Source organism: Phocaeicola sp. ICN-14070, from assembly GCF_037892625.1.
In the GTDB taxonomy this organism is placed as follows: Bacteria; Bacteroidota; Bacteroidia; order Bacteroidales; family Bacteroidaceae; genus Phocaeicola; species Phocaeicola plebeius.
Genome location: NZ_JBBKBF010000013.1, coordinates 1 through 57671, shown reverse-complemented (window position 1 = coordinate 57671; position 57671 = coordinate 1). Strand labels below are relative to the sequence as shown.

Here is a 57671-nt window from a genome sequence, read left to right as displayed (position 1 = left end):
GGTTTCAGCTCTGCCGACAGGTGGTTGCAGAATGCCGTGTAGGAATGGTTGTGCATGCAGGGCCCCGCATCGTCACGGTACACCAGTACGTAATGGTTCAGGGGGCGGGCATGCACCAATTGGTTGATTTGCAAAGCTAGGTTGCGTGCCTCCCGCGGAGAAATACGGTCGAACAGGCTGGAGAGGTTGAAAATCACCAGTTCGGTCAGTACGGCATGGGCTTGCCAGAAGGCAGCAGGCACGGCACTCAGGCGGGGATACCAGTTTGCCTGAATGTGCTTGTAGGCTGGTGAACGGAAAAAGGCTTCGGCCGTTTCTCCCATTTCCTGCATGGGATAGATGCCCGTGTAGGTCAGGGCCAGATGGGGAAGGGAACGGCATACATCGGCAAAAGCCAGTCCCGAAGCTCCGGCTTCACACGAGAGATCGCAGAACACCACGCGCCCTGATACCTTACGGATGAGGTCGTGCAGCCAGTTGCCGCTTCCGGTAAAGAGAGCCTGGGCGGCAGCATATTGTTTCCGCATGTACAAATAGTTGTATACTTGGCAGAAGTCAGATGGAGACATCTCTTCGGGCAGGGTGCGGAAGTCGCTCCGACCGTAGGCAGTGGCTTCACGGTAGTAAGTTTCGCTTTCTTCCAGCTGTGCCGGTGGGGCTATCAATTCCGGGAATACCTGCTTGAAATGCGCTGGTAGGGAATAGGTACCGTCTGCCACTTCCCAGTTCTTCTGGTACGAAGGCAGGGTGAAGTCTCCCCGGCAGAACGAGAGGGCATCCGTTTCCAGGTATCCGTTGTGCAGGCGGATGTACTCCATCAGCTTGTAGAAGGTGATGTTGGCCCCGAGGATATGAGGATTGCCCGTCAGCAGCAGTTGCTTGCGGGCGCGGGTCAGTGCCACATTCAGCTTGCGGTCAATCAGGAAATTGCCTTCCTGAAACGTATTGGCCGTAAGGAAGTTGAGCTGGCTGAAATTCTGTATGGTAAACGAATAGATGATAATGTCGCGCTGGCTGCCCTGGTAGCGTTCCACCGTGTCGATGGAGATGTCCTGCAAAGCAGGCAGCTGGAGGCGCGCAATCTCTTTTCGTATCATGGCAATCTGGTTGCGGTAGGGCACGATGACACCTACCGTCCGGTTCGGGTCGAAACGGGATTCCGTCAGACGGTAAATATGGCTTAACAGAGTGGCTACAATCTGGGCTTCGTTCGGGTTGGTCTTGTCCGAGCAGGTCAGGTGGTCTGGAGCTTCTGCGGGAATGAACACCATTCTGCGTTCCAGCAGCAACTGGTCGATGGCGTCCTGTGGAGTCAGTCCGGCTTCGTAAGGCGTTTCTTCCAGCTGATGAGGAAGAGGCACGCTCTCCAGTTGCTCCCGGTAGTAGAATGTCTGGTTCGGGAACTCGGCAATGGCCGGATGCATGCGTCCTTGCTTGTGAAGGATGCTGCGGCAGGTATCCGGACTCGATTTGTAAAGGCGTTCGAACAGCGAGTTGCGGCAATCTTCCAGCCCGATGTTCCGCAGCAGGAGGTCGGTCACGGCAGCTTCTTCCGCACTTTGCTGGGCAATGGCCGGCAACTGTTTGTAGTCGCCCACCAATACGAACTTGTCGATGGCGTTATGCTGCTGATGACGGGCAGACAGGATACCTATCAGGTCGGGTTCCAGAATCTGTGAAGCTTCATCGATGATGGCCAGCTGGAAATGTTTCAGCGTGAACAGGTTGAGGCGGTTATTGATGGCGGTCGTGGTACCCACAAAGATACGTGTGCGTGCCATTTTCTGCTGGATGTCGGTCAGTTTGGGACAGTCATCCAGACTGTATTTCAGCAGGTAAGGCACGAAACGCTTGTCGCACGACAACTCGTTGCCGATACGGATGAACGGGGTACGGTCGGCAATGCCGGAATCCGTGAGCATGGCACAGATTTCATCCACCGCCCGGTTGGTGTACGACAACAGCAGGATGGAGGTGTCCGGTTCGCTCAGGGCTTCTTCCACCATGAAACGCAGGGCACACGAGGTCTTTCCGGTACCCGGAGGTCCCACCAGCAGAAAGTAGTCTTTGGCCTGTTTCTCTTTCAGGATGAGTTCGTTGAAACGACCGTAATCGCCGTTCAGTTTGACATCCTCCAGTTGTGCAGGCGGACGTACGCCGAGCAGCAGTTCTTTCCGGTCGGCCTGTGCGGACAGAAAAGCATACAGTCCACGGAATCCGTTGTTGGCAGAAGTGTCCGAAAAATCGTGTTCTACGGCAAACACCTCTTCTTTGCCGCCGATGATGTCTTTATTTTGTTGTCCGTTGCGCAGCACTAAGGTCATGCGGTCCGGCCGCAACTCCAGAATGTTTCCCTTCATAAGAATCTGCTTTCTCATGTCCGGTTCTTCCTTATACGCATAGAGAATCACCATGTCGCCCGTACGGAAGTTGGGCAGGAAGTCTTCATCCTGTGCCGGAATGTGCAGTTCGATAAGGTCGTATCCTTTGCCGGGGCCGCTGCTTTGCTTCTCCTGGATGGTCAGTCCGGTCAGGATATTGCCCGCCTCCAGTTTCTCGTGTAGTGGGATGTGCCAGTTGCCGGCAAATCCGTGAGACGCATCGTTGCTTCCTCCGGTCTTGCTGAGAATCTGTTCCTTTGATACGAACGTGAAAAAGCGGTTGAAGTAAGCCCGTTCCAGCGGCGTACAGCGTTTCAGGGTATTGATGGCCGTCTGCAGTTGCGGTTCCTGGTAGTCGTTCCACAGCTTTCCGCCAATCTGCAGTTCGTTCAGCAAATCGGTGCTCAGTGAGTCTACAATTTCTCCGATGGCTCCGTCGCCCAGTCGCATCTCGTTGTATACGATGAAATTGCGGAGCTTGATGCTCTCCCGGAACAGGTTCTCGGCAAAGTGTTCTATCAGCAATCCGTCAGCATACTTGGAATAGAGCAGGAAGGTCTGCATGTGGGCGGTTTCCTGTCCAAAATTGTACATTAGTACGCCTTGGTAGAGCATCATCTGAATGAAATGGTCTTCCTTATGGCGGCGATGGTATTCGTCGCGCTTTCCGGCCTTCTGTTCGATGAGTACCTGGAAGTCTTTCTGCATCATGTCCACACGTCCCTGCAATCCTAATTTCTCACAAATGAAGGAGGCTTCGAGCAGGGTATTCTTCTTGTTGAAGTTCCGTATGTTATGAGGCAGCACGTCGTGAACAAACGAGCGGATGTTCATCATCTGCGCCTGTGCCTGTGCGTGAAAGTCGGCAGGAAGGGAGCAGGTACAGAAATCGAGGGCCGAAGCGGCAAAGAATTTCTTGATGGTGCGGGGGTAGCTCACCGGCTCCTGCGGCTGCTCGTTGATGTAGTCATCGAGAAACTGGCTGGCCAGGTTACCCATCAGGATGGGGGCCGTATTGGCTCTCGGCTTGATTTTGTTCATGAAATAGTTGAGCGGGTGGTGCCCGTATTCTCGAAAGCAGGCAGCCAGCGAACTGATGTCAATCAGGTAATCGGGGTGAATCACAATAAGGTTGGGAATGTAGTGATTCTCCTCGTCCACACGTACATCGAGCAAGTTCAGCGGCAGGTTTTCTGAAAGCAGGTCTTTCAGGTAGAGCAGGTCGCTGTCATATCCTCCTTTGGCATAGTTGATGATGATGAACGGGTCGGTTTCGCTGTCGGTCGCCGCAAAAATCTGCGTGTCGTTCCAACTGGTCACCGAAGCCCGTACGTACGGGATGTGCGACAGGCGTGTACCCTGATACGGACGGTTGGAGTGGGGAATTTCCGGAAGAATGGAAGCCGGAATGTCTTCTTCAAAACCCAGTGAGACAAAGCGCACCAGTGCCCGCAGGTCGTAAAGGTATTCCTGCATGTCGGCCTGAAAACGGTCGCCCATAGCTGCGTTACAGTTACGGCGCATGGTCTGGATGGCATAGCGGTCGGAGGGAGTCATTTTCTTCTCCTTGCAGATGTAATCCAGACGGGAAAACAGGTTGGCGAACGAGAGCGTGACACCAGTGGTCAGTTCATAACAAGCCTGCTCCAGCACTTTGTGGAGCAGGATATACTTAGCTTGTAAATTGTCGGGGGCAGCCGTCGGCTGATGATGAATCCGTTCGATACGGTTGAACAAATCGAAGGATTGAAGTTCGATACGAGACATGTGCAAAAAAGTGTCAGGAGAAAGTTAAGGCAGTTTGGTCAGGTGATAGATACAATAAGCCTTAGTGAGTCCGCTGAATTCTCCTTTGTATTGTGCAGTCACATCTTCTTTAATCAAGCTGACAGTAGTCGTTTCTTCTTGTCCGGTTGTAGTCTGAACGGAAGATGCCTCGTCCTCGAATAACATGAATGTGTAGGTCTTTTTGGTACTTCCTGCCATTTCAGCTTCGATTTGCTGATAAGGTTCACCGGTATCTTCAGCATATTTCAAGGTACGTTCAAAAATACCAATCTGATAATTCCCAGTGTTGTTAGGGAAGATTTTCAGGTCGCCGTAAGTCAGGGAAGCGTCGGAATAAGTGAACAGCATACGTCCGCCGGGTTGTACCGGTGCATCTTCGGTGATTCGTGCAATCAGTTCGGCTTCTTCCCCTTTGGTCAGTTCGTCTCCTTCTACAGTGGCACTGATACTGTCTACCCGGTAATTGCTTTGTGGGTTGTTGACAGAGATGGACAGGGTATAGCTGTTGCCTGAACGGTCGGCAATGAGGGTGGTGGTGGCTCCGATGCTGACCGGAATGAATGTCAGGGTATCGCCATCGTAGCGGTAGTCCACGATTTCCTCGTTTTCGTTTTTGATGGTATAATTTCCTTCTCCTCCTCGAATCAAGAATTTCTCGCCTTTACTGAACAGGTTGATTTCCAGTTTGCCGTCAGTAATTTGTTGATGGTCTGTGGCACTGATCAGGTAAATAGGTCCATGATCATCCTTGCATGCCATAAAGGAAAGAATGACTACAATCAGAAGTATTCCATGAAAAAAATGTGTTCGTTTCATAAGTCGTATATTTGAATTGTTGCTTCAAATATACGACTTTTTTTGAATTTGTGCGGGGTATGGGGTAAAAACAAGGTCAATCAGCTTTTTCTGTCAGGGAATAGTCTCCGGCTTTTTCATTAATCAGCTGTTGCAGTTCTGAAAGTGCAGGAACTTTCCCTTGGAAGGTAATGACGGCTTCCGGCGGAGTGAGTGTGACCTGAGCTGAGGCTCCTTCCCACATGTTCAGTACCTTCTCTACGCGGGTGCGGCAGTGGTCGCACATCATCCCCTGTACCAGGTAGGTCTTCCGGATTTCGGAAGCGGCTGGAGCTGTGGTTTCCGGTTGTGGGGTAGCTGTTTCCGCTGCGGGCACGGTGATTTCTTCAGTGGGTTGCACTTCCTCCTGTACGGTCACTGCGGTGTGTGCGAATTTCTTCCGTTTTAGTCGCAGACTGTTGCTTACCACGCTGACACTGCTCATGGCCATGGCGGCACCGGCTATCATCGGATTCAACAGGAAGCCGTTGATGGGGTACAGAATACCGGCAGCTACCGGAATACCTATCAGGTTGTAGATGAAGGCCCAGAAAAGGTTCTCTCGGATAGTGCGAACGGTGGCCTGAGAAAGGCGGATGGCATCGGTAATCTTGTTCAGGTCGGACGAAATGAGCGTCATTTTGGCCACGTCCATGGCAATGTCGCTTCCTTTTCCCATGGCAATGCTGAGGTCGGCCTGAGCCAGTGCCGCACTGTCATTGATACCGTCGCCCACCATGGCTACGATTTTGCCTTCCTTTTGCAAGTCCTTGATGAATTGGGCCTTCTGCTGCGGAAGCACTTCGGCCCGAAAATGGGTGATGCCGCATTGTGCTGCAATCCTTTGGGCCGTTTCCGGATTGTCACCGGTCAGCATATAAGTTGATATTCCCATCTCCTGCAATTGTCTGACAGCCTCTCTGGAGGTCTGCTTGATGCGGTCAGCAATGGCTACCAGTCCTAATGCCTGCTGTGAATCGGCCAGCCAGATGACGGTCTTGGCTTCCTGGCTTAGTCGGGCAGCTTCTTCCGTCAGGGCAGGGGATACGGTAAGATGGTGCGTCTCCAGCAGTCGGCGGTTGCCGGCATAATAATAGGTTCCGTTGATTTTGCCTCGTACTCCTAGTCCTGTCAGACTTTCAAATTCTTCCATGGGAAGTAGCTGGCGGGTCTGATACTGCACGATGGCTTGTGCCAGAGGGTGCTCGGAAGCGCTTTCCAAGGTAAAGAGCACATCGCCTAACGGAGATCGAAGAAGCGGGTCGGAGATGTCGGTCACCGTGGGGCGTCCTTCGGTCAGCGTGCCGGTTTTATCGAGTACAATGGCGTTCACCTTACGGGCTGTTTCCAGACTTTCCGCATCTTTAATCAGGATACCGTTTTCGGCCCCCTTTCCGATGCCGACCATGATGGCCGTCGGTGTGGCCAGTCCTAATGCACAGGGGCAGGCAATGATGGTGACGGTGACTGCGGCCAGCAAGCCATGGGTGAATCCGTTGGCATTGTCCAGCCATATCCAGGCTAAAAACGAAAGAACGGCAATGCTCAGGATGGTAGGCACGAAGATAGCCGCGATGCGGTCTACTAATTGCTGTACGGGGGCCTTGCTGCCTTGTGCATCTTGCACCATGCGGATGATATGTGCCAGAACGGTTTCACTTCCCACCTTATCGGCGATGAAACTGAAACTTCCTTTCTGGTTGATGGTGCCGGCATATACCTTGGCGCCGGGAGTCTTTTCGGTAGGAAGCGGTTCGCCGGTGAGCATGCTCTCGTCTACATAGGAACTGCCTTCATATACGGTTCCGTCCACGGCAATGCGGCTTCCCGGTTTGACAACCAGTCGTTGCCCCTGCTGTACTTGTTCCACGGGAATTTCTTTCAGCTGTCCTTCCGGAGTGAGTATGGTGACAGTGGCCGGCTGCAGTCCCATCAGTTTTTTGATGGCTTCCGACGTATTTCCTTTGGCTTTCTCTTCCAGTAACCGTCCGAGCAGGATAAAGGAGATAATGACGCTGGCCGCCTCGAAATAGACGTGAGGGTGAATGCCTCTGCTCAGCCAGAACTCCGGCCAGAACAGGTTGAACAGGCTGAATGTATAGGCAATGCCAGTACTCACGGCTACCAGCGTATCCATGTTGGAGGTGCGGTGCTTCAACTGTTTCCAGGCGTTGCGGTAGAAGTCTCTACCCAACCAGAATACCACAGGGGTGGAAAGAATCCACATCACGTAATTGGCGTACGTCCAGTCCATAAAGCACATGCCGATAATGGCTACGGGCATGGAAAGTATCAGCGAAAAGAGAGTACGCTGCTTCAGTTGACGGTACTTCCGGCTATGTGCATCTTCTGCTATTTTCTCTTTTTGAGCATTTGTTTCAATGACCAGGTCGTATCCGGCATTCTGAATGGCACCTTTTAATGTTTCGGGTGTACATTCCTGGGGGTTGTATTCTACAGTGGCCGTGGCGGCTGCATAATTCACCTGAGCATGATATACACCCGGTTGACGGTTCAGTGTCTTTTCCACCCGTGTGGCACAGGCGGCGCAACTCATGTCCAGCACTGGAAAGGTTTGTGTAGTTTTAGTAGTATTCATATTTTCTTTATTTAGAATGGGGCAAAATTACAACATTATTGGTTGAATTGGAAACTTCAGTTTCATATTTGTCTCTCAGGGGGATATTTCTTGTAAGGAATTCGTTATTTTTGCGCAAAATAAAATACAACTATTGTTATGTCGCATTTGGCTCCTCTTATCAGTGATCTGGCCTTGATATTGATTAGTGCTGGAATCATGACATTACTATTTAAGAAATTGAAGCAGCCTTTGGTGTTAGGCTATATTGTCGCAGGTTTTGTTTGTAGTCCTCATTTTGCGTTTACCCCTTCGGTGGTAGATGCAGATAATATCCAGACGTGGTCGGAGATTGGTGTCATCTTCCTTTTGTTTGCGCTGGGACTGGAATTCAGCTTCAAGAAACTGATGAAAGTGGGAGGCTCGGCAGTCATATCGGCCTGTACGATTATCTTCTGCATGATACTGGTCGGTGTGTTTGTGGGCTGGATGTTTGGCTGGAAACAGATGGACTGCATTTATTTGGGAGGAATGCTGGCTATGTCTTCCACCACCATTATCTATAAGGCATTTGATGATTTGGGACTTCGGCAACAGCGTTTTGCCGGGTTGGTGCTGAGTATTCTGATTCTGGAAGATATTCTGGCCATTGTGCTGATGGTGATGCTTTCTACCATGGCCGTAAGCAAAAATTTTGAAGGAAGTGAGATGATTTACAGCATCGGGAAACTGGTGTTTTTCCTGATTCTCTGGTTTGTGGTAGGTATTTATCTGATTCCGCTCTTCTTAAAAAGGGCACGCAAACTGATGAGTGACGAGACGTTGCTGATTGTGTCCTTGGCCTTGTGCTTCGGGATGGTGGTGCTGGCGGCCCGTGTAGGCTTCTCCCCAGCCTTTGGCGCATTTATTATGGGGTCCATTCTGGCGGAAACAGTAGAATCGGAACACATTGACAAGCTCGTGGCTCCGGTGAAAGATTTGTTTGGAGCCATCTTTTTCGTATCTGTCGGAATGATGGTCGACCCGAATATGATTGTGGAATACATCTGGCCAATCCTGGCGATTGTGGTAGCCATATTGTTGGGGCAGACTATCTTTGGTACGGGAGGTGTGTTGCTGTCAGGTCAGCCGTTGAAAATCGCTATGCAGTGTGGATTCAGTTTGACACAGATTGGTGAATTTGCCTTTATCATCGCGGCATTGGGAGTAAGTCTGAATGTGACGAGTTCTTTCCTGTATCCGATTGTGGTGGCTGTATCCGTGATAACGACCTTCCTTACTCCTTATATGATTCGTTTGTCCGGTCCTGCTTATGGCTGGGTAGACCGTCATCTTCCGGTATTCTGGAAACACTTGCTGGAACGTTATTCGGTAGGAGTACAGCCTGTGAATCATCAGAATAACTGGGAAAAACTGTTGACTTCTATTGTGCGTATCACATTGATTTACCTGGTGCTTTCCATTGCGATGGTGGTATTGTCATTCAATCTGTTCCTTCCTCTTTTGATTTCCGCACTGGGAGGTTTCTGGGGAAAAGTGTTGGGAGCGGTAGTGACCATCTTGTTGATTTCTCCTTTCCTCCGTGCCATGATTATGAAGAAAAATCATTCCATCGAGTTCAAGGCACTTTGGGCGGACAGCCGTTTCAATCATGCACCGCTGATTTCAATCGTGTTGCTTCGCATTGTGCTGGCTGTATTGTTTGTGGTCTACATCATCAAGCATCTGTTCCAGGCCTCTGCCGCGCTGATGGTGGGTATTGCCATTCTGGTCGTCCTGCTGATGATTTTCTCTCGTTTCTTGAAAAAGCAGTCAATCGGGATGGAAAGGGTGTTTGTGCAGAATCTCCGTTCCAAGGAAATCAAGAAAGCGTATTTGGGCGAGAGCCAGCCGGAATATGCCGGACGACTGCTGGACCGTGATTTGCACCTGTCGGATTTTGTGGTTCCTGCCGACTCGTTGTGGGGAGGAAAGACCTTGATGGAACTAGACTTCGGAAAGAAATACGGAGTGCATGTGGCTTCTATCATACGAGGTGCGCATCGCATTAACATCCCGGGTGGGGGAAACCGGGTTTTCCCGAATGACAAGTTGCAGGTTATCGGAACCGACGAACAGTTGTCTGTATTCTCCGGACAGCTGGAAAAGGTAGCAGAAGGTTACAAGGATGAGGACTTTGAGAACCGCGAGATGTACCTGAAGCAGTTTGTCATTGCAAGGAACTCGCCGTTTTGCGGACGTACGATTCGTGAAAGTGGTGTCCGCAACAAATACCATTGTCTGGTGGTAGGAATTGAGCCTGCCGACGACAGTAACCTGCGGCAGCCGGAAGTCTCTTTTGAGTTGCAGAGGGGCGATGTGGTATGGGTCGTAGGAGAGGAAAAGAATTTGAATGCGTTGTTTGAAGCCTCCGAGGTGACAGCCAAAGCAGAATAAAAAAAGCTGGACTTGCACAAGTGAATAGGCAAGTCCAGCTTTTATTTTTAATGTGGACAATATTTATTCTTCATCCTCTTCCTCGTCATCAAAGTCGAAGTCAAAGTCGTCCAGGTATTCTGGCATGAAGAACTCGTCCAAGTCTCTTCGTTCTTTCTTTGTGGGGCGTCCTGTACCACGGGCACGGTCTACGAATCCGCTGATTTTACTCATCTCCAGCAATTCATACTGGTCGGGTGTGGTCACGTTTTCCATGATTTCCGGTACCAGTTTGGCTCCCACTCTTTTTTCAATGGCCTGTAGCACCTTGAAGGAATAGGTTACAGGAGGCTTTCTGACCTGTACCACGTCCCCTGGTTTCACCATTCGGGCAGGTTTCACCTGAGAACCGTTGATCGAGATTCTTCCTTTTTTGCAGGCTTCGGCAGCAATGGTTCTTGTCTTGAAGATACGTGCAGCCCACATCCATTTGTCAATTCGTGCTTCCGGCATGGTTCTTATTTGTTATTATATTGATTCATGGTGATGTTCAGTCCGGCCAGACAGAAACTCTTGATGATTTCCTGTGCTACCTCCAGACGTTCCGGCATCTGCTTCATGGATTCTTCGTCGAAATGTCCGAGAACAAAATCAATTTGTCCTCCTTTCGGGAAGTCGTTTCCGATGCCAAAGCGCAGGCGGGCATAGTTCTGAGTGCCTAACGTAGCAGCAATGTGCTTTAATCCGTTGTGGCCTGCATCACTGCCTTTTCCTTTCAGTCGCAGGGTTCCAAAAGGCAGGGCCAGGTCATCTACTACAATCAATACGTTTTCTAGAGGGATTTTTTCTTGTTGCATCCAATAGCGTACTGCATTCCCACTCAGGTTCATGTAAGTGGATGGTTTGAGCAGAATCAATTGTCTGCCTTTTAGCGAGAGCTGGGCGGTAGCTCCATAACGTCCGTCGCTAAAAACAATATTGGACGCCTTAGCCAAGGCGTCCAATACCATAAATCCTATATTATGACGGGTTTCGCGGTATTCTTCACCGATATTCCCCAGTCCAACAATCAAGTATTTCATTGAAAGGATTTTTGTAGTTTTAGGTTACTGAAATTATTTACCAGCAGCAGCCTGAGCACCACGAGCAGCACGAGTCAATTTAACTGCACAAACCACAGCTTCTTTTGCGTTCAGCAGTTCCAGACCTTCGTATTTCAGTTCACCCACTTTAATAGTTTTACCCAATCCCAGCGGAGTCACGTCTACAGCCAGACGTTCAGGAATTACATTGTACAAAGCTTTCACTTTCAACTTACGGATCTGCAGAGCCAATTTACCACCGGCTTTCACACCTTCTGCCAAACCTTCCAACTTCACAGGAACTTCCATTACGATAGGTTTGCTTTCATCGATCTGATAGAAGTCAACGTGCAGAATTTTGTCTGTTACAGGGTGGAACTGGATATCTTTCATGATAGCGTTTACAATCTTGCCATCAATGTTCAGGTCTACAACGTAGATGTGCGGTGTGTATACCAAGTTACGCAAGCCTTCAGTAGGAACTGTAAAGTGAGTAGCAACCTGATTGCCGTTTTCATCTTTCTGAGTTCCGTACAATACGCAAGGAATACCATTGTCTTTACGAAGTTCACGAGTGGCTTTCTTACCAGTTTCAGTTCTCAAAGAACCTTTGATTTCGATTGATTTCATTGTTTTTAATTTTTTGTGTTACTCTAAATTAAGTTGATTGTTTGCTTAATTCGCCATCACACGATGTGGTATATCACACGATGAGCTTGAAAAAGCGGCGCAAAGGTATGCATTTTCTTTTTACCTTCCAAATGTTCATGGAATAAATTCCTGTAATTCAAGTTGGAATCAGTACTTTTTTTACGCTTTATCTTAAAAATCGATGTCAATTTTTATTTCTTCTGATTGTGAAGGAATCTCTTCTGTGGTTGTAGCAGGTTGATAATGTGTTTCACTTGTGGTCCCCTGTTCGTGTCCGATAAAATCGATGGCCTGCTGTAACCCGTTCATAAACTTCCCAAAATCTTCCTTGTACAGGAAAATTTTGTGCTTCTCAAAATTAACCTGAGGATCATCTTTGTCAAGAGATACCACTTTCTTGCTTTCTGTGATAGCAATGAACATTTCCTCTTTCCGGTTTTTCTTTACATCCAAGTAGTAAATTCGTTTTCCAGCTTTGATTGCTTTGGAGAAAACGATTTCTTTGTCGTTTTCAATAGTCGTACTTTTCTTCTTCAGTTCTTCCATAACTCACTGTTACTAATAAAAATGCGTTCAAATTTGAATATTTTTTTGCAATGTGCCAAAAGAGAATGAGGAAAAATGTCGAATCTCTGAAAAAAAAGAAAAAATATAATGCTTTATGGTGTGTAATAAAGGAAAAATGCTTACTTTTGCCCACCTAAAAATATAGTTTGTTTATATATTATGATTAACAGAGTTCTTATTCGTCTGAAGATAGTTCAGATAATTTATGCGTATTATCAGAACGGAGGTAAAAATTTGGATACTGCAGAAAAGGAGTTGTTCTTCAGTTTATCTAAAGCGTATGATCTGTACAACTATCTTTTGCTTTTGATGGTAGAGGTAACCAAGTATGCCAACAAGCGGTTGGATGCAGCAAAAAACAAGTTGGTTCCTACCAAAGAAGATTTGTCTCCCAACATGAAATTTGTAGAAAATCGCTTCATTGCGCAGTTGGAAATCAACAAACAGTTGAATGCTTTTGCTTCTTCTCAGAAGAAAACCTGGGAAAATGAAGGCGATTTCATTAAAAACCTGTGTGAACAAATCATGCAGAGTGATATATATAAGGAGTATATGGCCAGCGAAACTTCTTCATACGAAGAGGATCGTGAATTGTGGAGAAAACTGTACAAGAAAATTATTTTCAACAATACAGCTCTTGATGAAGTTCTGGAAGACCAGAGTTTGTATTGGAATGACGATAAGGAAATCGTGGATACTTTTGTGTTGAAGACTATCAAGCGCTTCAATCCTGAGAACGGTGAAAAGCAGGAACTTCTTCCTGAATTTAAGGATGAAGAAGATCAGGACTTTGCTCGCCGCTTGTTCCGTCGTTCTATCCTGAATGCAGATTATTACCGTCATTTAATCAGTGAGAATTCAAAGAACTGGGATTTGAGCCGAGTAGCTGTGATGGATGTCATCATCATGCAGATTGCATTGGCTGAGATTCTGAGTTTCCCTAACATTCCGGTAAATGTATCGTTGAATGAATACGTGGAAATTGCCAAGCTGTATAGCACTCCGAAGAGTGGCGGTTTCATCAATGGTACTTTGGACGGTATTGTTAATCAATTGAAAAAGGAAAACAAGCTGACCAAAAACTAATATATTTGTCCAGCTATTATTAATCTAAACCGAAAAACGTATGAATTTGTTAGCTGTAGTATTGCAGGCACAGGGAGGAGCAGATTACTCTTTCCTTATTATGATGGTGGCTATTTTTGCCATTATGTACTTTTTTATGATTCGTCCCCAGAACAAGAAGCAGAAAGAAATTGCCAAGTTCCGCAAGAATTTGGAAGTAGGACAGTCTGTAGTAACTGCGGGTGGAATTTATGGAAAAATCAAGGAAGTAGAAGATAATACTGTTGTAGTTGAAGTTGCTGCCGGTGTAAAAATCAAGGTAGATAAGAACTCAATTTATGCAGATGCACAGGCTCAGCCTGCGAAATAAATATGAATGACTATGTTCGATCGAAAGAACATAAAGAGATATTACTTGATACTTGTACGAAAAATCAGGAACTTTCTGCTCAGTGCCAAGAGCAGAGAGTTTCTGATTTTTCTGTTTTTCGTGTTCGTGTCGCTTTGTTTCTGGTTCTTGCAGACCATGAACGACACGTATCAGACCGAGTTTAAGATTCCGGTCAGACTGAAGAATGTGCCGAAAGAGGTGGTCATGACGTCTGAACTGCCTGATGAGATTCGGGTGAAGGTAGAAGACAGAGGTACGGTACTGCTGAACTACATGCTGGGACGTACTTTCTTTCCGCTGACTTTTAACTTTGAGGATTATCAGGATAAAGGTTCTTATGTCCGCATTCCTCAGACTGAGGTATTGAAAAAAATCAGTGCCCAGCTGAATAACTCTACCCAACTGCTTGCCGTACGTCCGGACACGCTGGATTATATCTATTCAAGGGGAATACCCAAGAAAGTGCCGGTAGCGGTGGGAGGAGAGGTTTCAGCCGGCCGGCAGTATTATGTGTCAGATATTCAGGTGATACCCGATTCTGTGGTCGCATATGCTCCTCAGGGTGTGCTGAATACCATTCTGACAGCATATACACAGCCTTTCCATTGGACCAATGTAACGGATACGCTGAAGAAACATATCAATTTGCAAAAGCTTCATGGCGTGAAGTTCGTGCCGTCATCCGTAGATGTGGTAGCTTGTGTAGATATGTATTCAGAAAAGACGCTGGAAGTACCTGTAGTAGGAATCGGTTTCCCGAAAGGAAAGGTCTTGCGGACTTTCCCGTCTAAGGTGCAAGTAATTGTACAGGTGGGTCTGAAGAACTTCAAGTCTGTGACGGAGAACGATTTTCTGGTCGGTGTTTCTTATGCTGACGTGATTGGCAATAAATCCGAGAAACTGCCGCTTACCATCAAAAAACATCCGGATGTAGTAAGTCACGTGCGTGTGACTCCTTCCTCTGTAGATTACTTGATTGAACAGCAGACCGTAAGCGAACCCTCTAAAGAAAAAGAATCAGAATGATCAAGATTGGAATCACAGGAGGTATCGGGAGTGGTAAATCCTATGTGTCGCATTTGCTGGAAAAAGCAGGCATTCCTGTATACGATACGGATACGGAAGCCAAAAAACTGACGCTTTCTCATCCTCGGATTCGTGAAGGTTTATTGGCTCTGCTAGGAGAAGAAGTGTATAAGGCAGATGGCTCATTGAACAAGCCCGTGCTGGCAAGTTACTTGTTTGCCTCGGCAGAGAATGCCGGACGTGTTAACCGTATCATTCATCCTTGTGTGCATGAAGATTTCCAACAGTGGGCAGACCGTCAGGCCGCATCCGGCACGGAGGTGGTGGCTATGGAGAGCGCCATCCTGTTTGAGTCGGGTTTCCATGCAATCGTGGACTATGTTGTGATGGTGTATGCTCCCCTGGAGTTGCGTATAACGCGGGCTATGCAGCGGGATGCCGCTACGGAAGCACAGATAAAGGCCCGTATTTCCGCACAGATGGATGACGAAGAAAAGAAGCGTCGGGCCGACTATGTCATTTTCAATGACGAAAAACTACAGCTGGATACGCAGATTGCAGCGTTGGAAGAGTGGCTTGCCCACAGAAAAACGGGCCGATAGTTTGTGTATGTCATTCGTGCGTTGTATTTTTGTCACTCGTAATTTAATTAATCATTAGAGATAATATGTTGAAGACTATTTTAGCGATTTCTGGAAAACCAGGTTTGTACAAACTGATTTCTCAGGCAAAGAATATGCTGATTGTGGAAACAGTCAGTGCAGAAAAGAAAAGAGTACCGGTCTATGCCAGTGACAAGGTAATCTCATTGGGCGATATTGCCATGTATACTGATGCAGAAGAAGTAGCTTTGGGCGAAGTGCTGGAATCTGTAAAGAAGAAAGAAAACGGCAACGTGACTTCTTTGGATTACAAGAAAGCTTCTGCGGAAGAACTGCACGCATTTATGGCTGAAGTATTGCCTAACTACGACCGTGACCGCGTACATACCAGTGACATTAAGAAATTGATTCAGTGGTACAACCTGCTGGTGTCAAACGGAGAAGCTGATTTCGTAGAAACAGAAAAAGCAGCCGAATAAAGCAGAAGAGTCGTACAGCTTGATGTACAATTTGGAACAGGAAACTGTCTCAAGGTAAACGGATGCATCGTTCCGGCTACGGAGTGCATATTTGCCTTGAGACAGTTTTTTATTTATAGTAATGGAAGCTGAAAACCACAGCAGAAGATTATGAAGAAGATAATACTGATTACGGGCGGCGAGCGCTCCGGAAAAAGCAGTTATGCAGAGCGTCTGGCTCATGAGTTGTCTGCATCGCCGGTGTATATGGCCACGGCAAAGATATGGGACGAGGAATTTCGTCGTAGGGTGGAGCGTCACCAGCAAAACCGGGGGCCGGAGTGGACGAACATTGAAGAAGAAAAGGAACTGAGCCGTCATGATATTACAGGACGGGTGGCTGTCATTGATTGTGTGACGCTCTGGTGCACGAACTACTTTGTGGAACAGCCGGAAGTGTCACTTGCCTTAGAAGCCTTGAAGCGGGAATTCGACCGTTTCACCGCCCAAGATGCGACCTTTATTTTCGTCACGAACGAGATTGGCATGGGAGGCGTTTCCCCCAATGAAGTACAGCGCCGTTTCACCGATTTGCAAGGATGGATGAACCAGTATATTGCTTCGAAAGCCGATCAGGTAGTGCTGATGGTGTGCGGTATTCCGGTTATAGTGAAAGGATAAATCATGCGTAAGTTTACTATAGCACCTATTGCCTGTCCGGAACTGGAGCAGGCAGCCCGTGAAAAGATTGATAACCTGACGAAGCCGAAAGGTTCTCTGGGGCGTCTGGAGGAATTGGTCCTGCAGGTTTGTATGATTCAGCAGACCTTGTCGCCTTCGTTGAACAATCCGTATAACTTGCTTTTTGCAGCCGACCACGGCATTGTGGAAGAGAAGGTCAGTGCTTCGCCGAAGGAGATTACTTGGCAGCAAATCAGTAACTTCCTGCATGGAGGGGCCGGTATCAACTTTTTGTGCCGCCAACATGGATTCCGCCTGGAAATCATTGATGCGGGAGTGGATTATGACCTTCCCTACGAAAAAGGCATCATTGATATGAAAGTCCGTCGCGGCACACGTAATTTCCTTCACGAAGATGCCATGACACCCGAAGAAATGAATCTGTGCCTGGAGCGTGGAGCACAATGCGTAGACCGTATTCAGGCAGCAGGTTGTAACGTGGTAAGTTTCGGTGAGATGGGAGTTGGAAATACTTCCGCTTCTTCCTTGTGGATGAGTTGCCTGACGGGTATTCCACTGGAACAATGCGTGGGAGCCGGCAGCGGTCTGTATGGAGAAGCCATGACCCATAAGTTCCGGGTACTTCAGCAGGCCCTTCAACATTTCTCGGGCGAGCATACAGTGGAAGAAATCCTGTGTCGTTTCGGAGGACTTGAGATGATGATGGCAGTAGGTGGCATGCTGCGTGCGGCAGAGCTGCGCATGGTCATTCTGGTGGATGGCTTTATCATGACCAACTGTATACTGGCTGCTTCGCGTTTGTGTCCCGACGTACTTTCGTATGCTGTGTTCGGACATCAGGGAGATGAAAGCGGCCACAAGCTGTTGCTGGATTACCTGCACGCCCGTCCGTTGTTGAATCTGTCATTGCGCCTGGGTGAGGGAAGCGGCTCCGTCTGTGCTTTTCCTATCCTTGACTCAGCCGTGCGGATGCTGAATGAGATGGATACCTTTGCCCATGCTTCCATTACCAAATACTTCTGATCTCATGAACAATTTACTGGCTGCCCTGATGTTTTTCACCCGTCTGCCTTTCTGGCGGATTTGTACCGTGCCGTCCGAATGTTTCCGGCACGTGGTGAGCTACTGGAGCCTTTGCGGATGGCTCACGGGAGGAGTGATGGCCCTGTCTTTCTGGGTTTTCTCCACCTGGTTTCCTCTGCCGGTAGCGGTACTGCTGGCCTTGTGTACCCGTCTTTTCCTGACGGGGGCTTTGCATGAAGACGGTCTGGCCGATTTCTTCGACGGATTTGGGGGCGGACGCGACCGGGAAGGCATTCTCCGCATCATGAAAGATTCCCATATCGGGAGTTACGGTGTGCTGGGATTGATATTGTATTACCTGCTCTCGTTCTCGCTTTTGGTATCCTTGCCTGCGCCTGTTATTCCCTGGGTGCTGTGCGTGGCCGACCCTTTCTGCAAGTTTGTATGCAGTTTCATGCTCTTGTTCCTTCCGTACGCCCGAAAAGAAGAAGAAAGCAAGGCTAAGGTGGTCTATACCCGCATGAGCCTTTCGGAGTGGATAGCCAATATTGCAGGCGGATTGTTGCCCTTGCTGCTTTTACCTCTTTCTTACTGGGGAATGCTGTGCTTTCCATGTGTACTTTTCATTGGATTGGGCTGGCTGCTCAAGCGACGTTTAGGAGGATACACCGGCGACTGTTGTGGTGCACTTTTCCTTTTGTGTGAACTGGCGTGCTGGATGGGAGCAGTAGTAATGGCATATAATTTTTAATATGGTTAGATAAAAGAAAATGAAAGTATATTTAGTTCGACATACTTCGGTGGATGTGGCACCCGGGACGTGCTACGGGCAGACCGACGTACCCCTGCGTGCTTCATTCCAGGAAGAGGCAGAGGCATGTAAAAAGGCCCTTCAGGATACGGGAATGCGTTTTTCACGTATCTATACCAGTCCTTTGTCCCGCTGTACACACTTGGCAGCCTATTGCGGCTTTCCCGAAGCGGAACGTGACGAGCGGCTGAAAGAAATGAACATGGGTGAGTGGGAGATGCAGCGTTTTGAGGAAATAACCGACCCGCGCATCCAGGAATGGTATGACGATTACCTGCGGGTTCGGACTACCGGAGGCGAGTCGTTCATGGACGTGCTGGCCCGTGTGTCCGACTTCTTTGACCACCTGGACCGTACTTCAGGTCCGGCACTGGTATTTGCCCATGGCGGTGTGCTGGTAGCCGCACAAGTCTATGCCGGCAAGGTGAAACTGGAAGATGCCATGAAAGCCTTGCCTCCTTACGGGGGGATGGTGGAAATTGATCTGCCGCTTCCACGTTTGCATCCGCTCATGCTGGCCGGAACAGGCAGTGACGTGGGTAAGAGTGTACTGGCTGCGGCGTTATGCCGTATTTTCTTGCAGGACGGGTACCATCCGGCACCTTTCAAGGCACAGAACATGGCACTCAACTCGTATGCCACTCCCGAAGGACTGGAAATCGGACGGGCACAGGCGGTGCAGGCTGAGGCCGCAGGAGTACCCTGCCATACGGATATGAATCCGTTGCTGTTGAAGCCGACTTCCGACCAGACGGCACAGGTGGTGCTGAGCGGTAAGCCCATAGGCAACCGGAGTGCGTATGAGTACTTCCGGACAGAAGGACGTGAGGAGTTGCGTCGGGAAGTGAATCAGGCATTCGACCGTCTGTCAGCCCGTTACAATCCGGTGGTGATGGAAGGAGCGGGCAGTATCTCGGAAATCAACCTGAAGGATACAGACCTGGTGAATCTGCCCATGGCGCGTCATGCCCATGCGGATGTGATTCTGGTAGCCGATATCGACCGGGGAGGTGTGTTTGCTAGTGCCTACGGTTCGGTGGCTTTGCAGACACCGGAAGACCGCAAACGCATCAAGGGAATTATTGTCAATAAGTTTCGTGGCGACCTTCGCTTGTTTGAATCGGGGGTGAAGATGATGGAAGAAATCTGTGGCATTCCGGTGCTGGGCGTGATACCGTATTACCACGACATCTACATTGAGGAAGAAGATTCGGTGGAACTTTCCTTGAAACAGCGGAAGGCGGTGCAGGGAAAGGTCAATGTGGCGGTGGTATTGCTCCGTCATCTCTCGAATTTCACTGATTTCAATATGCTGGAGCATGACGAACGGGTAAACCTGTACTATACGAACAACGTGGACGACCTGATGAAGGCCGACATCATCCTGCTACCCGGCAGCAAGAGTACCATCGACGATTTGTACGAACTGCGTCGTAACGGAGTGGCACAAGCCATTCTTCAGGCACGCCGCAACGGGGCTACCGTGATGGGAATTTGTGGCGGATACCAGATGATGGGGCAGCGTATTGCCGACCCCGACGGAGTGGAAGGAAGCATCAGCCAGATGCCCGGACTGGGACTTCTGCCTACAGAAACGGCCATCGAAGGAGAGAAGGTGACACGTCAGGTACGTTTTGCTTTTCTGTCTTCCGAAGAACCGACCTGCACGGGATACGAAATCCACATGGGGCGCACTTCGGCGGTGGAAGGAGAGACTTTGACTCCGCTGGTGCGTCTGGAGAACGGAGAAACGGATGGCTGTGTGGCAGACCGGAAATGTGCCGGTTCCTACATTCACGGCATACTGGATAATCCGGAAGTGATAGAGTGGCTGCTGGCTCCGTATGCCGAAAAGCTGGACCAGCCTCAGTTGGATTATGCCGCTTTCAAGGAGGAACAATACAACAAGCTGGCCGACCATGTGCGGAAGCACCTGAACATGCCACTGCTTTACCAAATACTGACTCAAAATGATTAACGGACACGGAGACGACGCCTATCGCTATACGGCCATTCATGCCAATTTCAGTTCGAATGTGTACCACCGGGTGAACCATGATGGGTTGAACCGCTACCTGGCCGGATGCCTGCCGTGCATCCGTTCCTATCCGGAACCGGAGCCCTATGCACTGGCTGCTGAGCTGGCCCGGTTGCATGGTGTCAGTCCGGAGGAAGTCTGTGTGACGAATGGAGCCACGGAAGCCATCTACCTCATTGCCCAAGCTTTTTGCGGAAGTCATTCTGCTGTATGGATACCGACCTTTAGTGAATATGCCGATGCCTGCCGCTTGCACGGACATCGGGTGGAAGGTATTTCCAGTCTGGAGAAACTGACGGGCAATGAGGGGATTTTCTGGCTGTGTAATCCGAATAACCCCACGGGGCAGACATGGGATGCCGCCACGCTTCGCCGACTGATAGCCACATATCCCCGAAAGCTGTTTGTCATTGACCAGTCGTATGCGCTGTTTACGGAGAAAGAGGTGCTGTCCGTAGCCGAGACGGTGAAACTGCCTAACGTATTGCTCCTGCATTCCATGACCAAATGCTATGCCGTGCCGGGGTTGCGTCTGGGAGCGGTGACGGGCAGCAGGGAACTTCTTTCCCGGATACGTGCCTGCCGTATGCCCTGGTCGGTCAATGCCTTGGCCGTAGAAGCCGGACATTACCTGTTGCAGCATCCGGGGGAATATCGCATGGACATACAGGCTTTGCTGACGGAACGGAGACGGGTGACCGATGCGCTGGAAGCTTTGGGTGGGGTAGAGGTACTGCCTACGGATACGCATTATTTTTTAGCACGCCTTCAGCAGGGTACTGCGGCGCAACTGAAGGAATTCTTGGCTACCCGACACGGACTGCTGATTCGCGATGCATCCAATTTCGAAGGGCTGGATGCGCGCTATTTCCGTATCGCTATACAGACGGAAGAAGAAAACAATCTATTAATTGAAGGCATACACGAATGGATACAGAACTCGTAATGGGATTGATTCCCCTGGCAGGAGGTTTTTTGCTTGACAAGATTTTAGGTGACCCGCTGTGGTTGCCCCATCCGGTGGTAGGATTCGGAAAACTGATTTCGCGGTGTGAGCGCAGAGGAAATCAGGGAGCTCACCGCAGACGGAACGGAGCGTGGACCGCAATAGGGCTGGTTGTGCTAACCTTTCTAGTGAGCAAGGGGCTGCTGGAAGCGGCAGCTCTGCTGCATCCCTGGGTAAAGATAGCACTTTCGGTAGTGGCCGTATTCTATTGTCTGGCCGGGAAAACCCTGATAGATGAGGTCCGGATGGTGTTTGAAGCGGTGGATGCTTCGCTGGAAGCCGGGAGAAAACAGGTGGCCCGCATCGTGGGAAGAGATACTTCTTCCTTGACTGACCAGGAGGTGCGTACGGCTGCCCTTGAGACTTTGGCCGAGAACCTGAGCGACGGTGTCATCGCTCCGCTTTTCTGGTATTTTCTGTTGGGTGTGCCGGGGATGCTGGCGTATAAGATGGTTAATACCCTCGACTCTATGATTGGCTACCGCAATGCCCGTTATAAAGATTTTGGCTGCTGGGCGGCCCGCATGGACGACGTGGCCAATTACCTTCCCGCCCGACTTACTTCCCTGCTGATGATACTGGTTTCCGGTCGCTGGTCGTTGCTGAAGTTCGTGGCGCATTACGGGCAGATGCATGCCAGTCCCAATTCAGGTTATCCGGAAGCCGCGCTGGCCGGCATTCTGAACTGCCGTTTTGGCGGTCCGCACGACTATTTCGGCGAGACCGTTTACAAGCCCTTCATCGGAGATAATCCTCGTCCGTTGGATAGTCGGGATATGCGTGTGGCCATCCGTGTCAACCGTGGGGCCGAACTGCTGATGCTACTTCTTATGATAGGAGGATATTGGTTTGTTTTTCAGTGATTTATTGAGGAAATAAACTGATTCTCAGAAAGCATAAAAAAAACGCAAGTGCGTTTGGACCGAAACTCTTTTGCGTTTTAGTTCAAGCGCACTTGCGTTTTAAGTAAAACGTCCTTGCGTTTACTTTGAAACGCAAAGACGTTCTGAGGGTTGTTATTCATAGATGTATTCTACATCCGACTTCTTAAAGCGGAGAAGTCGGGTGTCGTTCGGGCCTGCGCCGTTCTTGGTTGGATAAAGTCCTGCCATTGTGCCGTTATAGAACCATCCCTGTCCGTTGCTGGGCGAGTAGGTGGCCCATAACATGGCATTGTAGTGATTGTGTTTGATGCCATCGTCATTCCATTGTGCTCCGGGACCATACCATACGAGTGGTTCGTATTGCTGCTCTGCATTGTTGTACATCTGAATGTAAATCAGGTCAGACAGTGCTACGGTTCCTACCGTGATGTCGTTTCTTCTTCTTTGGCGACGCTGAATGTTTGTTCCTCCGTTCCATGCCGTGGTGTGACTGCCATCCCACATCAGCCAGATGGTTCCGCTGGTTGAATTTAATACTCGTTCAAAATTTTCCATGATCTCTTCTACTTATTCGGCAGCTCAGGCCCGTTTCCGTCCTATTATCATGACCGTCTTGTGTATGATTTTCGGTATGCTTCCGCTGATGTTCTCATCCGGTGCCGGAGCAAACGGAAACAGTTCACTTCACGTCTGTCTGTGGGAGTTCCACTTCAGATGCTTTCCAACCGTCCGGACGTGCGTATGGCCGAACGTGACCTGGAACAAGCGTTTTATGTGACTAATCAGGCCAATTCAGCCTTTTATCCGTCCATAACCTTAAGTGGAAGTGCCGGATGGACAAATTCGGTGGGCGGACCGATTACCAATCCGGGCAAGTTTGTTACCTCAGCCTTGGCTTCTCTGACGCAGCCGCTGTTTAACAGAGGGACATTGATTGCCCGCCGGCGCATTGCCAAGGCACAGCAGGAAGAGGCTCTTCTGGCTTTTGAGCAAAAGTTGCTGGATGCCGGTACGGAAGTGAACGAAGCGCTGGTGTCTTATCAGATAAGCAAAAGGAAAAAAGATAATTACGAAAATCAGGTGGCTGCCCTGGAAAAGGCCTTCACCAGTACGTCACTGCTGATGCAGCATGGCAATACTACCTATCTGGAAGTGCTGACTGCCCGGCAGACGTTGTTAAATGCCCAGCTCTCTCAAACCGCTAACTGTTTCAAGGAGATACAAAGCCTTATCAACTTGTATCAGGCGCTGGGTGGAGGACAGCATATTTAGTTCTCTTTTTTTAGTTTCTATTGTGTTTGCAGGCGAATGTTGCTTGACTGTTTTTCCTCTTTTCTCTCTCTCATACTTATATTCATTTTTGTATTCATACCCTGAGAGGAAAACAGTCAAGGACATTCGTTCTTGTTTTTATTGGGTCAGTTTCTTATTCAAACAGAATCTTGCCGAAGAATTCCGGACAATGGAAACAAGGTTCCGGCAAGTCTATCTTGTTCCATGACAGGAAATGCGGGGTATGCTGCTTGTCGCCGCATTTGTAGAAATTGGCACGCGCAGTCATTCCTTTGAAACCTTTGAGCTGATGACGGAAAAATGCTTCCTTTGGGATGCAAAGGGCCAGTTGCCAGCTGCATTCGCCCATACGTTCTTCAAAAGGAGCTTTGTCGAGCGAGGTCCAGCGGTCTACTTTTCGGGTGATTTCCAATGGTGCATGAGGTCTGTCGCCCGGTCTTCCGCCACCGATAAGCAAGGTACCTCCACAGTTGCATTCAAAGTTATAGTAGATATTTTCTTCCTGGTCTTCGGGAAGCTGAAAGAAGAACTCACAGCAGGAGTCTTCCCATACTCTGCCGTTGTCTTCCGCTGCTACGGCACGTATGCTTTCTTCCTTGACGCGGTAGTTCAATAAAATGGCCTCTCCTGTGTGAGCCATGCGGAATTCCACCTCAGGGCGGTAAGGATAGGCGTTCCAGTTTACACAGTCGATGGCCTGAAATTCAATATGGTTTTCATCGAGCAATGCCGGAATGTCTTTTGCGGGGACAAGCGAATGTCCCGTAATTTCATGTACATGTAATTCTTTCATAATGTTTCTTTATTTAGGAATAGAGTTAGATTTAGTTCTTGTTGAGGATAATCAGGGCACCGATTACGCCCGGAATCCATCCGCACAGGGTAAGGATGAAGACAATCAGTACTGAGCCGCAGCCTTTGTCAATTACGGCAAGAGGCGGAAAAATAATGGAGAGAATAACTCTGATTAATGACATTTCTGTATCGTTTTTGGAAATTTGCAGGAAAGTTATTGAAAAGATTCGGAACTGGCAATAATTTGTGACAGATTCAGGAACTTTCTTTCAATATCATCTTATGTGAAGAACTATTTTACAGGACTTTGGCTTCAATACAAAAAAACGAGTGCATCGAAGCAGATACACTCGTTTTTTTTATGATACCTGTGAAAGGTATTGTATACAGTAAACTTTACAACTTTCTGTCAAAAAGACCGAACATCCCCGGTCCACAAAGGGGTTACACACTCATTAGCTGAGCATTACGTAACCCCAAATCATCGGGTCTCCCTTGAAGACCTTCTGAATGAAATTCTTCATCGTTTTCATGTTGTTACCCTTTCTTTTTAGTGAATAAAAAACTTTAATACCTTAAATCTAAAACCTAATCTAAAAATACGTCGTCATCCCGACGAGGTAAAAACAATCTTTTTAAATCCTATAACAATCTTTTTTCCTAGTAACCGTTGAACTTTCGTTCTTGATCACGCTGCAAAGATAGAGCTTTTTTGAATAGAATATATGTTTTATAACATGAAATTTTGATTTTCCGGTGTTTTATTGATGTAAATCAACAAAACGGCTTTAAACGGAGTGCTTGGCGGCGCACTTGGCGCAGATACCCTTCACGATGTAGTTCACTTTTCGGGCGGTGAAGCCCTTGGGCAGGTCGATGTGTGGTATCAGATCTTCGTTCAGGCAGTAGGTGTTCTGGCAGATTTCGCAATAGAAGTGGCAATGGGCCTCTTCTTCGTGGCAGTGTCCGTGGTTGTGGCAGATGCAGTATTTGTGTGAGCCGCTGCCGTCGTCTACACTGTGTATCAGGTGGTGCTCGTGAAAGAGCACGAGGGTGCGGAAGATGACCGACTTGTCGATGCTGTCGAGTTGTCTTTCCAACGTGCTCAGGCTGAACGTGTCACTGTTACGGGCAATGGCTTCATAAATGAGCAGTCGGGTAGAGGTGGGGCGGATGCCAGCCGACTCTAAAATGGGAGTATAGTCTTCAGTTTTCATAAAAAATGGATGCTTATCTGTTGACAGCAGCAAAGATAAGCATCCATTTTGGTAACCTGGTTGTTTTTCAGGCAGGTTTTTTAGTCAGTGAGCCCGAGCTTTTTCTTCATGTCCTTGCTCAGGGCATCTTTGTGTACAAGTACGTAGATAGTCTTGGCACGTACGTAGCTTTCCGACATGTTCAGGTAACCGCCAAAATCATTGCGGTCGGTTCCCCAGGAGTTCTTGGTGATGTAGTATTTCGTGCCGTTCTGGTCCCTGGCGATGCCGGTGAGGTGCATCAGGTGGTCATCGGTTGTTACGAAAGATTCGTATCCTTTCTGGCGGATTTCGGGAGTTACTTTGACTTCCGGACAAGGATATTCAAACTTGAAGGCTTCGTTGAGTCTTTCCTGTGCATCCATACCTTGCCAACGGGCAAAGTCAGTATCCTTCAGGTCTTCTGTCTTTCCGGTTTCCGGATTGATGGCTACTCCGTGCTTGAAAGAGAAACCTTTTTCGCTGACGTCTCCGTCCCAGCATACGGTGTAGCCGTTTTTCAGCGCATAGTCTGTGGCTTCCATCATCTCATCCAGCGGAAGGTTGTACATTTTGGCATGTTCCCAGTTGTCGGGAATTTCTACTTCAAAGGCCTGGTAGTAAGGCTTGTGGGTAAAGCTGGTCAGCATGACATAGTCTTCGGGATGGATGTCCAGGCTCTTTGCGAAGGACTGCGGAGTGTATTCCTTGTCTTTGTAGGTAAACTTTTCAGGCAGTTCGCCCATGTAGATGTCGAACAGGTTCTTGATTAGCTTGTCGTATTCCGGACTGCGCTGGCGCATCTGTACGGCCTTTTCGGCAATGACTTCCATATAAGAGGCCAGTTCCTTGTGGTTGTGGGTAGGAGAGTTGTAATTGATACCGCTGTACACTTCTTCCGGTACGATACCTACCTGAGTGAAAGCCGTAAACCAGCTGGGTGAGATACTTCCCTGACCGATGTTGCCTTTTCCGTGGCGCAGGTAGTTGTCGTTCAACTGGTTCATGTATTTCTGACGGACAATGTACATTTCCGAGAGATCAAATTCACCTTTTCCCTGACGCAGGAGTTCGGCTTCGATGAAAGAGGTAGTGGCAAAGCACCAGCAAGTACCGGTGGCAGCCTGATTCTTGACCGGAGTCACTTTCTGGTTGACTACGGTAGTAAACTGGTAGCCTTCGGCCTTGGGCTGTGCTTGAACGGTGGCCGAAGCAAGAAGTAATGCAGAGATAAATGTAACTGTTTTCATATTTTTCTATGTGTTTTTTTACGTGTGTATTAATAAGGAATCAGAATCCGAAACGGTAGTCATTCCAGTATTTGGCAGTCATTTCGTCCCAGCGCAGAAGGGTAGCTCCGATAAAGTCTTTGGTATAGTCGGTCAGATAAGCCTTGGCAGCTTCTTCTCCCTGACTCTTGACCAGCTCGGCATAGCGTTGTTCCACCATCGGCAGTTCTTCCAGTCCTTTTCTTTCAAAATGGAGCAGGTTCTTTTCCAAAATCTTCCGGGCATTTCCCCATCTCACGGTAGCCAGTTTGTTGGCCTGGCGATAGTGCCACAAGGCAGCATCCAGGCGGTAGCGGTGGTTGCCGCAAATCTTGAACATTTCCGGCAGGTCGGTCGTACCACAGAAGATGGGCACGCGCGGACTCTGTCCGGGGTTGTCCATGCCAAACCAGCAGACACCTCCTACGGCATCCGGAAGCCAGTCGCGCAACTGGATAACGGTAGAGTACGCACATTGCGGCACGGCCACGTTGCGGTTGGCTGTCACGGCACCCTTTTGCAGTGCATTGAACAGCTGTACCTCGTCGGTACGCATCCACGGGTTGGCACGCGGGCTGGTAATGGTATCGGTCTTTCCGGTTTTTCTGTCCTTGACAGCCACTTTCAGGTTTTTCGTTACGCTCCATTCCGTACCTTCATACGTCTGGCGCAGGTAAGCCATCACGTCGGCATTACTGATTTTCTTTTCCGGTTTTACACTCAGCGGCAGTTCCTCATCGTCCATGCTAAGCTTGAGCGACGGAGCCAGTGTGCTCAGAATGAAGAACTCGCGGATGCTGAATGCCTGCATCTTGCCGAAATAGTTCGGACCTCCGTAGGCTTTCCAGAACTTGAACGGTTCCTTGCCATCCCACAGCTTGAGTTTCTTGGCCACGCTGAACACGTTTTCAGATGCCATATAGTTACGTGTATCCTTCAGGTTGAGTGTGCTGATGCGTGAGATATTGGCCGATACGCCCACTTCATCGTCGGGGATACGTACGGCAGCCCATACACCGCCAATCTGGTCGGGGCCTTCGCCGAAGATTTCAAAGTGCCATACTTCCTTCGGGTCGGCAATGGTCAGACATTCGCCTGAATCGCCGTAGCCGTATTCCTTCACCAGCTTGCCCATGAGCTGAATGGCATCGCGGGCCGTGGTGCAGCGTTGCAATGCCACGCGGGCCAGTTCTTCAATCATGAACATCCCTTTAGGGTTCCGCAGGGTATCCCGTCCGCTGATGGTTGTTTCTCCCATGGCCAGCTGCTTCTCGTTCAGGCATGGATAAGCCGTATCCAGAAAAGCGTAGGTATGTTTGGCTTGCGGAATCTGTCCTTTCACGGTCAGTTTCGTCTGGTCGTTGACCGATTCCGTGTGCATGCGTCCGTCGTAAATGTTCATCACTGTGTCGTTGGCAAAATCTGCTGCCGGTACTACGTTTACCCATGTACGGTACCAGCTGTCGCAGGTGTGGCTTGTCATGACAGAGCCGTCAGTTGAGGCCAGTTTCCCCACCATGATACTGGTACAGCAGTCCGGATCGCGCGGCAAAGTCTGTTGTGCCAGTGAAAACTGAGAGAATGTAACCCCAATAACGAATAAAATGCTACGTATTTTCATGATTTTATATTAAAATGATACCTTTCTGCAAAGGTAGTAAAAAAAGGAGGAAATCGACAAAGGCATAAAGGATAAAAACAGAATTCCGTTGCGTAACGTGCTGGGGTGAAATAAGAGAAAACATCAGTGTGGAGTGTTCCGAAAGCCTTTGCTGTAATTATGTTTCCTTGCCGCGAAACCTATGTTTCCCGGTGCGGAACCTTATGTTTCTCTTGTGGAAAACGTAGGTTTCTGCGGAGAGAAACATAAATCGTGTGGCACGGTAGCTTGTTTATTTCCTGTACGTTTTTCAATCAGGAAAGAGAGGGGGAAGGGGCTTTGCCTTTGGAGACAAAAAAGGCCGTCTCCCTTGTTTTGCGGTAGGAGACGGCCTTCAGATTATTTAATTTCGAATTCTTCCTTCATGTCCATTTCCTGGTTGTTCACGTCAAAGAATTTATATTGCAGGAACGCCAGGTTCTGGTTCGGAACGATTTTGATGCCAAATCCATATTTCATCTGCCATTTGCGCTTCATGGACATGAGTCCCTGATTTACGTAGGCAGCGACATAAGGATGAATGTGTAGTGTGAATTTCTTCACTTTCAGCTTGTTGACCATATAGTCAATCTTACTTTCCAATGTATCGGTAAACAGGATGGAAGGTTTGATTTTTCCTTTTCCGAAACATACTGGGCAGTCCTCATCAGTAGTGACATCCATGGCCGGACGCACACGCTGGCGCGTGATTTGCATAAGTCCGAATTTGCTCAGAGGAAGGATGTTGTGCTTGGCCCGGTCTTTCTGCATGTTCTGGCACATGCGTTCGTAAAGTTTCTGCCGGTTTTCAGCCAGGTTCATATCGATGAAGTCTACCACAATGATACCTCCCATATCCCTTAGACGAAGCTGGCGTGCCAACTCATCGGCTGCGCCCAAATTTACGTCGAGTGCATTCGCTTCTTGTCCGTTAGTTGATTTGGAACGGTTTCCGCTGTTTACGTCCACCACATGGAGTGCTTCCGTATGTTCGATAATCAGGTAAGCTCCGCTCTTGTAGGAAACGGTTTTCCCGAAAGAGGATTTGATTTGCTTGGTGATGCTGAAGTTATCGAAAATAGGGAGCTGGCCGGTGTAGCGCTTCACGATACCCGTACGCTCGGGAGCAATGAGTGCTACATAATCTTTTACTTCGTTGAAAACGGTTTCGTCGTTCACATAGATGTTTTCATACGACGGGTTGAACAAGTCGCGCAGCATGGCTACGGTACGGCTTGTTTCCTCATAAACCAGTGAGGGCAGTTTGGTGGCCTTCTGTACTTTCGTGATGGTTTCTTCCCAATGTTTCAGCAGGACTTTCAGTTCCGCATCCAGTTCTGCCACGCGCTTTCCTTCGGCCACGGTACGTACAATGACTCCGAAGTTCTTAGGCTTGATGCTCTGCAGCAGTTGTTTGAGGCGTGCTCTTTCCTCGCTGGATTTTATTTTTTGTGAAACGGATACTTTGTCGTTGAAAGGTATCAGTACCAGATAGCGTCCGGCGAACGACAATTCGCAGGTCAGTCGCGGCCCCTTGGTGGAAATCGGTTCCTTGACAATCTGTACGATGACTTCCTGTCCCTGCTGGAGCACGCTGGAAATGGTTCCATCCTTTTCAATGTCGGGCAGCATGGAAGCTTTCGACATGGGATAGAGCTTTTTCCGGTCGCTGATTACTTGCTTGAGGTACTTCTGGTAAGAATGAAATTGTGGTCCCAAGTCCAGGTAGTGAAGAAAAGCGTCTTTCTCAAAGCCTACGTCTACAAAGCAGGCGTTGAGGCCGGGCATGAGTTTCCGGACTTTACCTACGTACATGTTGCCTACGGAAAAGGAGAGGTTTCGTTCCTCTTTCTGGAACTCTACCAGGTTCTTGTCCTCCATGAGGGCAATAGAGATTTCCTTGGGCTGTACGTCTACTACTAATTCGCTTGTCACTTTGTTACTTGGTTTTTTGTTTTTACTAGGTTGCTAATTACACAAAGAACAAACCTGAAAGGCTTTTGTTGAGCTTTGCAAGTTTGTTCTTTATTGAAGTCGGACAGACTAACAATTATTTTTTGCTTTTATGTCTGTTCTTTCTTAGTCTTTTTTTACGTTTGTGTGTAGACATTTTATGTCTTTTTCTTTTCTTTCCGCTTGGCATAGCTTCAAAATTTTATGGGTTAATACTAAATGTTAATTATTTTTTTACTGATAGAGTAAATGTTTTTGCTGGTTTAAATGCCGGAATATTGTGTTCCGGAATAATAATGGTAGTATTCTTAGAAATATTACGAGCAGTTTTCTGCGCTCTTTTCTTTACAATGAAACTACCGAAACCACGGAGGTAGACATTCTCATCTTTCGACAAAGATTCTTTTACTGATCCCATGAACGCCTCAAGGGTTGCTAATACTGTTGCCTTGTCAATACCTGTGTTCTTGGCAATTTCGTTTACAATATCTGCTTTAGTCATTGCGCTAATAATTATTGTTATACGTTATCTTAAATTTTTGGACTGCAAATATATAGCTTTTCTGTATCTTTCGAAAATTTCTCGGGAATATTTTTTTAGAAAACTCGTGCTTTTTTGAGAGTTACGAGTCTTTTATACAGCTGTATGACGTGGTTTTTCTGTATATGTCGGGCAAATGTATTATTTTTGCAGCCAAATTATAGATTGGATGAATTTGTTTGCGACTACAATAATTGACTGGTACAAGGAGAACAAGCGTGACCTGCCTTGGCGTGACACCAAAGACCCTTATAAGATATGGATTTCGGAAATCATTCTTCAGCAGACCCGTGTGGTGCAGGGGTATGATTATTACTGCCGTTTCATGGAGCATTTTCCGGATGTAGAAACACTGGCAAAGGCTTCGGAAGACGAAGTGATGAAGTGCTGGCAGGGGCTGGGCTATTATTCGCGTGCCCGTAACTTGCACGCAGCTGCGCGTACGATTGCCGAAAAAGGAGCTTTCCCCGTGCGTTATGAAGATGTAAGGGCATTGAAAGGGGTGGGAGACTATACGGCCGCAGCCATTTGTTCCTTTGCTTACGACATGTCGTATGCGGTGGTCGACGGGAATGTGTATCGCGTATTGTCCCGATGGCTGGGCGTGGAAGAACCCATTGATACCGGAGCTGGAAAAAAACTGTATGCTTCGCTGGCCGATGAAATGATGGACAAGTCGCGTCCGGCATTGTATAATCAGGCCATCATGGATTTCGGGGCCTTGCAATGTGTGCCGTCATCGCCTTCCTGTCTGTTTTGTCCGCTTTCAGACAGTTGTGTGGCCCTGCAAAAGAATTTAGTGGACAAACTTCCCTGGAAATCACGTAAAACGAAGGTGTTAGATCGTTATTTTTCTTATATTTACGTGCGTGCAGGCGTGCATACATTTATAAAAAGGCGTGAAGCCGGAGACATCTGGCAGAATCTGTATGAGTTTCCGCTGATTGAAACGGAACAGGAAGTAGGAGAAGAAGAGATTTTCTCTCTTCCTGCATTCCGGGAACTGGTAGGTAACCGCTCCATACGTATGTTCCGCGTGGTATCGCCTGAGGTGAAACACGTGTTGTCACACCGGGTAATCCATGCCCGATGTTACGAAGTAGAACTGGAAGAGGAAGATGCCGTTCTTTCTGGATTTCAGCGCGTTCTGATTGACGATTTGCATAAATTCCCCGTGTCGCGCTTGATATCTCGTTTTTTTTCGTTACTTTTGAAACCAAATTATAAAAAATAAAATCATGTCATTGAATAAAGTACAATTGATTGGAAATGTAGGGAAAGACCCTGAAGTAAGATATTTGGACAGTGGAGTAGCTGTGGCTACTTTCCCGCTGGCTACCACAGACCGTGCTTATACGCTGGCCAATGGCACACAGGTGCCTGAACGTACGGAATGGCATAACATCGTGTTGTGGCGCGGACTGGCTGAAACTGCCGAAAAATATGTACACAAAGGCGATAAACTGTATATTGAAGGGAAAATCCGTACTCGTTCATACGACGACCAGAATGGAGTGAAACGTTATGTGACGGAAATTTTTGGTGACAATATGGAAATGCTGACTCCGCGTGCTGCACAGCCTACTGCCCCTGCACAACCACAGGCCGCTTCGCCGGTTGCCGCTGCTGCTCAGCCTGAGAACAATCCTTCGGATGATCTGCCGTTTTAATCTCAGGCGGTCTTAAATAGATGTTTAACTACAGGTAGATAGAATGGACCCTGACTCGTGTTTGCTCCGCTGGACGGAGCTTTGTGACGGAATTACCGTAATGCCCCTTTCGTTAGGGGCTGCTTTTGCTTTGCTGCTTGCCCTTGCGTTATTATATACTTCGGGCTTTGTTTCTGCTTCTGAAATAGCTTTCTTTTCGTTATCTCCTTCTGACTTGAACGATATAGAGGAGGAGAATCATCCTTCTGACTCTAAAATCAAGGCCTTGCTTGATGATTCAGAGCGTCTGCTGGCCACTATTCTGATTTCGAATAACTTTGTCAATGTGACGATTATCATGCTGTTGAACTATGTGTTTGCCAGTGTGATTGATTTTGGAGAGGCAAAAATTCTGGAGTTTTTGATTGTAACGGTCGTATTGACCTTCCTGCTGTTGCTGTTCGGAGAAATTATGCCGAAAATTTATTCGGCACAGCACACTTTACCCTTTGCCCGTAAGGCGGCTCCCGTAGTAACGGTTTTGCGTACCGTATTCTGGCCCATATCCTCGTTGCTGGTCCGGTCTTCTTTTTTCATCAACCGATTTTCACAGAAGCGGAAAGTCCGGAACCTGTCGGTCAATGAACTTTCTCAGGCGCTGGAATTGACGGATATTCAGGAAACACCGGAAGAAAACAATATGCTGGAGGGAATCATCCGTTTTGGAGAAGAAACGGCGAAGGAAGTAATGACTTCCCGTCTGGATATTGTGGATTTGGAAATACATTCTACCTTTTCGGAGGTATTGAAGTGTATCAATGAAAACGGATATTCACGCATTCCGGTGTATGAAGAAACGCGTGACCATATCAAAGGAATATTGTATATCAAGGACCTGCTTCCTTATCTGGATAAGGGTGAGGACTTCAAATGGCAGAACCTGATTCGCCCTGCCTTGTTTGTGCCGGAAAATAAGATGATTGGCGATTTGCTGCGTGATTTTCAGACGAACAAGATTCACATCGCCGTAGTGGTGGATGAATTTGGAGGTACGTCGGGCATCGTGACGATGGAGGACATCATCGAGGAGATTGTCGGAGAAATCAATGACGAATACGATGAGGAAGAGCGCACGTACGTGAAACTGACGGAAAACGTGTATGTATTCGAAGGAAAGACTCTGTTGTCGGATTTTTATAAGATTATCAAGGATAGTGAGGAGGTATTTGAGGATGTTTCTGGGGATGCGGATTCACTGGCCGGCCTTTTGCTGGAACTGAAGGGAGAGTTCCCCGCATTGCATGAGATTATCAATTACCAGAATTACCGTTTTGAAATTCTGGAGATGACTTCGCGTCGTATCCAGAAGGTGAAAGTGACCATCTTGCCTGTGGCTCAGGAAGAAGACGAGTCGAAGGAGAAGTAAGTATGCCGCTGCTGAAGACTTGGACGGAGGAAAATGGCCGATGGGGAATCTGGCAGGTGACGGAAACGCTGGAGGAACTTTATGCCTGTCTGTCGGACGACGTGGTGCGGCAAGAACTTGAACGTCTGAAAGCTCCTTCCCGGAAAATGGAATACCTGGCAGTCCGTGTGCTACTGAAAACGATGTTGGGAAAAGAAGTACGGATTGGACATGAAACTTCCGGAAAACCGTTTCTGACAGGAGGGGAGTATCATGTATCCATTTCTCATACGAAAGGATATGTGGCAGTCGGTTTGCATGAGTCTGCTCAGTCCGGCATTGATATTGAGGCTTATGGCGAGCGGGTACGGAAGGTAGAGTCTCGGTTTGTGAGGGAAGACGAGATGCCGGAAAGAGCACGGATGGAGTCGCGTGAAGAACTGTATCAGTTGCTCTTGCACTGGTCGGCAAAGGAAACCATGTACAAAGTGCTTGATATGGCAGAAGTGGATTTCCTGCAACACCTCAAAGTGTGCCCTTTTAAACTATCTTCCTCCGGAACGTTTACGGGTGAATCATATCGGAAAGCGGACAAGGCCCGTTTTTTGATTCATTATCTGATACATCCTGAGTTTGTCTGTACCTATTGTCTGAATACCGCTTGCAGCACAAACAATGGATGAGTTTGTTTATGAAAGAAAAAAGATGAACAAGAAATTACGTAAAACAATTCGGCTGACGGCCATTTCGTTAGGAGCGTTACTGACTGTATTCTTGTTGGCCGTAACCATCGTGGTGAATTTTATTTTTACACCGGAAAAGTTGACGCCGGTGGTGTTGAATGTAGCCAATCAGTCATTGAATGCCCGTTTGCAGATGAAAAGCGTGGAACTGACCTTCTTTTCCACCTTTCCTCGATTCGGACTGAAGGTGACGGATGGAGTATTGGTGTCCAAAGCCATTAATGACACGTTGTGGCAGAAGACCGATTCACTGGTTTCTTTCAAGAAATGTGTGGTAGTGGTGAATCCGGTGGATTATCTGCTGCATGATAAAATCAGCCTGCGCTATCTGGGACTGGAAGATGCGTCGGTATATGCTTTCAAGAATAAGGAAGGAAAAAGCAACTGGGACATCGTGAAGAGTACGGAAGAGACAGTAGAAGAGGATACCACATCGCAGAAGCCTCAGATTCAGGAAATAGACATAAACCGTGTGGCCTTGAAGCGTACGAACGTGACGTTCGACGACAGGGATACAAGAGTATACGCCCGCGTGCAGAACCTGAACATGAATCTGAAAGCTTCCTTGAAGAAAGATTATTCCATGTTGGCACTGGAGTATGACAACGAGAATTTGCTCTTCTGGCAGGACGGACAGCTATTGGTGAATCACCTGGCTGTAGGACTGAATGCGGATATGCAACTGGATCGTGTTTCCCGACGACTTACGCTGAAGGATACGGGACTGACATTAAATGGAATAGCCCTCGACTTGTCGGGTACCCTTGGGCGGGATACGATTGGCGGACCGGCTTCGGTAGATTTGACCTATAAGTTGCATGCCCCGTCGCTGGAAACCGTGTTTAATATGATTCCGGAGAGTGTGCTGAAGCGTCAGGAGCTTACTGCCAAAGGAGAGGTTACGTTAGAAGGAACCTTGAAGGGGCTTTATGGCAAACAGCAGATGCCGGAAGCTACACTTCACATGAGCATTAATCAGGCTTCGGCGAAGTATGCCGATTTACCTTATGGTATTGACGACCTGACAGCAGAATTTAGCGGCTACGTTGATTTCATGCGCCACAAGCCCTCGTATGCCGATTTGAAAATATTCCGTTTCAAGGGAGCTCACACCGATATATTAGCTGACGGAAAAGTGGAAGATTTGTTGGGTGACCCTGACATCACTTTTCATACCCGTTCGGAAATAGACCTTACGGCACTGGCCAAGACTTTCCCCTTGCAGGAAGGAGTGTCGATAGGTGGTCGGGTGGGAGCCGACTTCCGCTTGCATTGTCGCTTGTCTACTATTCAGAAGCAGGACTGGGGGCGTGTTCGTTTGAAAGGAAAGCTGGATATGCAGGACATGTTCTTGCGCGATACCAAGAAGAATTTTGAATTTACCAGCCAGGCCGCTCTCCGTTTTATTGGAGAAGATAATCTTGCCGCACAAATGAACATTCGCAAGGCTTCCTTGCGTACTGCAGCTATTTCTGCCAATCTGGATGAATTGAATGCCACTGTCCGGTCTACGAATCCGCAAGATACGACCCGTCTGATTGACGTGGAATGTAAATTGCAGATGAGTCGTCTGAAAGGAGAGATGGGCGATTCGTTGAAGGTGTTCAGTAAAAAGGCAAAGGCTTCCTTGCACCTGCAGCCGGGCAAACTGAATCCGGCCATGCCGAATATAAAGGTAGCCTTGGAGACCGATACACTCTTTTGCCGTATGGGCGATATGAAAATGGGTATGGACAAGGGAGGCTTTAACTTGACGGCTGAAAAGGTACGCGATTCAGTATGGCTTCCCAAAGGAATTGTCGGATTCAACCGACTGACTTTAAGAACCCCTGAATTGGCTTTGCCGGTGAGAATGCGCAAAACAGCCGTAACGGTAGGCGATAGAGTTATCACCTTGAAAAATGCCAGCATGCGTATCGGACGTTCCAACTTGACGGCAAGCGGATCGGTTTACGGCCTGTATGCGGCAATGAAGAAAGGAAAAATGCTGAAGGCCAACCTGGAAATCGCTTCCCGCAACCTCGATTGCAACCAGTTGATTAATGCACTGAACTTCCCGCAGGATACACTTCAGGCAGAGACCGACACGGTATCGTCGGCAGAACCGATGCAGTTGTTTGTCATTCCGAAGAATATTGATTTCGAGTTGAAGACCAACCTGAACAAGGTGACTTACGGGAATATGGTGTTTGAAAATGTGCAAGGAGCGGTAGACATTCGCAATCAGGCCGTTTATCTGAAAAAGCTGACCATGCGGGGATTGGAAGCAGACCTGGAAACCACATTGGTATACCGTGCCCGCAGAAAAACAAGAGGCTATGCCGGTTTTGATTTTCGTTTGCGCAAGGTAAATATCGGTAAGTTGGTCGATTTCATTCCTTCACTTGATACGATTGTGCCGATGCTCCGTTCCTTCAAGGGAATGGTCGATTTTGATGCTACGGCCGAGGCTGTGCTTGATTCCAACCTGAACGTGAAGATTCCAAGTCTGAAAGCGGCCATGCACATTAAAGGCGACAGTCTGGTACTGATGGATGGAGAAACCTTTGCCGAAATATCCAAGACACTGATGTTTAAGAACAAGAAACGGAACGTGTTCGACAGTATTTCGGTCAACCTGACCGTGCAGGACGGCAATGTGACGGTATACCCGTTCTTACTTCAGATAGACCGTTACAAGGCGGCTGTGGGAGGAACCCAGGGTTTGGACATGAACTTTAACTATCACATCTCAGTGCTGAAATCACCATTGCCGTTCAAGGCGGGAGTGAACATTACCGGAAACCTGGACAAGATGAAAATCCGTATCGGCAAGGCGAAGTATAAAGATGCAGTTACGCCTGTGGAAATTCGGAAAGTGGACAGCACACGTGTAAACATGGGGCAGGAGATTATTCATAGCTTTGAACGCGTAATAAGCCGTACATACAGGGGAAAACTTCCGCAAGGTGCTGAGTGAGGTAGGTTTGCATATTTATTTGAATAATTGTATATTTGCGAACGAGAGACAGAATTTATACGAGTATTAACACTATTAATTATTAAAATCTTCATTATTTATGTTTAACAAGCATCCTAAAGGTCTGATACCGGCTGCACTTTCTAACATGGGGGAGCGTTTCGGCTACTACATCATGAATGCCGTACTGGTATTGTTTCTTTGTTCTAAATTTGGTATAAGTGAGGAAAAAAGTACACTTATCTATTCATTCTTTTATGCAGGTATTTATCTGTTAAGTCTTGTGGGGGGGCTGATAGCCGACAGAAAGCAGAATTATAAAGGTACAATCATGGCCGGTCTCGTGGTCATGGCTGTTGGATATATTGCATTATCTATTCCTATTACTGCCAATGCAGGTAATACATCCTGGTTGCTTACGCTTACTTGTATTGCCTTGTTCTTTATCGCATTTGGTAATGGTCTGTTCAAGGGAAATCTTCAGGCCATTGTAGGTCAGATGTACGATGACCTTGAAGCAGAGGCTGCAAAGAAGGGGGAAAAGGAACTGATTGAAGCTAAGAGCAAGAGAGATTCCGGATTCCAGATATTTTATGTATTTATCAATATTGGTGGACTTATCGCTCCGTTTATCGCTCCTTTGTTGAGAAGCTGGTGGCTGAGTGCACACAATATGGTCTACAATGCTGGTCTTCCTGCTCTGTGCCATGAATATATAGCAAAAGGTGCAGACGGTATGTCGGCTGAGGCTATGGGTAACTTGAATCAGCTGATGTCACAGTGTGTGGGTGAAACTTCCGATATGGCTGCTTCTTGCGCACAGTATTTGCAGGTATTTAATGAAGGTATCCATTATTCATTTGTTGCATCTGTTGCCGCAATGCTTATTTCTTTGATTATCTTCTTTGTGACCAAGAGTCAGTTCCCAAATCCGGGGAAGAAGGAAGCAGCTGCTGCTGTTACTTATACAGCTGAAGAAAAGGCTGCCATGGCTAAGGAAATCAAACAGCGTCTTTACGCCTTGTTTGCAGTGCTTGGCGTGGTTATTTTCTTCTGGTTCTCATTCCATCAGAATGGTACTTCACTTTCACTCTTTGCGAGAGACTTCGTTGATACATCTACAATTGCTCCGGAAATATGGCAGGCAGTGAATCCTTTCTTTGTGATCACATTGACTCCGGTCATCATGATGATTTTCGGTTCTCTTTCAAGAAGAGGCAAGGAAATTTCTACTCCGCGTAAGATTGCCATCGGTATGTTCATCGCAGGTTTGGCTTATCTCTTCTTGTCTGTATATTCACTCATTATGGGTTATCCTTCTGCTGCAGAATATCGAGAACTTCCTATTGACCAGCAGGTAAAAGCCGGTGCATGGGTGTTGATTGTTCTTTACTTCCTGCTTACGGTAGCTGAGTTGTTTATCTCTCCACTTGGATTGTCATTCGTTTCGAAGGTGGCTCCAAAGCATCTTTTGGGACTTTGCCAGGGATTGTGGCTTGGTGCAACAGCTGTAGGTAATCTTCTGTTGTGGATTGGCCCACTTATGTATAACGCCATTCCTATCGGATATTGCTGGGCTATTTTCATGATTGTATGCCTCATTTCAATGGGAGTCATGCTGTTTATGGTAAAATGGCTGGAACGTGTAGCAAAATAAATTAATGACATCATTATAGATTCTGAACCCCTCATGTGATTCAGCATGAGGGGATTTTTATTTAACCTTAATATTTTGAGCTATGTTTAATGTAAGGTTTAGTTTATTGTTTTGCGTTGTTTATGTATTTTCCGGGTTTTCTTTAAAAGCGCAAGATGTAAAGGTCTCTTATGAGGCTATGGGAAAGAACTATATTCTGAAAGCGGAAAATAGTTCATTCTATCCTTATACTATTCAGATTGTTTTTACGAAACTTACAGGAGCTTCTGGAATGACAACGGATGTTCCTTATATTTCTGTAGCAGGTAATGGAATTAGCCGGTTGTTGACCTTAAAACGTGAAGTGGAAGAAGTACCTGTCGGCTTCGCTTATCAAAGTAGGAGTTATAGGGGGAACTGGAAAACTGATTCAGATTCATCTTTTGTTTATCTTCCACCTGTAGCTCCAGGGAAAAAAGTAGATATTCATATATTGACTTCCTTGGAGGATTTTTTTCAAAGAGATAGAAAAGGGAAAAAAGTGACAGGATTGGCTTTTCGTATGAATGAGGGAGATACAGTGTATGCCATGCGTGGTGGATTGGTTTGTGATGTTCATCAGTATCAAGCTTCAGAGGCCGAGAAACCTGGAAGCAGGGTGTATGCACGAACCGAAAATTATGTAGTTGTTTATCATAAAGACGGGAGTTTCGCCACTTATAAATTATTTAAGAATGAAGGTGTATTTGTAGAGCCTGGAGAAAACATAGAGGCGGGAGAGCCGATTGGAGTTATTGGCGGAAACAATTATCGTCAAGGAGCGCATTTACGTCTGCAAATGAGTGGATGCTTTGGCGATTCGGATAAGGATTATGCCATAGAAGGAAGAGCATATCATTCATTTATACCCATCATAGCAGTTAATGAATCAGAAACTTGTAAGCCTGATGGGCAAACTGCTCAGTTTGAATCTTCTCATCCGGCAGACTTGATTATGAAAGAAATGAGTAAAAGGGAAAAGAAGCAATATCTGAAAAAGATGAATGGAAAATGAAGGGGAGGTTGCCTTAGTCTTGAAGGAAGCCTCCTCTCTTTAATGTTAGCGTAATTTTCCACTGCCATGACAACTTGGGCATTGTCCTCCGCCATGACATATACTGCAATCATGATATATTCCGTTGTTATCTTTCCATTCTCCTCTGCCTGCACACATGGTACATCTTCCTGTTCCATGGCAGTTAGGGCATGCTCCATAGTCTTTTGTTGAGTTTGATTGATTGCTGTTATTGAAGTTACGGTTCATCATTGCTGCATTTCCTTGAATTTCTATTTGCATCTTAAGTGCATTTCTGAAATTTTGTCTTGTTTGGTCAGTGGCTGGCCAAAAACCATTTTGGTTGATTCTCTCTATAGCCTGTTTAGCATTTATACTACCATACTGGCTACCTAATGAGTAACATTCTTTGGCTAACTCATGATTTACGTTTACTCCCATTCCTAGCTCACAACAAACACCGATAAAAAACATTGCCTCTGCATTTTCTAATTTCATGGCTTCTTCAAAGGCGTCAAATGCTTCTTTGTAATTTCCGTGTACTAATGCAGCTTGTCCTTTTCCGCATAATCCTAAAGCTTTTCCATATTCATACGCTTTCTGGTTTTGGTATTGAGGGTCAGCCATCAGTCCGCTACCGCCACAAAAAAGGCATGAAGCGTAACCAGCTCTTCCCGTACCTCCACAATAAATACATGTAACTTTAGGTATGTTTCTTTGTGCGTGGCTTGCTAAAGGTAAAGTTAGTAATAGGTATAGCAATATTTGTAGTCCTGAATATAATGTTTTCATATGTTCTGATTAAATTTTGATGGTTGTTATATTAGAATGCATAGCCCAACTTGAGTTGGAAATTGTTTGTGAACAGGTTTCCACGTTTGCGTGATTCTTTTCCTATTTTTACTAATTCATTTCCCCCTTCAAATATGGCGATAAATCCTCTTTGCCATGTAAAGTCTATATTAAATTTACCAAACCAATAGCCTATTCCCAGATTAATACCCGCGTCATATCGTTTCATATTGTCATAATCTTTTATCTTGGTTTCTGTGGAGCTTGTGGTCTTATCATTTCTATTGCCATATTTGGATGTTGAAATGATATGGTCTGTATAATCTCTTTTGTATTTTCCTGCGATATCATAGCTGGCATAGGCTCCAAGATGTATGTCTGCAGCCATCTTTTCAAGGAATGTGTATCGATAACCAATAGTGAATGGAGAAAACTTTACTGTATGGCATAGCATTGATTCATCTTGGAATTTACCATGATAGTCGGTTCCCCCACTAATAGCTGAACTTCCACTTTTTTCCCATGAAGAAGATGATGTATATCCTCTTGATGCCATGCCAAGCTCCATCCCCCAATATAGTGGATGATTACCAAAGGATTTGTTAAACCCTAATGTGAATTCATATCCTGTGGCTTTCCCAAAACTGCCATTCCAATCGTTATTTTCCCATTGTAGTTTGGTCGTTTCTATGCTTGATCCGGTAAAACCGTTAAATCCTACGCCTGCTCGGATGACCCAGATAGTTTTTCCACTCTTGAAATCTGGAAGTTGGATTGCATCATTGATACCTTTGGCTTGTACATGAGAGAAAAATAATGTTGTAAAAACAACAATACAAGATAATCTTTTAAATAGTTTAAAATGTAATTTTTTCATGACCTGTTTTAATTTAGAGTTTAATATGATTGAGTAAGTTTATAGTTTATTTGCCGAGCCAGTCTTCATTTTCTGAATGCTGGAATCTTTCTCCTCGTTTCTCCCATTTTTCTCTTAATGCTCTCATCTTGGATTGATATTCTTTTCGTTTGGCATCGTCATACTCCATATTTCCATAACGCATTTTGCTCAGCATTCCATCATAATTCGCATATGTCCTGCTGTCAGTATTTTTGTTTTGATTTGCGGATATAGAATAAGGGACTGTAGAGGATTTCTTTTCTTTGGAAATATTATCATCGGATAGATTTGTATTTTCGGATATATTGACATTTGAGCTTGTATTGGAAAAAGGCTTTTCTCCTTTTTTTATGGACTGAACTTCACTTGCAATTTGGACTGTTTGGTTTGCTGCCTGTGCAAAATATCCGAATGCTTCAGATAGTGAGCTCTTGATATTAGCTTTTCTATTAGCGTCAATGTTCCGGTAGTTAATGGATGAGCTGACAATATTGTAGTTGTCACCTTCAAAATTAATCGTTTCCCATTCTCCATTATATAGAAGGTACAGCCCGATTCCATTTCTTTTTCCTTCTTTAAAATTGCCGATGCATAAGTCTCCATTGTCATATACCATTATACCGTAGCCGTTAGCAGTTTCTTTTTCCATTTCTCCTAAGAAATATTCTCCATTACCAAAATCAAAATAAGAAAAATATTTTTGTAGGTCTATATTATTGGATGGATACTGTGAGATAGGTTTGTCTTTCTCGAATTGTCCTTGGTAAATAATATCTCCATTATTGGCATAACAAATTCCGAAGCCGGATTTTACTCCATTCTTCCAGTTGCCGATATACACAGTACAGCTATCACAATTATCTACATAACTATCTTCCGAAGCAATAAACATGCCGTAACCTGATATCATATCTCTGTAAAAATCTCCTATATAGAGTGCTCCATTACGTTGTAAAAGAACTCCCATTCCGTTTCGTTTGCCTTTTAGGATTTGTCCTTTGAAACTTTCTTTTTTGTTCTTTTCATTTACTACTTCTAATGTCTTTGAGAAGATATGATTAATGGATTTTTCTTGTGCGTTGCTTATTAGCAGGAAGAAAGAAAAGAATAATAAAATATATGATTTCTTTTCCATAATTGCAGGTATTTATTGTTCTATATATTCAGGGAGAGCTACGTATTTTTTATTTTTCAGTAATTTTTCGGCTTCTTTTTCTGTTAGATTCTTTAACTGCATATCATTTAATCCTTTATTGGTTATGGATACATAATATGTAGACCCGCTTGTTAAATTCAGCTGTATTTCTCCTGCCATGGTTGATATTTTCCCATTGACAGCGTTGATGTGTTTACATTCTGCTGAGAAAAGTATTTTTCCTTCGTTTTTAAAAATACACTTTCTATAACATGGAGCGTATTGATTAAAAGGAAGCTGCATATTTCCTGAAGGTTTGATGGTCTTCTTTATAGGTCCTGTCATGTCAAAGATATCCTTCCCGTTTTGTTTTATTGTTGTAGTCAAATTTCCTGTAGATTTTATAAAGAAATATACAGTGCTTTGTGCAAAGATAGAGGTTGAAAATACTCCTAAAAGAAAAAATAAAAAAGTAGTGTAAGTCTTTTTCATAGAGAATATCGTTTTCATTTTTGTTTACCCTATTTCGTGTCGGGCACAACTTTTAGTTATTGTTTAATTTAAAACTTATGTATGGCACATGTCTGGACGTTCAATTCTTTATAAGCTCCATTTAGGTTGTCTAATAATTCAAACCAATATGTCAGTTTGGGCATCGTTTTTTGAATCCTATGTAATGTTCTAAAACCACAATCGGCATATTTTGCTGTGGATGATATTAATCCTCCTTTTGATGTGATGGAGGTGAGTGCATCTTGCACTCTGGTATTGTTAGAAAGTTCTTTTCCTCTTTTTGTTAAAAAAGAAATCCCCATGTGGTAATCTTTACCAATTCCTCCAGAATAGAATTGGGCAAATAGAGTGAGTTCGTAATCTCCCGGGATAAACCAGCCTTGCCCTAATTGTGAGGCCCAGTATTCCCAAGGAAAATGTTCTTGCATTAAAATATTCTGTTCTTTGCAGTAGGCTTCAATGATGGCTGCGTTTTCTTCTCCTTTTTCTGTTAGTTTTGGAATAAGGTTCTCAAAAAGTTTTTGTTTGTTCTTAGGATTGAGCATCCCTGATTCTTCATAGTTTTTTATATCTATCACATTGCCTTTCTTTGATAGTTCAGCCTGTCTTTTGTCTATTAATCCCTTTTTTACATATTTGTCTATTTTCTTTAGCATATCAGAATATACAGCAGGCATAGACATCGCTAGACCATGTTTTCCTGTGTTGTCTATATAAAAGATAAAGGCGGGAACACTGTCGATTTCAATGTAATCTCCGAGTTTTTGAGCTTGGATACTGAGGCTACAGAATAAACTTAGGCAACATATTATGCCTTTTTTAATTGAAGAAGATTGTTTTTTCATAGGTTCTCTTTTTCCTCTACAGCTCCTATGAGGATTTCGTAAAACTACGAAGCGTGGAACTGCAATGCCACATCTTAAGTTAGAGGTCCTGAGAAAACCCGTAGTACAGATATGAGAATAGCAGCCCACGCTATAGCGTGAGAACCACTATGCCTTCCTTGTACTACGTTTGAAATTTCTCAGGTTCCTAACTTACAAGATAAGCATAACGCTTCTTTCATTTTCTAATATGTCTTGGATAGAGATATGCTCCATCCGTTTGCAAAGATAATAAAAAACTTTGATATGCAATGTAATATAGTTAAATTATGGCTTACAAAGATTACGTATATAACCCTCCATTTAAAGAGGTAAGATAAACTTTTAGTAGTACAATGGGGAGTTACTGCTAATTTTGGATTTGGTATTTATAGTATGAATTTACCATTATGATAAGGCTGAGATATAAAAAATGCTCAACCCATGAATAATAGTCGAGCATTGTAATCTATAAGTTTACTGGTGTTTCTATTTTGAGACCCTCATTTATATTCTTTTTAATGGCAGATAAAACAATAGAGTCTCTTTTAAAATCTTTGTAACCTCAGTTTATTAATTGAAAAATAGTCAGGTTAAATCAGGAAAACTCTCTATTGACCTTAAAAAAACGAACGCCTCATCGAAGGGCATCCAGTTTGCCAAACAACAGCTCCCGGTTCTTGCGTGTCCGGAACGCTTAGCTGTAATACGCAAAGTGTCTACTGTTCCAGTTTATAAAAAGAAAAAACGTCTAGTTATATCAGGAAAAGTCAGAATCTCAGTACTGCCAAGGAAGTACTGGAACCAGGGGAAATTGTAGCAGTTTTAATTACAGAATGTCTTGCCTGGAATTGTTTTATCCTTGTATATCCTTTTTCAGTGTGAAGACAAATTCCAGTCCTCCCTTCGGCATGTTCTTGGCGAAGATGGTTCCGCCATGGAACAATACGGCGTTCTTCACGATGGCCAGTCCCAAACCTGTACCTCCTAATTTCCGTGAGCGTCCCTTGTCTACCCGATAGAAGCGTTCGAACAGGCGGTTAAGGTGCTCTTCGGGTACTCCCACGCCGGTATCAGAGAAACTGAAATAGTAGAATTTCTCATCCTCGCGGAAGCAGTTGATGGTGATTTGTATGTCATTACCCGCATAGGCTATGGCATTGTCGGTCAGGTTGCGGAAGATAGAGTAGAGAAGTGAACTGCTTCCTGTCAGTATGACTTCCGACGGGAGTTTGTTCACCACAGTAATATGCTTTTCTTCCAGACCGAGTGCTACCTCGTTCAAAATGTTTTCTACAATCTTGCTCAGGTTTACCTGCTCTTTCTCTACCAGTTCCGGTGCCTCGTCCATTCGGGTCAGCACAGAGATGTCGCGTAGCAGGAAGGTCAGACGGTTGCTCTGGGCATAGCTTCTTTCCAGGAAGACACGGACATTTTCTTGCGGAATGTTCGGGTTGCTGATAATGGTTTCCAGGTATCCCTGAATACTGCTGACGGGCGTTTTCAGCTCATGAGCGATGTTCTGTGTCAGCTGGCGTTTCAGGCGGGCCTGCTCTTCTTCCTGAGTAATATCGTTGATGGATATTTCGAACGACATATCCTGAAAGATAATGCATTCCACGGTAAACGAGCGAGCGTTCTTGTTGAGGTGCATGGCATACCGCTTTTCCTCTTTACTGAAATTACCCTCGTTCCGGTTTAAGAACTCAATGATGGGTTGTAGTTCCGGAATGTCGAAAATTTCATTGGTAGAACGCAGGTTGCGGTCGGATATGTTGTTGATGTATTGCGTAAACAGGTTGTTGACCAGGATTTCCTGCCGTTCTTTGGTAAAGACACCCAATCCCTCGTGTGAGGTTTGAAGGTGCGAAATCAGTTTCTCACGCTCAATGTAGAGAGCTTCTTTCGCCCGGTGCAGGCGTTTGTATATCTTAATGATGTGTTGTGAAATCTCTCCCAGTTCGTTCTTTGGGAAAGTTTGCAGGATGTCCATGTCAATCGGTTCGTTCCGGTCGGCCTTCATGGCAAACTGTTGCAGTTTGGTGATGGACTTGCCCAGCTTCCTAGTAAAACGGTAGAAGATGAAAATCAGTACCAGACAGATAATCAGCGCAAACCATAAGTAGCCGGAGTCAGCTTGCAAGTGTTCTGCCAGACTCAGGTTGTAGGGAAGGGCAGACCGTATGATGATGCGGTAGGGAGGATAATAGCGTGCGGAATAAAAATATTCCTCTCCCTGAATGCTTTCCGACGGGCGGCTGATGGAATAGCCGCTTCCGTACATGAGTGCGTCTTGCACTTCCTTGCGGGAAGAGTGGTTGGCAAAGCTTTTCCAGTTGGCATTTGTATTGTCGTACACTACTTTCCCTGACGGCTCAATAAGCGTAACCCGCAGGTTGGGCATCATGTGAGTCGTCACATAGCTCTGCATGGAGTCAGAGTTGACCCCATGATGATCGGCCAGAAAGTCGCACAGCTGGTTGTTATAGTTTTGCAGCTGCGTGTTCAGTAATTCTATTTTGTAAGCCTTTTCGCGTTTGTATTGAAACAGCATAAAGCATACTGCATATCCCAGGAAAAGGAATATGACAGAAAGAAACAGCCTCTGACTGAAAGGGAGGATGCGATAAGAAAATTTTGTCATGATTGTGCCACCGTAATTTATTCACATTCGAAACAGTATCCATAACCGAGGCGGGTTACGATACAAGCACCGTATTCACCGATTTTCTTGCGAAGGCGAGTGATATTCACATCAATCGTACGGTCGAGCACGTACACTTCATCGTGCCATACTTTCGCCAGAATGTCTTCGCGGGAGAATACGCGTCCTTGGTTCTGCAACAGGAGCAGAAGTATTTCAAATTCTTTTTTCGTTAATGAAATTTCCTCGTTGTTGATGGTTACTTTCTTCTTCGGAATGTTGACCGACAGTCCTTTATAAATCAGCTGTTCGGGCACCTGGGTTTGTACGCCGGCTGTGCGTCGTAACACCGCCTTTACTCTCATGATGACTTCACGCAGAGAGAAAGGCTTTGAAATATAGTCGTCCGCTCCCAGGTTGAATCCGGTCAGCGTATCATTTTCCGTATCCTTTGCGGTGATGAAAATGATAGGAATGTTCTGTGTATCCTTGTTCTTTTTCATCATGCTGGCCATTTTGAATCCGGAAATTTCTCCCATCATCACGTCCAGCAGTATCAGGTTGTAACGTGGCAATTCAAGTTTCAAGGCTTCTTCGGCGGAATTGGCAGTATCTACCATGTATCCTTCCATTTCGAGATTGAATTTTAGAATCTCGCACAAGTCTTCTTCATCGTCTACAACTAAAATCCGGTAATCGTTCATGCGTATTTTCTATTAATTAATACAAAATTCAATGTGATTTAGTTTTCGTTACAAAGATGACCCTTTCTTGTTTCGTCCTTATGAAATAGATGTTACATTTAGGTTACAACATGGGCTTGGTAAACTCTCCGGCTATGGAACGGTTCATTTCGCTGCGTATTTCCTTGGGAGTAAGACCGTGGCCGAGCAGGAACATCAGCTTGGTGAGCACGCTTTCCACGGTGGCATCATATCCGCTGATGACACCTGCATCGAGCAGGTGCAGACCGGTTTCGTAACGTGCCATTTCTACCATACCCGTCTGGCATTGTGAAATGTTGACGATGACAATTCCCTTTGCCGTAGCTTCTGCCAGCAAGTGGATGAACCAGGGCTTCTGGGGCGCATTTCCGGAACCATACGTCTTGAGTACTACCGCTTTCAGACCAGGTGTGTTGAGTACCGTGCGCACGATGTTTTCCTGAATACCCGGGAAAAGTGTCAGGATAATCACATTCGTATCGAAGACATAGTGTGCATGCATGGGCAGGTTGGGATCCACCTTCCGGATACGGTCGTATTCGTACTTGATGTGGATACCGGCCGTAGCCAGTGCCGGATAATTGTAGGAACGGAACGCGTTGAAGTTTTCTGCATTAATCTTGGTCGTACGGTTTCCACGCAACAAGTGGTTCTCGAAGAAAATGCAGACTTCCGGTACCACGGCAGTTCCGTCCGGATGTTTTGCAGCGGCTATTTCGATAGAAGTAATCAGATTTTCCTTTCCGTCTGTACGTAGCACACCAATGGGCAGCTGACTTCCGGTAAGGATGACCGGTTTGCTCAGGTTCTCCAGCATGAAGCTCAGTGCGGAAGCGGTATAAGCCATGGTGTCCGTGCCGTGCAGAATCACGAACCCGTCGAAGTTATCGTAGTTATATTGGATGATTTTGACCAGTTTGGCCCACAAGGCCGGCTCCATGTCTGAGGAGTCGATAGGAGGGTTAAACTGGTAAGAGGAAATGCGGTAGTTGAACCGTTTCAGTTCCGGCACGTTCTCCTGAAGTTGGTCGAAGTTAAATGCCTCCAGGGCACCGGTTTCCGGATTTTCAATCATACCGATTGTACCTCCAGTGTAGATGAGTAATACGGAAGGATAATCTGGTTTTATCATTTGATGCTTCGTTTAGTTTGGCACAAAGATAGCAAAAATATGCTTTGACTGAAAGAATAAGCCGCTAAAAATAGCAGAATGATTAATTATCCTTCGTTTTTTAGCATTTCCAACAGTTTGTCGATAGCTTTTTCTGCATTTTTTTCTTCTTCGAGCAAGGTCACGAACTTGCTCCCGATGATGCATCCGGAGGCGTATGCCGCTGCCGATTCGTAAGTGGATTTATTGGAGATTCCGAACCCGATCATCCGTGGGTTTCGCAACTGTATTTGCTTGATACGCTGGAAGTAAGCCTGCTTCTGTGCATTGAATTCCTTTTGTGCTCCCGTCACGGCCGCAGAAGATACCATATAGATGAATCCGTCGGTATGCGCATCGATTTGCCGGATGCGTTCTTCGCTGGTTTCCGGCGTGATGAGCATAATCACGTGGATGCCGTATTGTTGTGCAATGGGACGATAGCTTTCTAAGTAGTCTTTATAAGGAAGGTCGGGAATAATCACGCCGTCGATGCCGCATGCCTGACATTGCCGGCAGAAATTCTCAAAACCATACTGCATGATGGGGTTCAGGTAGCCCATCAGTACCAGCGGGATGCGGACATCTGTGCGGATTTGCTCCAGCTGGCCGAAGAGCTTGCGGAGCGTCATGCCGTTGCGCAGGGCCTGTGTGGCTGCGTGCTGAATGACAGGACCGTCGGCCATCGGGTCGCTAAACGGGATACCGATTTCAATCATCTGTACTCCTTTCCGCTCTAAGGTGCGGATGACTTCGGCAGTACCTTCCAGGGTCGGGGTACCTGCACAGAAATAAATGGAAAGCACGTGGTCTTTATGTGTCTGGAATAATTGGTCAATGCGATTCATATCACTAAGTTTTTAGAGGTTGTACTTGTTTTGTTTGAAAGAGTAAATAAAGTCAGAGAGGGCAGCCGCATCTTTCAGGCCGGGAGCCTGTTCAAAGCCGCTGTTCAGGTCGATGCCAGCCCAGCTGGAATGGCTGAATTTCAGTAATGCATCCAGGCTTTCAGGTTTCAGTCCTCCGCTTAACAGGAAAGGCGTCTCGCCGTGGTAGTGCGTCAGCATTTCCCAGTCGAAGCTTTTGCCGGAGCCTCCGTATCCGTTGCAGGGAGTGTCGAACAGAAAATAGTCGCAGCAGGCGGCATAGCTTTCCGTTGCCAACAGGTTGTCAGGCGTACGCAGGGCGAAGGCCTTGATGACGCGTATGCCGGTCTGTTGCACTTCCCGGCAAAACTCTGGCGATTCCTTTCCGTGAAGTTGAACGTAATCCAATTGCCATGTTGCTACCCTTTCCCGGATTTGCGAGAGGGAAGCATTGACAAACACTCCCACTTTCTGCACCGTCTCCGGCAGGTATTCCGGTACGCCCGGTACATAGCGGGGAGAACCTTCGTAGTCGATGAATCCCATCCAGTCGGCCCCTGTTTGCTCCACCTGGCGGATGTTCTCCGCCTCCCTCATGCCGCACACTTTGACAATCATAAGGCAAGAGCTTGAAGAAAGTCCGACAAAGCCTTTTCCGGTGAAGGCGTTTTCATGAAAGTTTCTCCCATCAGGAATCCCCTGAAACCGGCTTCACGCAATTGCCTGAACGTGTCGGGTTGCGAGATGCCACTTTCGGATACCCACAGCAGTTCCTTCGGCAACTTCCGGGCCAGGCGGAACGAATTCTCCACATCCGTATGAAATGTGCCTAAGTTCCGGTTGTTGACTCCAATCAGGTCTACATGCTCGTGCAGGTAGTCGAGTTCCTTTTCCGTGTGTATTTCCAGCAGGACCTCCATCTTTAACTGGTGGGCCAATTTTCCCAAGGCTTTACATTCGTCCACGGTCAGGGCGGCCGCAATCAGCAACACCACATCCGCACCGGCCAGCTTGGCCTGATATAGCTGGTAGGGACTGACGATAAAATCTTTTCGCAGTACCGGAAGGTGTATCAGCGGGCGGGCAGCCTGCAAATCTTTCAGGTTGCCGCCAAAGAATTTCGGGTCGGTCAGTACGGAGATACCGGAGGCACCTGCACGTTCATAGCCTGGGACGATGATAGTCGGTTCTGCCTGTGGAGCAATATCTCCTTTCGACGGAGAGCGTCGTTTGAATTCCGCAATGATGCCCGAGGGCGATGCAGTCAGTGCCTGCTTCAGGCTTTTCGACGGACGGGGAGTGCCCAACTGCTGAATGAGGAAGTCTTGGGATACGGCTTCTTCCTGAAGGGCAATTTCTGTGCGCTTATGAGCCACAATGGTATGTAAGATATCAGTAGTCATCATTCGTTTATTGGTTAAGGGTAAGGAACTTGCGTAGAGTGGCCAGGGCTTTTCCGCTTTCGAGCGATTCTTTGGCCAGCGCCACGCATTCTTCTATTTTCTTTTGAGGCTCCAGTGCCTGGATGGCAAACGAGGCATTGATCAGCACACAGTCGGTTTGTGCCTTGCTGCCTTCGTTGTGCAGTACCCGGTCGAAAATGGCGGCTGCCTCTTCCGGGGTATTTCCTCCGTAAAGTTCTTCCTGGCGTGCCATGGAAAAACCTAATTCCGAGGGACGATAGATGGTTTCGTAACGGTTGGTCATCACCTTGAATTCGTCGGTCAGCGAGATTTCATCGTATCCGTCCAGGTTGTTGACCACGGCAAACTGGATGCCGAGCTGCTGGAGCGTGTTGGTGTAAAGCCGCATCTGCGGGAGGTCGGCCACTCCTAACAACTGGCAGGCCGGATGGCAGGGATTGACCAGCGGGCCTAATAAATTAAATAAGGTACGTACGCCTAATGCCTTCCGCACGGGAGCCACGGTTTTCAGGGCCGGATGGAAGAGGGGAGCGTGCAGGTAAGCCATGCCGCATTGTTCGATGGAACGTTTCAGTTTGTCCGCATCGTTTGTGAATTTTACGCCGTAGTGTTCCATCACGTTGCTGGCTCCGCTTACTGAAGTGGCTCCGTAGTTTCCGTGCTTGGCTACCCGGTAACCGGCTCCGGCCACGACAAAGCAGGCACATGTGGAGATGTTGAAGGTGTTTTTCCCGTCTCCTCCGGTACCCACGATGTCAATGGGATGAAATTCATGCAAGTCGACGGGCACGCAAGCCTGAAGCAGCGCATCGCGGAAGCCGACCAGTTCGTCCACCTTGACCCCGCGCATCTGGAAGGCAGCCAGTAGGGCGGCTGTCTGTGCTTCATTCATCTCGCCGCCGGTCATTCTCTGCATCAGCATGCAGGCTTCTTCGCGTGTCAGCTCTTCGTGGTGGAATATCCGTTTCAGTATTTGTTTCATATTGTGTATCTAAGTTTTATGAGTGAGAAAATAGGGTTTTCTTTATTGATGGTGTATCCAGTTGCCCAGCATCTGTTTTCCTTCGGGGGTGAGAACGGATTCCGGATGAAACTGTACGCCTCGCACATCGAGTGTGCGGTGACGGAGTGCCATGACGTATCCTTCTTCACTTACGGCGGTCACCTCCAGACACTCCGGGAAATCTTTCCGATCGACTACCCAGGAATGATACCTTCCTACCTGTACGGTGGAGGGAAGTCCTTCGAACAGATAGTCCGTCGCAGTCAGGGTGACAGGACTCTGTATGCCGTGGAACACTTCATCCAGGTTGGTCAGCTTTCCTCCGTACACTTCGCCGATGGCCTGCTCGCCCAGACAGACTCCCAATATCGGTTTCTTTCCGGCATACGTACGTATGACATCCAGCAGCAGGCCGGCTTCTTCCGGAACACCGGGACCGGGCGACAGCAGAATTTTGTCGAATTCCTCCAGCTCCTCCAGCCGGAACTGGTCGTTGCGTTTCACGGTGACTTCTGCTCCTAACTCTTTTATCGCATGACTCAGGTTGTACACAAATGAGTCGTAGTTATCGATGATGACAATTTTCATGGTGTGTTATATTTTTCGGCCAGGAGAATGGCTTTTTTCAATGCTCCCAACTTGTTGTTTACTTCTTGTAGTTCATTGTTCTCGTCACTTTTGGCTACGATGCCCCCTCCGGCTTGGAACCAGAGTTCGTTGTTACGGCTCACGAAGGTGCGGATGGTGATGGCCTGGTTCAAATCGCCGTTCAGCCCGATGAAGCCGATGCAACCTCCGTAAGCCCCTCGGTTGTGCGGCTCTATTTCACTGATGAGCTGCATGGCCTTTACCTTGGGAGCCCCACTGAGTGTGCCGGCCGGAAAAGTATCGATGAATGTTTTAATCGGGTCGGCTTCCTTGTCCAGTGTGCCGCTTACCCTGCTCACCAGGTGAATTACATGGCTGTAGTATTGCGACTGTTTGTAGAATTCCACGTGCGTGTCGTGGCAATTCCGGCTCAAGTCATTCCGTGCCAGGTCTACCAACATCACGTGTTCGGCATTCTCCTTCGGGTCGGCCAGCAGGGCTTCGGTCAGTGCGGCATCCGTCTTTTTGTCTCCGCTTCTGCGGGTGGTGCCGGCAATGGGGTCGATGGTGGCCTTTCCCGCTTCAATCTTGCAATGCGTTTCGGGAGAGGAACCGAAAATCCGGAAACCGCCGAAATCAAAATAAAACAGGTAGGGTGAAGGATTGATGCTTCTCAATGCCCGGTAGAGGGTGAAATCATCGCCCTCATAGCGCTGGATGAAACGGCGGGAAAGCACAATCTGAAATACGTCGCCTCTCTTGCAGTGGGCAATGCCCTTGCGGATATTGGCCTTGTGTTCCTCGTCGGTCAGCGTACTGGTGGTGTCGCCCGTCGCCCGAAAGGCGTAGGTGGTGTAGTTTCGGTTCAGTACCGCTTTCTCCACTTCGTCAATGTGACTCGGCTCGTCGTTGCCCTGCAGCTCCACCAGCACCATCTCGCTCTGGAAGTCGTTGAACACAATCAGGTACTTGTAGAGAATGTAGAGAATCTCCGGCGCATCGTTCTTCGGGTCGCTGCTGTCTTTCACCGGAATCTGTTCGAAGTAGCGGACGGCATTGAACGTGGTATAGCCGTACACTCCTCCGTAGCGGGCATATTCTCCTTCCACCTGAAACTGTCTCAGGAAATACTGGAAAGCATCTTCCACCTGGAACTCGGGGGTGAGCGGACGTTCTTCACGGCTTTTGTCTGGAAAGACCATGGTCACGATTCCGTGGTTTACGGAGAAACTGGCAATGGGGTTCAGTCCGATAAAAGAGCGGTTGTTTTCCACTCCGTGGTAATCGGAACTTTCCAGCAGAATACTTTGCGGAAACAGGTCGCGCACCTTCAGGTACGTGCTCACAGGCGTATGCAAGTCGCCGGGCAGTGTCTTGTAGTGGGTGGTATAAGCAAATGTCTTCATGTTTTTTCTCGTTTAAAAAATTTCAGGGTTGTTTTTGTATTTCAGATAAGTATCAATGTCTTTGTCACCTCTTCCCGATACGGTCAGCACCACGATATCCGAAGGCTGGAACTTCACTTTCTCCAGTGCTCCTAAGGCATGGGCCGACTCCAGTGCCGGAATGATGCCTTCCAGCCGTGTCAGTTCGAAGGCAGCCCGCAGGGCTTCATCGTCATTGACTGCCAGCACGGTGGCTCTTTTCTGTGCGGCTAAGTTGGCATGCATGGGACCGATGCCGGGGTAATCCAGTCCGGCCGAAACGGAATACGGTTCCAGAATCTGTCCGTCCTCATCCTGCATGACCAGGGTTTTGGAACCATGAATGATGCCCAGCCGGCCCAGCTGGATGGTAGCAGCCGACAATCCCGTTTCCACTCCCTTTCCTCCGGCTTCCGCTAAGATAATTTTCACCCGTTCATCGTCCAGGTAGTGATAGATGGTTCCGGCAGCATTGCTTCCTCCTCCCACACAGGCCATCAGGTAGTCCGGATAGTCACGTCCTTCGTGTTCCATCAGTTGCTTTTTGATTTCCTCGCTGATGACCGACTGCAAGCGGGCTACCATGTCGGGGTAGGGATGAGGTCCCACTGTGGAACCAATCACATAGTATGTGTCCGCCAGATGGCAGCACCAGTCGCGTATGGCTTCGTTGGTAGCATCCTTCAGGGTCATGTTACCCGAAGTCACGGCTTCCACTCTGGCTCCCAGCATCTGCATGCGTTCCACGTTTACCCGCTGCCGTTCCACGTCGGTCTTTCCCATGTAGACCACACATTCCATTCCCATCAGGGCACATACCGTAGCCGTGGCTACTCCGTGCTGTCCGGCTCCTGTTTCGGCGATGATGCGTTTCTTGCCTATTCTTCGGGCCAGAAGCACCTGGCCGATGGCGTTGTTGATTTTGTGCGCTCCCGTATGGTTCAGGTCCTCCCGTTTCAGGTAAATTTTGCATCCGTATTTTTCCGACAAGCGTTGGGCAAGATAAAGTGGTGAAGGACGTCCTACGTAGTCCTTGAGCAACACATTATATTCTTTCTGGAATCCTTCATCTGCCAGCACCTTGCGGTAGGCATTGCGTAATTCTTCCACACAGCGATGGAGAATTTCCGGTATGTAGACTCCACCAAAATCTCCATAAAATCCTTCCTGGTTTACTTGATAAGTTTTCATGAGTGTATTTGTTTGCATTAGGGTGAAAAAACAAAAAGGGCCGTCGTAAAGTTACGACAGCCCTTCTGTGATACTATTACTATTGAGGTATATACATGCGACTGAGTTCCCTTACGACCTTTGGAGTTGTAAGCGGCGCCACCAGAAGAATGTATTTACCGTAGAAAGATTCATAATGTTATTTTTCTTGTTTTTTTATTGTTTCACTCGCGAAGGTAATCATTAATGTGAAAAACGCCAAACAAATGGATGGAAATTTTTCAATTTTTCCTATCTTTGTTCCACATTTTAAATCTTGCTATATAATAAGGTATGGAAGAGTTTCGACTGGACGGTCTGACCGTCAAAGAACATCTGCTGATACTGGCGGAAGATGGGAACCGCAAGTTTACCGAGGGACTTCACCCGGGGGTGGAACATGTGTTGGGCATTCGTTTGCCGGCGTTGCGGAAACTGGCTGCAAGGATTGCCAAAGCTGATTGGGAGAGCTATCTTGACACGGCCGACGGGTTCTATATGGAAGAACGCATGCTGCAAGGTATGGTGTTGGGATGCATCCGCCCCGACGAGGATGTGGAAGTCTATCTTCACCGTGTGACACGTTTTGTGTGGATTATCAATAGCTGGTCGGTGTGCGATACGTTTAAGTTTGGAGGAGGAAAAGCTTTTATCCGCCGTAACGAGGCGCGGCTTTGGGAATACCTGAAAGAATGGATGAAGGCATCGGGTGAGTATGAGGTACGCTTCGGCGTAGTGATGGGAATGAGTTATTTCTTGGATGAAGCCCACTTGGAGGAGTATCTTTCCCTGCTCGACGGGATTCGTCATGAGGGATATTATGTGCGCATGGCTGTGGCCTGGGCACTTTCATTCTGTTTTGTCAAGTTTCCGGAACAGACCATGGCTTTTCTGCGCCATTGTCATCTGGACGATTTTACTTTCCGTAAGACTATTCAGAAAATAGGTGAGTCTTATCGTGTGAGTGAAGACATGAAAAAGGCTGTCAAGGCATTGAAGCGCTGACAGCCTTTGCTGTTGTTTAGACAGCTTGCTTATTTCATGATAGATTTTACGGCAGCCCAGTTGTGCTTTTCGCGGTGATGCACGTATTCCATGCCTAGACTCTCCGCTTTTTCGCGCAGCACTGGAATGTCTTCCGTATAGAATCCGCTGATGTACAGTTCCGAACCTTTCTTCATGCAAGCCGCATAGGCCGGCATATCCTGCAACAGAATGTTACGGTTGATATTGGCTATCACCACATCAAAAGGTTCCCGTCCGTTCAGCAGGGAAGCATCTCCCAGTTCTACGGTGATATTGGAAATGCCGTTCAGGGCAATGTTGTCGCGCGAGTTGTTCACACACCAGTCGTCAATGTCGATGGCAGTCACCTTACCGGCTCCTCTCATGCTGGCCAGAATGGCCAGGATAGATGTGCCGCATCCCATGTCGAGCACCGATTTGCCTTTCAGGTCAGCTTCCAGCAGTTCTCCTAAGATAGAGCTGGTGGTTTCATGGTGTCCGGTACCGAAAGCCATCTGCGGATTGATGACGATGTCGTATTCGGTCTTCGGGTAATCCTTGTGGAAGGTACTGTGAATCACGCAGCGGTTATCGATGACGATGGGCTGGAAGAAATTCCTCTCCCATTCCTCGTTCCAGTTCTTGTCTTCCGGCTCCGTGATGGAATAACTGATGCTTGCGCCGGGTATCGGAAAATCTTCTACCACTTGCTGGAGTGCAGCTTCGTCAAACTGGCTCTGCTGGATGTAGGCCTTCATGCCGTTTTCACATTCCACGAAACTTTCAAAACCGATGTCGGCTGTCAGTCCCGATAATACATCTGTGATAGTTTCATTGCACGGCTGTGCGGTAAAGGTCACTTCAAAATATTTCATACGTATGCGAGTTTAATAGAATGTCAGACAAATGTACGTAAAATCATTGACATTATAATGCTTGTTGGCTAACTTCTTTATGTTG

51 protein-coding genes and 3 pseudogenes (1 of these 54 running past the window's edge) are annotated in these 57671 nt (G+C 47.0%); 23 read left to right on the top strand and 31 right to left on the bottom strand.

Features of this window, described 5'->3' with window-relative positions:
• The 3 genes from WKT20_RS06005 to WKT20_RS05995 all read right to left on the bottom strand — a co-directional run.
• On the bottom strand, positions 1–4148 hold the 5' portion of the coding sequence (locus WKT20_RS06005) for a DEAD/DEAH box helicase (RefSeq protein WP_340417028.1). Its footprint begins 100 nt before the window's first position; only the first 4148 of its 4248 coding nucleotides appear in the window; the start codon lies at positions 4146–4148; its stop codon lies off the left edge, out of view.
• A 24-nt stretch (positions 4149–4172) separates the two neighbouring features.
• Entirely contained in the window at positions 4173–4985 is an 813-nt protein-coding gene (locus WKT20_RS06000) for a hypothetical protein (RefSeq protein WP_118165174.1), read from the bottom strand.
• Between the two features lie 76 nt (positions 4986–5061).
• The gene (locus WKT20_RS05995) at positions 5062–7602 is read right to left on the bottom strand and encodes a heavy metal translocating P-type ATPase (protein ID WP_340417027.1); all 2541 of its coding nucleotides are present in this window, start codon (positions 7600–7602) and stop codon (positions 5062–5064) included.
• 138 nt (positions 7603–7740) lie between these two features.
• Here WKT20_RS05995 and WKT20_RS05990 point away from each other — a divergent pair, with 138 nt between their 5' ends.
• Positions 7741–10017 (top strand): cation:proton antiporter, encoded by a 2277-nt coding sequence (locus WKT20_RS05990; RefSeq protein WP_117702828.1) that lies wholly within the window; start codon positions 7741–7743, stop codon positions 10015–10017.
• Between the two features lie 63 nt (positions 10018–10080).
• On the opposite strand, the gene WKT20_RS05985 is transcribed toward WKT20_RS05990, so the two are convergent.
• From WKT20_RS05985 to WKT20_RS05970, 4 genes are all read right to left on the bottom strand, one after another.
• Positions 10081–10509, bottom strand: a complete 429-nt coding sequence (locus WKT20_RS05985) for an RNA-binding S4 domain-containing protein (protein WP_007563610.1) — start codon at positions 10507–10509, stop codon at positions 10081–10083.
• Between the two features lie 5 nt (positions 10510–10514).
• Positions 10515–11078, bottom strand: a complete 564-nt coding sequence (gene pth / locus WKT20_RS05980) for an aminoacyl-tRNA hydrolase (RefSeq protein ID WP_117672923.1) — start codon at positions 11076–11078, stop codon at positions 10515–10517.
• 33 nt (positions 11079–11111) lie between these two features.
• Positions 11112–11708 (bottom strand): 50S ribosomal protein L25/general stress protein Ctc, encoded by a 597-nt coding sequence (locus WKT20_RS05975; RefSeq protein WP_117702827.1) that lies wholly within the window; start codon positions 11706–11708, stop codon positions 11112–11114.
• Positions 11709–11900: 192 nt separating this feature from the next.
• Positions 11901–12275 carry a PUR family DNA/RNA-binding protein gene (locus tag WKT20_RS05970; RefSeq protein WP_117702826.1) on the bottom strand — a complete coding sequence of 125 codons (375 nt, stop codon included), beginning with the start codon at positions 12273–12275 and terminating at the stop codon, positions 11901–11903.
• A 180-nt stretch (positions 12276–12455) separates the two neighbouring features.
• Here WKT20_RS05970 and nusB point away from each other — a divergent pair, with 180 nt between their 5' ends.
• From nusB to cbiB, 12 genes and pseudogenes are all read left to right on the top strand, one after another.
• The gene (nusB, locus tag WKT20_RS05965) at positions 12456–13382 is read left to right on the top strand and encodes a transcription antitermination factor NusB (RefSeq protein ID WP_007563617.1); all 927 of its coding nucleotides are present in this window, start codon (positions 12456–12458) and stop codon (positions 13380–13382) included.
• Between the two features lie 40 nt (positions 13383–13422).
• The gene (gene yajC, locus WKT20_RS05960; RefSeq protein ID WP_117672927.1) at positions 13423–13731 is read left to right on the top strand and encodes a preprotein translocase subunit YajC; all 309 of its coding nucleotides are present in this window, start codon (positions 13423–13425) and stop codon (positions 13729–13731) included.
• Between the two features lie 12 nt (positions 13732–13743).
• The gene (locus WKT20_RS05955) at positions 13744–14778 is read left to right on the top strand and encodes a CdaR family protein (RefSeq protein ID WP_117702836.1); all 1035 of its coding nucleotides are present in this window, start codon (positions 13744–13746) and stop codon (positions 14776–14778) included.
• Positions 14775–15380 carry a dephospho-CoA kinase gene (gene coaE, locus WKT20_RS05950; RefSeq protein ID WP_117702825.1) on the top strand — a complete coding sequence of 202 codons (606 nt, stop codon included), beginning with the start codon at positions 14775–14777 and terminating at the stop codon, positions 15378–15380. Before WKT20_RS05955 ends, coaE begins: the two co-directional genes overlap by 4 nt.
• Positions 15381–15445: 65 nt before the next feature.
• Complete coding sequence (locus tag WKT20_RS05945) at positions 15446–15859, top strand: DUF5606 family protein (protein ID WP_340417026.1); 414 nt, start codon at positions 15446–15448, stop codon at positions 15857–15859.
• Between the two features lie 150 nt (positions 15860–16009).
• Positions 16010–16519: a bifunctional adenosylcobinamide kinase/adenosylcobinamide-phosphate guanylyltransferase gene (gene cobU, locus WKT20_RS05940; protein WP_117702824.1), complete on the top strand. Its 510-nt coding sequence runs from the start codon at positions 16010–16012 to the stop codon at positions 16517–16519.
• 3 nt (positions 16520–16522) lie between these two features.
• Positions 16523–17563, top strand: a complete 1041-nt coding sequence (gene cobT, locus WKT20_RS05935; RefSeq protein WP_117702823.1) for a nicotinate-nucleotide--dimethylbenzimidazole phosphoribosyltransferase — start codon at positions 16523–16525, stop codon at positions 17561–17563.
• Positions 17564–17567: 4 nt separating this feature from the next.
• On the top strand, positions 17568–18314 hold the full coding sequence (locus WKT20_RS05930) for an adenosylcobinamide-GDP ribazoletransferase (RefSeq protein ID WP_278613774.1): 747 nt from the start codon (positions 17568–17570) through the stop codon (positions 18312–18314).
• A gap of 19 nt (positions 18315–18333) precedes the next feature.
• A pseudogene (gene cobC / locus WKT20_RS18305) lies at positions 18334–18843 on the top strand (alpha-ribazole phosphatase); the annotation flags it as partial.
• The gene (locus WKT20_RS05925) at positions 18844–20352 is read left to right on the top strand and encodes a cobyric acid synthase (protein WP_373104058.1); all 1509 of its coding nucleotides are present in this window, start codon (positions 18844–18846) and stop codon (positions 20350–20352) included.
• Positions 20345–21358 (top strand): threonine-phosphate decarboxylase, encoded by a 1014-nt coding sequence (locus WKT20_RS05920; RefSeq protein ID WP_340417025.1) that lies wholly within the window; start codon positions 20345–20347, stop codon positions 21356–21358. The genes WKT20_RS05925 and WKT20_RS05920 overlap by 8 nt, the downstream gene beginning before the upstream one ends.
• Positions 21340–22281 carry an adenosylcobinamide-phosphate synthase CbiB gene (gene cbiB, locus WKT20_RS05915; RefSeq protein ID WP_270653111.1) on the top strand — a complete coding sequence of 314 codons (942 nt, stop codon included), beginning with the start codon at positions 21340–21342 and terminating at the stop codon, positions 22279–22281. The genes WKT20_RS05920 and cbiB overlap by 19 nt, the downstream gene beginning before the upstream one ends.
• 153 nt (positions 22282–22434) lie before the next feature.
• Here the strand turns inward: cbiB and WKT20_RS05910 are convergent, their stop codons facing one another.
• Positions 22435–22857, bottom strand: coding sequence for a hypothetical protein (locus tag WKT20_RS05910; RefSeq protein WP_147331486.1), 423 nt, complete (start codon positions 22855–22857; stop codon positions 22435–22437).
• 7 nt (positions 22858–22864) lie between these two features.
• Here WKT20_RS05910 and WKT20_RS18300 point away from each other — a divergent pair.
• Positions 22865–22987: pseudogene (locus WKT20_RS18300) on the top strand (efflux RND transporter permease subunit); the annotation flags it as partial.
• Positions 22987–23574 (top strand): annotated as a pseudogene (locus WKT20_RS05905) (TolC family protein); the annotation flags it as partial. The pseudogenes WKT20_RS18300 and WKT20_RS05905, both read left to right, overlap by 1 nt.
• Before the next feature lie 154 nt (positions 23575–23728).
• Here the strand turns inward: WKT20_RS05905 and WKT20_RS05900 are convergent.
• The 7 genes from WKT20_RS05900 to WKT20_RS05870 form a co-directional block, all read right to left on the bottom strand.
• The gene (locus WKT20_RS05900; protein ID WP_007563657.1) at positions 23729–24388 is read right to left on the bottom strand and encodes a carbohydrate-binding family 9-like protein; all 660 of its coding nucleotides are present in this window, start codon (positions 24386–24388) and stop codon (positions 23729–23731) included.
• 31 nt (positions 24389–24419) lie between these two features.
• A complete protein-coding gene (locus tag WKT20_RS05895) occupies positions 24420–24572 on the bottom strand; it encodes a YqaE/Pmp3 family membrane protein (protein WP_081458141.1) in 153 nt (50 codons plus the stop codon).
• A gap of 606 nt (positions 24573–25178) precedes the next feature.
• On the bottom strand, positions 25179–25607 hold the full coding sequence (locus WKT20_RS05890; protein ID WP_118026704.1) for a Fur family transcriptional regulator: 429 nt from the start codon (positions 25605–25607) through the stop codon (positions 25179–25181).
• A gap of 80 nt (positions 25608–25687) precedes the next feature.
• On the bottom strand, positions 25688–26875 hold the full coding sequence (locus WKT20_RS05885) for a C1 family peptidase (protein ID WP_340417024.1): 1188 nt from the start codon (positions 26873–26875) through the stop codon (positions 25688–25690).
• A 40-nt stretch (positions 26876–26915) separates the two neighbouring features.
• Positions 26916–28514: a dipeptidase gene (locus WKT20_RS05880; protein WP_304239829.1), complete on the bottom strand. Its 1599-nt coding sequence runs from the start codon at positions 28512–28514 to the stop codon at positions 26916–26918.
• 378 nt (positions 28515–28892) lie between these two features.
• On the bottom strand, positions 28893–30467 hold the full coding sequence (locus WKT20_RS05875; RefSeq protein ID WP_340417023.1) for an Rne/Rng family ribonuclease: 1575 nt from the start codon (positions 30465–30467) through the stop codon (positions 28893–28895).
• Positions 30468–30711: 244 nt separating this feature from the next.
• Entirely contained in the window at positions 30712–30987 is a 276-nt protein-coding gene (locus WKT20_RS05870) for an HU family DNA-binding protein (RefSeq protein WP_007563675.1), read from the bottom strand.
• Between the two features lie 208 nt (positions 30988–31195).
• Between WKT20_RS05870 and mutY the strand changes: the two genes are divergently transcribed.
• The 7 genes from mutY (at position 31196) to WKT20_RS05835 (ending at position 40472) form a co-directional block, all read left to right on the top strand.
• Complete coding sequence (gene mutY, locus WKT20_RS05865; RefSeq protein WP_118431263.1) at positions 31196–32260, top strand: A/G-specific adenine glycosylase; 1065 nt, start codon at positions 31196–31198, stop codon at positions 32258–32260.
• A gap of 4 nt (positions 32261–32264) precedes the next feature.
• The gene (locus WKT20_RS05860) at positions 32265–32696 is read left to right on the top strand and encodes a single-stranded DNA-binding protein (RefSeq protein WP_117672977.1); all 432 of its coding nucleotides are present in this window, start codon (positions 32265–32267) and stop codon (positions 32694–32696) included.
• A gap of 43 nt (positions 32697–32739) precedes the next feature.
• The gene (gene gldE, locus WKT20_RS05855; protein WP_117672979.1) at positions 32740–34101 is read left to right on the top strand and encodes a gliding motility-associated protein GldE; all 1362 of its coding nucleotides are present in this window, start codon (positions 32740–32742) and stop codon (positions 34099–34101) included.
• Positions 34102–34103: 2 nt separating this feature from the next.
• Positions 34104–34763 (top strand): 4'-phosphopantetheinyl transferase family protein, encoded by a 660-nt coding sequence (locus WKT20_RS05850; RefSeq protein ID WP_118211010.1) that lies wholly within the window; start codon positions 34104–34106, stop codon positions 34761–34763.
• 22 nt (positions 34764–34785) lie between these two features.
• Positions 34786–37782, top strand: a complete 2997-nt coding sequence (locus WKT20_RS05845; RefSeq protein WP_337559807.1) for an AsmA family protein — start codon at positions 34786–34788, stop codon at positions 37780–37782.
• A 100-nt stretch (positions 37783–37882) separates the two neighbouring features.
• A complete protein-coding gene (locus WKT20_RS05840) occupies positions 37883–39439 on the top strand; it encodes a peptide MFS transporter (protein ID WP_118026692.1) in 1557 nt (518 codons plus the stop codon).
• 82 nt (positions 39440–39521) lie between these two features.
• Positions 39522–40472 (top strand): M23 family metallopeptidase, encoded by a 951-nt coding sequence (locus WKT20_RS05835; protein WP_022053762.1) that lies wholly within the window; start codon positions 39522–39524, stop codon positions 40470–40472.
• 45 nt (positions 40473–40517) lie between these two features.
• Here WKT20_RS05835 and WKT20_RS05830 read toward each other — a convergent pair whose 3' ends face one another.
• The 15 genes from WKT20_RS05830 to trpB form a co-directional block, all read right to left on the bottom strand.
• Positions 40518–41264 carry a hypothetical protein gene (locus tag WKT20_RS05830; RefSeq protein ID WP_022053761.1) on the bottom strand — a complete coding sequence of 249 codons (747 nt, stop codon included), beginning with the start codon at positions 41262–41264 and terminating at the stop codon, positions 40518–40520.
• A 31-nt stretch (positions 41265–41295) separates the two neighbouring features.
• Positions 41296–42141 (bottom strand): outer membrane beta-barrel protein, encoded by an 846-nt coding sequence (locus WKT20_RS05825; RefSeq protein WP_118338182.1) that lies wholly within the window; start codon positions 42139–42141, stop codon positions 41296–41298.
• A gap of 46 nt (positions 42142–42187) precedes the next feature.
• The gene (locus tag WKT20_RS05820) at positions 42188–43297 is read right to left on the bottom strand and encodes a hypothetical protein (RefSeq protein WP_117673600.1); all 1110 of its coding nucleotides are present in this window, start codon (positions 43295–43297) and stop codon (positions 42188–42190) included.
• A gap of 12 nt (positions 43298–43309) precedes the next feature.
• Positions 43310–43789 carry a hypothetical protein gene (locus WKT20_RS05815; RefSeq protein WP_147330767.1) on the bottom strand — a complete coding sequence of 160 codons (480 nt, stop codon included), beginning with the start codon at positions 43787–43789 and terminating at the stop codon, positions 43310–43312.
• 68 nt (positions 43790–43857) lie between these two features.
• Positions 43858–44655, bottom strand: a complete 798-nt coding sequence (locus WKT20_RS05810) for a hypothetical protein (RefSeq protein ID WP_340417022.1) — start codon at positions 44653–44655, stop codon at positions 43858–43860.
• Positions 44656–45529: 874 nt separating this feature from the next.
• The gene (locus tag WKT20_RS05805; RefSeq protein WP_118337904.1) at positions 45530–47317 is read right to left on the bottom strand and encodes a sensor histidine kinase; all 1788 of its coding nucleotides are present in this window, start codon (positions 47315–47317) and stop codon (positions 45530–45532) included.
• Positions 47318–47334: 17 nt separating this feature from the next.
• On the bottom strand, positions 47335–48021 hold the full coding sequence (locus WKT20_RS05800) for a response regulator transcription factor (RefSeq protein WP_007563688.1): 687 nt from the start codon (positions 48019–48021) through the stop codon (positions 47335–47337).
• Between the two features lie 103 nt (positions 48022–48124).
• On the bottom strand, positions 48125–49174 hold the full coding sequence (locus WKT20_RS05795) for an asparaginase (protein ID WP_117673594.1): 1050 nt from the start codon (positions 49172–49174) through the stop codon (positions 48125–48127).
• 86 nt (positions 49175–49260) lie between these two features.
• On the bottom strand, positions 49261–50040 hold the full coding sequence (gene trpA / locus WKT20_RS05790) for a tryptophan synthase subunit alpha (RefSeq protein WP_340417021.1): 780 nt from the start codon (positions 50038–50040) through the stop codon (positions 49261–49263).
• Positions 50041–50052: 12 nt separating this feature from the next.
• On the bottom strand, positions 50053–50676 hold the full coding sequence (locus WKT20_RS05785; protein ID WP_340417020.1) for a phosphoribosylanthranilate isomerase: 624 nt from the start codon (positions 50674–50676) through the stop codon (positions 50053–50055).
• A complete protein-coding gene (trpC, locus tag WKT20_RS05780; RefSeq protein ID WP_340417034.1) occupies positions 50673–51461 on the bottom strand; it encodes an indole-3-glycerol phosphate synthase TrpC in 789 nt (262 codons plus the stop codon). The genes WKT20_RS05785 and trpC overlap by 4 nt, the downstream gene beginning before the upstream one ends.
• Before the next feature lie 7 nt (positions 51462–51468).
• Positions 51469–52464 (bottom strand): anthranilate phosphoribosyltransferase, encoded by a 996-nt coding sequence (gene trpD / locus WKT20_RS05775; protein ID WP_340417019.1) that lies wholly within the window; start codon positions 52462–52464, stop codon positions 51469–51471.
• A 42-nt stretch (positions 52465–52506) separates the two neighbouring features.
• A complete protein-coding gene (locus WKT20_RS05770; RefSeq protein ID WP_117700833.1) occupies positions 52507–53073 on the bottom strand; it encodes an anthranilate synthase component II in 567 nt (188 codons plus the stop codon).
• Positions 53070–54479: an anthranilate synthase component I family protein gene (locus tag WKT20_RS05765; RefSeq protein ID WP_340417018.1), complete on the bottom strand. Its 1410-nt coding sequence runs from the start codon at positions 54477–54479 to the stop codon at positions 53070–53072. The genes WKT20_RS05770 and WKT20_RS05765 overlap by 4 nt, the downstream gene beginning before the upstream one ends.
• A gap of 12 nt (positions 54480–54491) precedes the next feature.
• Positions 54492–55688, bottom strand: a complete 1197-nt coding sequence (trpB, locus tag WKT20_RS05760; RefSeq protein ID WP_340417017.1) for a tryptophan synthase subunit beta — start codon at positions 55686–55688, stop codon at positions 54492–54494.
• A gap of 312 nt (positions 55689–56000) precedes the next feature.
• Between trpB and WKT20_RS05755 the strand changes: the two genes are divergently transcribed.
• A complete protein-coding gene (locus WKT20_RS05755) occupies positions 56001–56711 on the top strand; it encodes a DNA alkylation repair protein (protein WP_340417016.1) in 711 nt (236 codons plus the stop codon).
• A 29-nt stretch (positions 56712–56740) separates the two neighbouring features.
• Here WKT20_RS05755 and prmA read toward each other — a convergent pair whose 3' ends face one another.
• The gene (gene prmA, locus WKT20_RS05750) at positions 56741–57586 is read right to left on the bottom strand and encodes a 50S ribosomal protein L11 methyltransferase (RefSeq protein ID WP_340417015.1); all 846 of its coding nucleotides are present in this window, start codon (positions 57584–57586) and stop codon (positions 56741–56743) included.
• Between the last annotated feature and the right edge of the window lie 85 nt (positions 57587–57671).

Bases quoted from the DNA above. Each gene is read 5' to 3' on its own strand.
- mutY (WP_118431263.1), top strand. From the start codon at position 31,196: ATGAATTTGTTTGCGACTACAATAATTGACTGGTACAAGGAGAACAAG.
- WKT20_RS05845 (WP_337559807.1), top strand. From the start codon at position 34,786: ATGAACAAGAAATTACGTAAAACAATTCGGCTGACGGCCATTTCGTTA.
- WKT20_RS05860 (WP_117672977.1), top strand. From the start codon at position 32,265: ATGTCATTGAATAAAGTACAATTGATTGGAAATGTAGGGAAAGACCCT.
- trpA (WP_340417021.1), bottom strand. From the start codon at position 50,040: ATGAATCGCATTGACCAATTATTCCAGACACATAAAGACCACGTGCTT.
- WKT20_RS05895 (WP_081458141.1), bottom strand. From the start codon at position 24,572: ATGTCATTAATCAGAGTTATTCTCTCCATTATTTTTCCGCCTCTTGCC.
- trpD (WP_340417019.1), bottom strand. From the start codon at position 52,464: ATGAAACAAATACTGAAACGGATATTCCACCACGAAGAGCTGACACGC.
- WKT20_RS05820 (WP_117673600.1), bottom strand. From the start codon at position 43,297: ATGGAAAAGAAATCATATATTTTATTATTCTTTTCTTTCTTCCTGCTA.
- WKT20_RS05810 (WP_340417022.1), bottom strand. From the start codon at position 44,655: ATGAAAAAACAATCTTCTTCAATTAAAAAAGGCATAATATGTTGCCTA.
- WKT20_RS05835 (WP_022053762.1), top strand. From the start codon at position 39,522: ATGTTTAATGTAAGGTTTAGTTTATTGTTTTGCGTTGTTTATGTATTT.
- WKT20_RS05890 (WP_118026704.1), bottom strand. From the start codon at position 25,607: ATGAAAACTGAAGACTATACTCCCATTTTAGAGTCGGCTGGCATCCGC.
- WKT20_RS05805 (WP_118337904.1), bottom strand. From the start codon at position 47,317: ATGACAAAATTTTCTTATCGCATCCTCCCTTTCAGTCAGAGGCTGTTT.
- pth (WP_117672923.1), bottom strand. From the start codon at position 11,078: ATGAAATACTTGATTGTTGGACTGGGGAATATCGGTGAAGAATACCGC.
- WKT20_RS05930 (WP_278613774.1), top strand. From the start codon at position 17,568: ATGAACAATTTACTGGCTGCCCTGATGTTTTTCACCCGTCTGCCTTTC.
- WKT20_RS05785 (WP_340417020.1), bottom strand. From the start codon at position 50,676: ATGATTGTCAAAGTGTGCGGCATGAGGGAGGCGGAGAACATCCGCCAG.
- WKT20_RS05755 (WP_340417016.1), top strand. From the start codon at position 56,001: ATGGAAGAGTTTCGACTGGACGGTCTGACCGTCAAAGAACATCTGCTG.
- WKT20_RS05825 (WP_118338182.1), bottom strand. From the start codon at position 42,141: ATGAAAAAATTACATTTTAAACTATTTAAAAGATTATCTTGTATTGTT.
- WKT20_RS05815 (WP_147330767.1), bottom strand. From the start codon at position 43,789: ATGAAAAAGACTTACACTACTTTTTTATTTTTTCTTTTAGGAGTATTT.
- cobT (WP_117702823.1), top strand. From the start codon at position 16,523: ATGCGTAAGTTTACTATAGCACCTATTGCCTGTCCGGAACTGGAGCAG.
- yajC (WP_117672927.1), top strand. From the start codon at position 13,423: ATGAATTTGTTAGCTGTAGTATTGCAGGCACAGGGAGGAGCAGATTAC.
- WKT20_RS05770 (WP_117700833.1), bottom strand. From the start codon at position 53,073: ATGAAAATTGTCATCATCGATAACTACGACTCATTTGTGTACAACCTG.
- WKT20_RS05995 (WP_340417027.1), bottom strand. From the start codon at position 7,602: ATGAATACTACTAAAACTACACAAACCTTTCCAGTGCTGGACATGAGT.
- WKT20_RS05900 (WP_007563657.1), bottom strand. From the start codon at position 24,388: ATGAAAGAATTACATGTACATGAAATTACGGGACATTCGCTTGTCCCC.
- WKT20_RS05990 (WP_117702828.1), top strand. From the start codon at position 7,741: ATGTCGCATTTGGCTCCTCTTATCAGTGATCTGGCCTTGATATTGATT.
- WKT20_RS05945 (WP_340417026.1), top strand. From the start codon at position 15,446: ATGTTGAAGACTATTTTAGCGATTTCTGGAAAACCAGGTTTGTACAAA.
- cobU (WP_117702824.1), top strand. From the start codon at position 16,010: ATGAAGAAGATAATACTGATTACGGGCGGCGAGCGCTCCGGAAAAAGC.
- WKT20_RS05955 (WP_117702836.1), top strand. From the start codon at position 13,744: ATGTTCGATCGAAAGAACATAAAGAGATATTACTTGATACTTGTACGA.
- coaE (WP_117702825.1), top strand. From the start codon at position 14,775: ATGATCAAGATTGGAATCACAGGAGGTATCGGGAGTGGTAAATCCTAT.
- WKT20_RS05985 (WP_007563610.1), bottom strand. From the start codon at position 10,509: ATGCCGGAAGCACGAATTGACAAATGGATGTGGGCTGCACGTATCTTC.
- WKT20_RS05800 (WP_007563688.1), bottom strand. From the start codon at position 48,021: ATGAACGATTACCGGATTTTAGTTGTAGACGATGAAGAAGACTTGTGC.
- WKT20_RS05910 (WP_147331486.1), bottom strand. From the start codon at position 22,857: ATGGAAAATTTTGAACGAGTATTAAATTCAACCAGCGGAACCATCTGG.
- WKT20_RS05925 (WP_373104058.1), top strand. From the start codon at position 18,844: ATGGTGGAAATTGATCTGCCGCTTCCACGTTTGCATCCGCTCATGCTG.
- cbiB (WP_270653111.1), top strand. From the start codon at position 21,340: ATGGATACAGAACTCGTAATGGGATTGATTCCCCTGGCAGGAGGTTTT.
- WKT20_RS05795 (WP_117673594.1), bottom strand. From the start codon at position 49,174: ATGATAAAACCAGATTATCCTTCCGTATTACTCATCTACACTGGAGGT.
- nusB (WP_007563617.1), top strand. From the start codon at position 12,456: ATGATTAACAGAGTTCTTATTCGTCTGAAGATAGTTCAGATAATTTAT.
- WKT20_RS05975 (WP_117702827.1), bottom strand. From the start codon at position 11,708: ATGAAATCAATCGAAATCAAAGGTTCTTTGAGAACTGAAACTGGTAAG.
- WKT20_RS05970 (WP_117702826.1), bottom strand. From the start codon at position 12,275: ATGGAAGAACTGAAGAAGAAAAGTACGACTATTGAAAACGACAAAGAA.
- trpB (WP_340417017.1), bottom strand. From the start codon at position 55,688: ATGAAAACTTATCAAGTAAACCAGGAAGGATTTTATGGAGATTTTGGT.
- prmA (WP_340417015.1), bottom strand. From the start codon at position 57,586: ATGAAATATTTTGAAGTGACCTTTACCGCACAGCCGTGCAATGAAACT.
- WKT20_RS05870 (WP_007563675.1), bottom strand. From the start codon at position 30,987: ATGACTAAAGCAGATATTGTAAACGAAATTGCCAAGAACACAGGTATT.
- WKT20_RS05885 (WP_340417024.1), bottom strand. From the start codon at position 26,875: ATGAAAACAGTTACATTTATCTCTGCATTACTTCTTGCTTCGGCCACC.
- WKT20_RS05830 (WP_022053761.1), bottom strand. From the start codon at position 41,264: ATGAAAACATTATATTCAGGACTACAAATATTGCTATACCTATTACTA.
- trpC (WP_340417034.1), bottom strand. From the start codon at position 51,461: ATGACTACTGATATCTTACATACCATTGTGGCTCATAAGCGCACAGAA.
- WKT20_RS05880 (WP_304239829.1), bottom strand. From the start codon at position 28,514: ATGAAAATACGTAGCATTTTATTCGTTATTGGGGTTACATTCTCTCAG.
- gldE (WP_117672979.1), top strand. From the start codon at position 32,740: ATGGACCCTGACTCGTGTTTGCTCCGCTGGACGGAGCTTTGTGACGGA.
- WKT20_RS05840 (WP_118026692.1), top strand. From the start codon at position 37,883: ATGTTTAACAAGCATCCTAAAGGTCTGATACCGGCTGCACTTTCTAAC.
- WKT20_RS06000 (WP_118165174.1), bottom strand. From the start codon at position 4,985: ATGAAACGAACACATTTTTTTCATGGAATACTTCTGATTGTAGTCATT.
- WKT20_RS05920 (WP_340417025.1), top strand. From the start codon at position 20,345: ATGATTAACGGACACGGAGACGACGCCTATCGCTATACGGCCATTCAT.
- WKT20_RS05850 (WP_118211010.1), top strand. From the start codon at position 34,104: ATGCCGCTGCTGAAGACTTGGACGGAGGAAAATGGCCGATGGGGAATC.
- WKT20_RS05765 (WP_340417018.1), bottom strand. From the start codon at position 54,479: ATGAAGACATTTGCTTATACCACCCACTACAAGACACTGCCCGGCGAC.